Origin of the sequence: Roseomonas gilardii (genome assembly GCF_001941945.1) — a bacterium.
In the GTDB taxonomy this organism is placed as follows: Bacteria; Pseudomonadota; Alphaproteobacteria; order Acetobacterales; family Acetobacteraceae; genus Roseomonas.
Map to the genome: position 1 here is coordinate 1,021,939 of NZ_CP015583.1, position 54,415 is coordinate 1,076,353.

The following is a 54,415-nucleotide window of genomic DNA, read 5'->3' on the forward strand; positions in this document are numbered from 1 at the left end:
GGCGCGCAAGCGATCCAGTTCGGCATGGGCAGCTTCCAGCGTTCCGACGGGATGACCCAGTTCACCGGCACGGAATACACCGTGCGGGACCTGTCGCAGAACGGCATGCCACCCGGTTCCTTCTCCTCGGTCTCGATCAACGAATCGGGTGACGTCTCGCTGAACTACGACAACGGCGAGTCCAAGGTGATCGCGCGCGTGCCGATCGTGACCTTCTCCGACCCGGACAAGTTGCAGGCCGTCAACGGCCAGGCCTATCTGCGCACCCCGGCCAGCGGCGATGCCCGTGCCTCCGATCCCAACAGCAGCGGCGCCGGCAGCCTCGTCACCAAGGCGCTGGAGCAGTCCAACGTGGATATCGCCTCCGAGTTCTCCAAGATGATCCTCGCCCAGCGGGCCTACAGCGCCAACACGAAGATCGTCACCAAGACGGACGAGATGCTGCAGGACACGCTGAACATGGCCCGCTGAGCGCGGGCCGACCCCCCGAAACCCCAGCCGGAACGGCGCCGAACCCATGAGCCTGAGTCTCGCCCTGTCGATCGCCCAGAGTGGCCTGGCGCTGGTGCAGCGGCAGGTTTCCCAGACCACATCGAACATCACCAACGCCGCGACGGAGGGCTATACCCGCAAGACGGTGGGCGGCAGCGCGCTGGTGGTGGAGGGGCTCGCCTCCGGCGTGCGAAGCCAGGAGGCGCAGCGCAGCGTCGATGCCGCGCTGACCGCCAGCATGAACGGCGCCATCTCCAGCCAGGCTGCGGCCAAGGTGCGCGAGGCCCTGCTGCAACCGATCGAGCAGGTGCAGGGCGATCCGGAAAGCGGCCAGTCGGTCGCCGACCTGACCTCGGCGCTGCGGAGCGCCTTCGTCGCGCTGCGCGCCGCGCCGGGCGAATCCTCGTTGCAGGACGCCGTGGTGAGCGCGGCGGGAGCGGTGGCGCAGCGCTACAACGAGACCTCCGCCGCCATCCAGACCGCGCGCCAGACGGCACAGGACGGCGCGGTGACGGATGTGGCGACGCTGAACGCCAGCCTGCGCCAGGTGGCCGGGCTGAACACTCGCATCGCCAGCCTGCAGGCGCAGGGCCTCAGCACCGCGGACCTCCAGGACCAGCGCGACAGCGCCATCACCCGGATCGCCGGCGTGGTCCCGGTGAAATCGATCGCCCAGGACAACGGCACGGTGGTACTGGTGGCCGGCAACGGTCTGGTGCTGCCGCTCGACAAGGATTCCGACGCCTTCAGCATGGCCTCCGCCACCGTCGGGCTGGAGGACTGGTACGGCGCCGATGCGGGCGGCATGAGCGGCAGCCTGCCGGGTATCCTGATGGGTGGAACGGACGTCACGGCGCAGCTCACCGGCGGCAGCCTTGGCGCCAATATCAGCATGCGCGACGAAGTCCTGCCGTTGCAGCAGGCGGAGCTGGACAGCGCCGCGGCCGGACTGGCCTCACGGCTCTCCGAACAGGGGTTGTCGCTGTTCACCGATGCCGGCGGCGCGGTGCCCGATCCCGCCCAGGGCTATGTCGGCGGCATCATGGGATTCGCCGCGACCATGACGGTGTCCGCCACCGTCTCGGCGAATGCCTCCACGGTCCGCGACGGAACCGACGCCGCCATGCCCGCGGACGGGACAGCCAGCTACACGGACGGCATCGACCGCGTGCTCGACTACGCCTTCGGCAGCCGGCAGGCCAGCGGATCGGCGCAGGCAGCCTTCCTGACCACGGGGCTGGGGCCTTCGGGAAAGCAGGTTTCCAGCCTCAGCGGCGCCGGCACGGCGGAGGATTACGCAGCGCGTCTCGTGGCGCGGCACACCGGCGCGCGGGCGGCGGCGAGCGCGGATGCCGAATCCGCCACCACGATGCTCACCGGCCTGCAACAGCGCCACGACGATGCATCGGGCGTGGATATCGATACGGAGACCGGGGTGATGGTGAGCCTGCAAAGCGCCTATGCGGCCAATGCGCGGATGCTGAGCGCCGTGCAGTCCATGTATGACGACCTCTTCGCGGCGGTGCAGTGATGACGGCGTCCACCATCGCCGGCGCCTCCGGGACGCTGTCGCGCATCCTGATGCAGTCCCTGGCGCAGCGGGACCGCGTGGACCTGCTGTCGCGCCAGTCGAGCAGCGGGCGCGTCGCCAGCCTTTATGGCGACGAGGCGCCCCAGGCCCGGCAGGCCATCAGCCTGCGTGGCGAGATCGCCCGCCGCGCAGCCTATACCGGGGCGCTGAACCAGGCCTCCGGCCGTGCCGATGCCTCGCAGCAGGCGCTGACGCAACTCAGCGACATCGCCTCGGAATTCCGCGCCACGGCGCTGTCGCTGAACAGCAGCAGCGCGACCCGGGCCTCGGATGTCGCCATCGCCGCGAAGGCGGCGATGCAGCAGGTGGCAAGCCTGCTCAACACGCAGTACGCCGGGGAGTACCTGTTCAGCGGCGCGGATTCCGCCAATCCCGCCGTTACGGATGCATCGGGCATCACCGGTTCCGGCATGATGAGCGGCGTGGCCAGCGCCGTGGCCGGGCTGGAGGGCAGCGACGCGGCGACCGTGCTGTCGCAGGCCATGCAGGCGGTGGCCACGGATTCGCCCTTCTCGTCCTACCTGCAATCGGCATCGCCCTCCGCCGCGCGCAGCGTGGCGGGCGCCGATGGCCGCACCATCGCCTATGGCGTGCCCGCCGGCAGCCTGGGCGCCTCGGGCTGGGCGGGGGCGCTGATGGGCAACCTCGCGGTCCTGGCCTCGCTCACCGACGGGCAGCAGTCCTCGGCGAACTTCGATGCCCTGATGCAGCAGGTCACCGGCAATCTCGAATCCGTGGGGACGGACATCACCCGCGATGCCTCCCGCGTCGGCCTGGCGCAGAACGCGATCACGACCGCGCTGAGCAGCCACAGCGAGGCCACGGACGCGCTGAAGACGCAGCTTTCCGGGCTGGAGGATGTGGATTTCGAGGCCACCCTCGCCACCTTGCAAAGCGCCCAGACGCAGTTGGAGGCATCCTGGAAGGTGCTGTCCCTGGTTTCCGGGCTGAGCCTGACCAGCTTCCTGAACTGACGGGCGTTTCCGCGCCGTTCCGAAGGGGATTGTTAAGCGCTTTCCGGTCTGATGGGGCCGAAGACGTCAGAAGGCCCCGGAGAAGGCCCCGGGCCGGGCGTCGCAGATTCGGATGCAAAAATTGCAGTTGGGCTGGCAGCGTATCGAAAAGCGTGACCGGGCGTGGCGCCCGGCCGCTGCTTCCCGCCAGCTTCCTCCTGTTGGGAGAAGCCACATGTCGACACTGGTCCTCGAACTCCGTCAGGGCGACCTGATGGTGGTGAACGGGGCATCCATCCGTTTCCGCAACCGCACGCGCATCGAGCTGCCCGTGCGGGCGCGCTTCCTGTTCGGCAAGCAGGTGATGGCGCCGGAACTGGCGAACACGCCGGCCCGCTGCATCTACTTCGCGCTCCAGACCGCCTATGTCGGGCTGGAGGAGATGCGCGAGTCCGCCTTCGCCGAGGCGCATGAGCTGGTGCAGCAGTTCCAGGAAGCGACGACCTCCGAGACCGCCCGCGCGATGCTGGACCGCGCCATGGTGCTGGCCGCGGCGGACGACTGGTACACCGCGCTGAAGATCGTGCGGCGCGTCATGTCGCATGAAGCCAGCGTGCTGGGCCTGGACATGGCGACCGGCCTGCCGGTGCCGGGCGCCGCCCTGGGCCTCGGCGGCGCCGCGGCCGGCTGAGCGCGAAATTCGCGCGGCGGGACGGGAATCGCCGCTGCGTTTACGGTGTCTTCAGGCTTTCCGGGCAACATGCCCTTCGTCACGGAGCGCGATGCGACGCCGACGACGTGACCGGGAGACGGCAGGAGCGCCGGCTCTCCGGCGGATGCAGGCAAAAGGCCCAGGCCATCCGCCGATACGAGTGACGCAGGAGAAGCACTATGGCTTCGATCAACACCAACTCTTCCGCGATGGCCGCCGTCCGGGCGCTGAACACCATCAGCAAGGACCTCTCCAGCACGCAGTCGCGGGTGGAAAGCGGCCTGAAGGTGGGGCAGGCCAGCGACAACTCGGCGATCTTCTCCATCGCCCAGAAGATGCGCGGCGATCTGAGCTCCATGAGCAAGGTGAGCGACAACCTCTCCTTCGGCTCGGCGGCGCTGGGCGTGGCGCAGAGCGCGGCCACCAAGATCAGCGACCAGCTCAACACGCTGCGTTCCAGCGTGTCGCAGGTCGGCCAGTCGGGTATCGACCAGGCGACCCTGGCCCAGCAGGCCAAGGCGATCATGGACAACATCGACAACTTCGCCGCCTCGGCCAGCTACAACGGCGTGAACCTGCTCGACAACTCGGGCAGCCTGAAGGTCGTCAGCGACACCTCCGGCACCATCCTGAACACGGCGGGCGGCGACCTGCGCACCTCCTCTACCACGGGTCTCGGCCTCGGCTCGCTGCTGCAGACGACGAATGGCGCCGTGACCGGCTTCACCGCGCAGAACGGCACCACGCTGGCCTTCAGCGGCGACTACACCGCGAGTGACGCCGATGTCTTCTCGGTGGCGGTGGCGCAGTCGGACGGCACGACGAAGAACTATGTGTTCGAGCTGAACGACTCCGCGGTCGATGGCACGCTGACCTCCACCACGGATGCCAATACCGAGCTGAACTCCGTTGACGTCACCGAGGGCGACTCCAGCACCTCGGTCGTCTCGAAGCTCGCGACCGCCATGCAGTCCGCGGGCCTCTCCGCCTCGATCGACGGCAACGGCAACCTCGTGGTCAACAACGGCACGGTAACGGCGACGGCGACCACCGGCACCGTCACTGCCACCAACTCGCCCGCCAATTCCCAGGCGCTGAAGCTGGTGGATGCCGCGATCACCAAGGTGACCGGCTTCCTTTCCAAGATCGGCTCCGCGATCAACCAGGTCGATGGGCTGAAGGACTTCACCTCCTCGCTGAACGACTCCCTCACCGAGGGCCTCGGCGCGCTGGTGGATGCCGACCTGACCGAGGAAAGCGCCCGGCTAAGCAGCCTGCAGACCAAGCAGCAGCTTGCGACGCAGAGCCTGTCCATCGCCAACCAGGGCAGCCAGAACCTGCTCAGCCTCTTCCGCGGCTGATGCCGGAGGGGGCGGCGTAGCAGCCGCCCCCTCTCCCCCATTCGCTTCCTGAAGGATTCGGGTTCCGCGCATGAGTATCGCCCGCTACGCCGCCGCCAGCGCCATGGTCTCCCCCCGGGACATGGAGATCGCCGCCTTCCGGCACGTGAACACCCTTCTCGCCGCCAGCGCGGAACGGGGGGTCGAGCGGATCAAGGCGCTGCACAAGGCGCACCGCCTCTGGTCGATCCTGCTGTCGGACCTGTTGAGCGAGGGCAATGCCCTGCCGGCGCCCCTGAAGGCCCGGCTGGTGTCCCTGGGCCTCTGGGCACAGCGCGAAAGCATCTCCCGCATGCATGATGCCGGCAGCCTGGAACCGCTGATGAACCTGCACCGCGACATGATCGAGGGCTTGCAGGCCCAGAAGCCCGCCGCGCCCGCCCCCCGCGCCGAAGCCTTCGCGGCCGAGAGCGTCTGACGCGATGCTGGATGGCATCGGCAGTCTTTCCGCCTGGGCAGTGATCCAGAAGAACGGGGACACCTTGCGGACCCGCTTCGAGGCCCGGAAGGACATGACCGCCGATGCCGACCGCCTGCGGGCGGCGGCGAAGAAGTTCACCTCGGTCGATGACCTGATGAAGGACCGGCGCAGCCTGAAGATGGTGCTGGAGGCCTATCAGCTGGAAGACCTGATCGACCAGAAGGCGGTGGTGAAGAAGCTGCTGACCGAGGATCCGAGCAGCACGAAAAGCTATGCCAACCGGATGGTCGATCAGCGCCTGCGGGCGATCAGCAAGCAGTTCGGCGGCCAGGACGGCAATCCCCTGGCCGACAGCAAGCTGGTCGAGAGCATCATCGACAAGGCGCTGGAGAACCGCTTCGAGAAGGATGCCGGCGACGGCAATACCGGGCTCCGCGAGGCCCTGTACTTCCAGCGCCAAGCCTCCTCCGTCACCAGCCTCGCCGGGCTGATGGCCGATACGGCGCTGACCGCCGTGGTGAAGGGGGCCTATGCCCTGCCTTCGCAGTTTGCCCTGCTGGACTACGACAAGCAGAAGGCGATCCTGGCCAAGCGCGTGGACCTCGACGACCTGCAGGACCCGAAGAAGGTCGCGAAGCTGATCCAGCGCTATCTGGCGAAGGAGGGCGACCAGTCCAGCAGCAGCCAGAGCATGATGCTCAGCCTTTTCGACAGCAGCAACGACGCCACCTCGAACCTGCTCTCGCTGATCGGGCAGAAGGTCTCGCTTCTCGCCTGACGTCCCGCGCTCCGGCCGGGCCGCTTCAGTTGGGACGCCAGGACAGGCGCCGGGCCAGCCAGTCGCGCCAGGCGAGGATGGCTTCCGCCGAGGGCGTCAGGCCTGACATCACCTGCGCGGCCTCCGCCCCGCCCAGCGGGATGCCGGGCGCGTCGGGCTGGTTCTGCTCCGCATCGAGCCAACGCTGGGCCGCCTGCCGCCAGGCCGCGACCATGTCGGCGGAGGTGAGGGCCGGAAGCACCAGCGCGGCGCTCAGCCTGCCGGCGCCGATGACGGCCTGGGTCGCCTGCTGCAGGGCGGGCTGCGGCACCGGCAGGGTGGCGTAATCCGGCACGGTCCGGGGCGACAGGCCGAAGCCCAGCCAGGGTGTGGCGCCGATCCGCGCCGCGCGCGCGGTGCTGTCGGGTCCGGTCAGCAGCAGCGCATCGATCTGCCCCTGGGCGAAGGCGTGCTCGGAGGCGCTTGGCAGGCTGGCGGCCAGCGGCATGGGCGTGGTCGGCAGGCCCAGGGATTCCAGGGCCAGGATGGCGCCGCCCTCCGGCGTGTCGGGGGCGGGCAGGGCGAAGCGCAGCGGCATCCGCCCCGGACCGGCGGGCAGCGGCCCGCGTCCCGCGATCAGCGCCTCGGACCAGGACAGGCAGAGGGGCGTCCAGTTCCTGGGGTCGTAGCCGACGCGTTCGGACCCGGAGAGATGTGCCAGCATGGCCGCCCCGGGCAGGGTCAGCAGCAGGCGGCCGTCGCCGGAGTCCATGGTGACGAAGCGATTCGCGGCGGTGACGCCATCGGGGCCCCCCACCACGGCGAGGCGCGGCGGCGTGGCCAGGGGGCCGACCCGTCCGGTCCTGCGCGAAAGGCGCTGGGTCCAGAGGGCCAGCGAACCCTGTTCCGGGCCGGGCACGAGGATCGTCGCGGCGCGCGGCGCCGCCGCCCGGACCGTGGACGGCAGCAGCAGGCCCGCCATCGGCAGCAGCGCCCGCCGCGTCAGGGGGAAGCCTCCGGTCCGCTCCGGCGCCTTCATGCCGCGTCCACCGCCGCCCCGGGGGTCAGACGTCGTAGCTGACGAGAACCTCGCAGGGCACGCCCAGCCGGTCGCGCCCGCCGAGGAAAGTCAGCTCGACCATGGCCGCCGCCGCCGGGACCTCGGCCCCGACCTTGCGCAGGAGCTGGATGCCGGCGGACATGGTGCCGCCGGTGGCGAGTAGGTCGTCCAGGATCACCACCCGGTCCCCGGGCCGCACGGCATCCGCCTGGATCTCGATCCGGTCGGTGCCGTATTCCAGGGCGTAGTCGAGGCCGACCGTCTCGCCCGGCAGCTTGCCGCGCTTGCGCAGCATCACGAAGCCCAGCCCCAGCTCCATGGCCAGCGGAGCGGCGAGCAGGAAGCCGCGGCTCTCGATGCCGGCCAGCATGGTAGGCGCATAGGGCTGGATGGCCCGGCCCATCCGGTGGATCGCCGTGCGGAAGGCCAAGCCGTTCCGCAGCAGGGTGGAGATGTCGTAGAACAGGATGCCCGGCTTCGGGAAATCCGGGACGCCGCGGATATGCTGCTTCAGGTCCAGGCTGTCGGACGTGTCTTGATCCATGGCGGCGATCCTGTCCTGCGCACGGGGTGGGGGAGGCTATCCTCCGGCTATGGGCGGTTGCTAGACTGGATTTCGTGCCCCGTCACCGGCTCTTGCACGGAGGCCCCCATGTCCGGGGCGGGGTCCGTCCGCCTGCCGGCCCTTGAGATCGGGCCCGCCCTGGGGCATTGCCTCTGCATCATGACGCTGCGCGCGGCCTTCGCCACGATCACCGGGCTTCTCGGCTTCGCCCTCTATGTCGGCGTCGTGGTGGCGCTGGGCGATCGCGTTCTGGGCCTGCACTGGCTCCTGCAGGCGCTCTACTATCTGGTGGCCGGCCTGGCCTGGGCCTTCCCCGCCGCCTGGCTGATGCGCTGGGCCGCGCGCCGCCCCTAGAGCGGCTCCCCTTCGCCCAGGCTCGCTCCAACCTGTTGTTTTGGGATCATCTTCACGCGCCCGGATGCTGCCACCCGAACGCGATTCGCTCCGGGTGGGCCGCTTCCGTGGGGCGGGATCACCTGATCGCCCGGACCCACGCCGCGAACGAGCGGATGGGGTCCTGGCATGGGGGCGCGGGAAACGGAGCGGCGGGCCCGCCGTGATCAGGCCCGGGCCGCCCGCCTGCGGCGAATGCCTCGCTCAGAAGGTGTAGCTGATGCTCAGCATGGCCCGGGCGTCGCAGATCTTCTGGCCGCCGCCGCATTCACGCTTCTTCACGTCCGTGTCGTAGTATCCGACCGTGACCAGCGCGCCATAGAAGGTGCGGGAAAGCGCGACCGACCAGTTCCCGAAATCGGGCAGGCCGTAATTCACGTTCCTGTCGATCCATTGATAGCCGTAGCGGCCCGCCAGCGTGACATCCAGCGGCATCTTCACCTCGACCCCGCCTTCCACATAGTAGGCGTTGCGGGCATCGAGCTGGAAATCCGGCGAGTAGTAGAAGGAGCCCAGCACCTTCACCGGCGCGATCTCGTAGGACACCTTGCCGGCGAACTCGAAGAAGCTCATGTCGAGCCCGCCGCCGGTGCGGCTGCTGTAGCCGGGGTAGTTGTACCAGACGAAGCCGCCATCCAGCGCCAGGCCGCCGCTGGTGAAGCGGTAGCCGCCCAGCATGTCCACCTCCTGCCGCGCATCCAGCCCCTTGAACGAGACGTTCGAGGCGAAGGCCCCGACATAGAAACCGCTCGTGTGCTGGATATCGATCAGGCCCTGGATGGCCGGCCGGTTCCGGGTCTGGCTGACGCCGCGGAAGGTGTAGTCGGTCGAGGCCGTCGGGGTCAGGGTCAGGGTGAGGCCCGTCTGGCCCAGCTCGATCTGGGCGCTGGCCGGGTGGTGCGCCATCATGCCCGTGGCGAGAGCAAGTGTTGCCAGAAAATGACGCAGGCGAAATCGCATCAGGTCCGTTCCCTTTTCGCAACGCATGTTGCGGAGAGGGGCCAAGCAAAACCTGTGCTAAATTCTCCGAGTGGCGGCGATCCACGATCGCGTGGGAGCCTCGGCACTCTCTTGCGGCGATGCCCTCGGCCAGGAGGGCCGCCCAATCCCTGAAACCGGCACGTGGGTTCAGTGTGCCTACTGAACCTCGCGCGTTGATCCGGGGATCGTGCCGGAAACAGGGAGTGAAATGGTCGGAGCGAGAGGATTCGAACCTCCGGCCCCTGCGTCCCGAACACAGTGCTCTACCAGGCTGAGCTACGCTCCGACGGCCACTTCCCTGCGGCGAGGGGGCTCATAGCGCTGCTTCGCCGGGGGGGCAAGAGCGGGGGGCGAAGTTTATGCGCGCCGCCGCATCCGCACCCCGGATCCCGCGATAGGCTCGCCATGGGATTTCCGAGTCGGAGGCAAACAAGAATGCGTATCGCACCGCTGCTGCTGGGCGTCGTCCTGGCGGGATGGGGAGGGGCCTTGGCGCTCGCCCAGGCCGGAGGGCCGATCCCGGAACGCAAGAACGACATGAAGGCGATGCAGAGGGAGCTGGAGGCCATGAAGGCCGCCCTCGATTCCGGTGACATCGCTGCCATCGCACCCAGGGCGAAGACCGTTCACGGGTTGCTGGAGGTGATCCCCACGCTCTTCCCCCCGGATTCGGCCACCGGAGACACCAAGGCCCTGCCGGCGGTCTGGTCCGATCGCGCCGGCTTCGAGGCGGCGGCCCGCAACGCCCTGGCCGCGTCCGGCAAGCTGGAACAGGCCGCGAGCTCCGGCGACAGGGCCGCCACCGTCCAGGCCTTCCGCGAGATGGGAGCCAGTTGCGGCGGCTGCCACCGCAGCTTCCGGGGCCGCTGAGGCGCGGTCTCCGCGGGTAACGGGCAGCCCGGCCCTCAGCCCAGGCGCCCGATCCACCATGCGGCCACGGCGGCCGCGGCCAGCAGGACGGCGCCCAGGGCGGGGCTGCCCAACCGGGGCGCCTTGCCGGCCACGGCGGCGGGCAGGCGCTTCATCCCGGTAACCATGGGCCTGACGAGATCCTGTCCCTTCAGCAGGGCATAGGCGAACACGGCCAGCACATGCAGGCCTGCTGCCACGAGGATGAGCCAGAAGTTCGTGGCATGGATCGCGGTCGCGAGATCGCTGGTTTCCGGCGCGACATGCGGGGCCAGCGGCCCATGCGTCAGGACCTGGTCATCGGCCATGAGCCCCGTGCCCACCTGCACCATCAGCAGCAGGAGCATCACCAGCACCATCCAGCCACCGGCGGCGTTGTGCCCGATCTCCGTATCGGCCTCCCGCCGGCCCAGATGCGACAGGTGGCGCAGCGCGGCGAGGGGCGAGCGCAGGAAGCGGGTGAAGCGCGCGGTCTCCGAGCCCAGGACGCCCCAGGCGAGGCGGAACAGCAGCAGTGCGAGCATGGCGAGGCCGGAGCGCAGGTGCCAGTCCATGCGATAGGTCCAGGCGGACCACCAGGAGAAGGCGAAGAGCGCCACGATCCCCCAGTGGACGAGGCGTATCCAGCCGTCCCAGACCTTCACCGCCACCCGGCCATCCGCCATCGCCCATCCCTCCGTCCCGCTGCCGCACAGATGACCCGGGCCTGGCCCGGCGAGGCAAGGCCATCCGTGCCGGGACCGGTCCCGCCGGAGTTGGAGCGGATCATCTTGGGGGGAGGGGGCAGTGCCTCATCTCACCGATTCGCCAAGCGGCGCGGGGATGTCCAGGCCTTCCAGCCGCGCATCCATCTGCAGGGCGAACTGCACCATCCCGGTCAGCACGGTGAGCATGCCGGGCGGGGCGACGGGCGCGGCCGAGGCCTGCAGCCAGAGCCGGTGCGTGGGATCGAGGCGCAGATCCCAGCCCTGCGGCATCTCGCCGGAAAGCCGCTCCAGCCGCGCGAACACGGCCTGGCGGCGGGAGCGCCCCTCGGCGGAGGACGGGATGCCGCCCAGTTCCACCAGGAATTCGAGGGCGCCGCCGGCCAGCCGCAGATGGACCGGCCGGCCGCGCCACCGGAAATGGAAGCGGGGCGGCGGCCGCCCGGCGGCAGGCTGCATCCGGCCATCGCGGGAGATCGCGTAGCGTCCGAGATCGAGGAGGTCAGGGGCGGGGGACGGGGGCGGGGGCGGCATGCCGCCCAGGGTTGTCCGGACGTGATGAACAGATCATAAGCGCAGCATCATGTCCCTCATCCAAAGCGTGAAAATGGTGCTGGCGCCGCCGCACCCGGCGGGCCGGCCCTTCATCTATATCGGCCTCGGCGTGGCGGTGATCGGGGGCATGGCCCTCGGGAACTGGCTGTTCTGGCTCGCCCTGCTGTTCACGGCTTTCTGCCTGTACTTCTTCCGCGATCCGGAGCGCGTCCCGCCGCCCAGGCCGGGGCTGCTGGTCGCGCCCGCCGACGGCACGGTGGTCTCGGTTGCCCCCGCCGTGCCGCCCCTGGAACTCGGCCTGGGGGATACGCCGCGCTGGCGCGTGGCGATCTTCCTGTCCGTGCTCAACGTGCATGTGAACCGTTCCCCCGCCGAGGGCGTTGTCACCCGGATCGCCTACCGGCCCGGCAAGTTCCTCAATGCCAGCCTGGACAAGGCGAGCGAGGACAATGAACGGAACGCCATCGCCATGCGGCTGGAGGACGGGCGGCAGATCGCCGTGGTGCAGATCGCGGGCCTCATCGCGCGGCGCATCCTGTGCGGCGTGCGGGAAGGCTCCAGCCTGATGGCGGGCGAGCGCTTCGGCATCATCCGCTTCGGCAGCCGCACCGACCTCTATCTGCCGGAAGGCGTCCGCCCCCTCGTGGCGGTGGGCCAGACCATGGTGGGCGGCGAAACGGTGATCGCCGACCTGTCGCAGCCGCGCCCGCGCGAGGTCGTGGCCGGCTCCGACCCCGACGCCGTCTCGGGGGTGGGATGAACACGGCGCGGCGCTTCCGCCTCGCCGCGCGGCGGCGCCCGCGCTTCCAGGGGCTGAGCTTCAACCGCCTGCTGCCGAACATCCTGACGATGATCGGCCTCTGCGTCGGGCTGAACGCCATCCGCCTCGCCTTCGAAGGACGCTGGCCGGCGGCGGTGGCGCTGATCGTGGTGGCCGCCTTCATCGACGGTATCGACGGCCGCCTCGCCCGCCTGCTGAAGGCCACCAGCCGCTTCGGCGCGGAATTCGACAGCCTGTCGGATTTCGTCTGCTTCGGCGTGGCCCCGGGGCTGATCCTCTATCTCTGGTCGCTCGACGGCGCGCGCGGGGTGGGCTTCATCCCCTGCGTGCTCTTCGCGGTCTGCATGGCGCTGCGGCTGGCGCGGTTCAACGCCGCCATCGACATCGGTCCGGTGGTGACCGCCAAGGGTGTCATGCCGCCGCCGCCGAAGCCTGCCTATGCGCAGTCCTTCTTCACCGGTGTGCCGGCCCCCGCCGGCGCCGGGCTGGCGCTCTTCCCGGTCTTCGCCTCGCTCTCCTTCCACGAGTGGGGCATGACCGGCATGGCCGCCTTCCTGCGCCATCCGCTCTTCGTGGCGATCGTGCTGGTGCTGGTGGCCGGGCTGCTGGTCAGCACCCTGCCGACCTGGAGCTTCAAGAACTTCAAGATCCCGCGCGAGGCGGTCCTGCCGCTGCTGCTGGGCGCGGCGGCCTATGCGGCGCTGCTGGTCACCGAGCCCTGGGCGGCGATCGCGGCGGCCGGGCTGATCTATGTCTCGCTCCTGCCCTTCTCGATCCGCTCCTACCAGCGCCTGAAGCGCGAGGCGGAGGAGATGCGCCACCCGGACCCCGTGTCCGGTCCGGGCGTGGAACAGGGCTGATCCCGCCGCGCGCCCTTGCCCGGCGCGCGGCCGTTCCCCGCAAGGTGAGCCGCCTGTCCGGAGCTTCATGAAACGCGTGCGTCCCCCGGCGGCGTTCCTCCGCTGACAGAAGCTCCTGTCGGCTAGGAACTGGATCCCCTCTCCATGGTCACCTGGAAGAACGCCCTCGCCACCACGGCGGCCACGCTGGCGCTCGGTGCCGTGCTATCCGTCGCCCCGATCGCCGCCCATGCGGCCACCACGCCCAGTGCCAGCGGCCAGTCACAGATGCCGGGCCATGGCAAGATGTCCCACCACCGCATGTCCCGCTCCGGGATGCATGGCCAGCAATCCGCCTCATCCGACGATTCGGCGGCGGACCGCCTGAACGCGGAGAGCCTGCAACGCGCCCGGGGCGGCCAGAATTCGCCCTCCGGCATGTCGGACACCACCTCCGGCCTGAACAACATGAGCGGCCGGGACGCACAGCGGGGCATGAACACCGGCTCCCAGCCCATGGTTCCCTTCCGCTGAGCATGGGCGCCTCCGGCTTACGCCGGACATGGACGACAACGGCACCTGTCCGAAGGGACCGGTGCCGTTTCGTCATCTGGGTCTCCAGCGGGACCAATCCGTTATAGCTTTGGGGCCATGGAATTCCTGACCCTCCGGACCCGCCTTCGCCGCTGGCGGGCAGAAGACCGGCCAGCCTTCTTCGCGCTCAATGCTGAACCGGAGGTAAGGCGCCATCTCCCGCCCCTGACACGGCCGGAATCGGATGCCATGCTCGACCGAATCGACCAGCACTTCGCGGAACATGGCTGGGGTGCCTGGGCGGTGGAGGAACGGGCTTCGGGACAACTGATCGGCCTCTGCGGCTTGGCGCATGTCCGGTGGGAGGCTCCCTTCACCCCGGCCGTGGAGATCGCCTGGCGCTTCACTGCCTCCCGCCACGGGCAGGGTCTGGCGCGGGAGGCCGCGGAACAGGTGTTGGATGCGGGGTTCGGCCCGCTTGGGCTGGATCGGATCGTGGCTTTTACCGTGCCCGCCAACACCGCCTCCTGGGGCTTGATGGAACGGCTCGGCATGCAGCGGATTGGCGGCTTCGGCCATCCCCGGCTGGAGCCGGAGCATCCGCTGCACCACCATCTGCTCTACGAGATCAGGGCGGGGGAGCGTCGAAGGGGCTGACATCCAGCGCGGCCAGCACCGCCCAGCCATTCGCCGCCAGATGCCCGCGCCGCGGGTAAAGGAAAGGGATCTCCCCGTTGTAGAATCCGGTGGTGAGCCAGGGGACGGTCGCCGCCCTGACCCAGCCCGCCGCGTCCCGCTCGCGCAGCACGGTTCGCAGGAAGCGCTCTGCCAGTGCCGCATCACCCTGGCGGCGCAGCAGCAAGGCGGCCTGGGCCGTCCCCTCCAGCCAGATCCCGTCGCGATCGGTGTTGAAGTCCAGCCCCTCCAGCTCCCGCGCCGGGGCGCCGCCCGGCAGGCCGTGCCGCGCCAGGACCCAGTCCAGCGCCGGGGCGAAGCGCGGTTCCCGGAAGGCCAGGAGCGGCCAGAGATTGGCATCCACCGCCGAATCCTCGTTCACCTCGCCCTGTGGCGTCAGCCCGGCGGCGAAGCGCCCCTCGGCCGGGCGCCAGAGGCCGCGCACGAATCCGGCAGCCTTCGCGGCAGCGTCGTGCCGGCCCAGCCGCGCGAAGGCCACGGCGAGGTCCAAGTTCTGCTCGGTCGAGAGCCAGGCCTGCCGCTCCGGCTGCGGTTCATGCCCCAGCGTGCCGCCGGTGAAGCCCCGGGGCGCCACGCAGTCCCGCCCCACCCAGTCGGCGGCCCGTTCCGCCGCGGCGCGGAAGGCGGCATAGCCGGGGGAGGCGGCCAGGGCGGTCCAGAGCAGCATCGCGAAGGCGACGGGACCGCTGGCCGAGCCCGCCGCATAGCCATCCTCGATCCAGCGGCCGGAGGCGGTGTCCCACCAGCCGGGCGGCCGGGCGCTGGCCGGGGCATCGGGCACCTGCCGGCCGGCGGCATAGGCGTTGCGCAGCCGCCCATCCGTCCAGAACCGGTCCTGGGACTGGGCGAGGCGCAGCCCCTCCGCCAGACGGGCGGCCGGCGCCAATTCGCCCGCCGCCAGCAAAGCGAGGCCCGCGACGGCATTGTCATAGGTATAGGCCACCTCGGCATGGCTGCGGTCGAAGGCCTCGCCGCCATCGGTGACATAGGACTTGAGCAGGCCCGGTCCGCCCAGCGCCTGCGCCGCCGCGCGGATGGGGGCGAGCAGCGCCGGCACGGCCTCCCGGAAGAAGCCGTCGCCCTCGGCGCCAGCAGCGGTGCCGGCACCAAGGGCGGCCCCCGCCAGCGACAGGGCGAGGCGCCGCCGGTTCAGCACCATGGCCTCAGGCGAGGCAGCGCTGCAGCAACTCGGCGCTGCGGCCATTGGCGATGGTGGCGGCCAGGCCGTCCCAGGAATGGCCCCCCATGCGGGCGAAGGCATGGTCCACGCCGGGATAGGTATAGGCGGTGGCGGTCGGGTGCCCGTCCAGCATGGCGCGGATCTTCTCCTGCGCCTCCGGCGGCACGAAGCGGTCCTTCTCGGCGATGTGCAGGATCAGCGGCTTGCTGATCTTCTGCGCCGCGCCCAGCAGCCCGTCGAGGCCCACGCCGTAATAGGAGATGTTGCAATCGGCGTCGGATTCCAGCGCCATCATCGTGGCCAGCCGCCCGCCCAGGCAGAAGCCCATCGTCCCCGCCTTGCCGTTGGCGCCCTCCATCCTCCGCGCCACCTCCAGCGTGGCCTTGAGGTCCTCGACGCCCTTCTGCTGGTCGAAGGCGTTCATCAGCTCGAAGGCGCGCTGCCACTCCTTCTCGGAGCCGTCGGTCAGCTCCACGCCCGGCTCCAGGCGCCAGAACAGGTCGGGCGAGATGGCCAGGAAACCCATATCCGCCACCCATTCGCAGAGCGCGCGCATGGCGTGGTTCACCCCGAAGATCTCCTGGATCATCACCACCGCGCCCAAAGGCTCCTCCCGCCCCGTGGGGCGCGCGACATAGGCGCCGAAGCCGCCGCTGCCGTCGGTCGCCTGGATGGTGGTGGTGCCGGTGGCGATTCCCCTGGTGTTTTCGGCCATCTGTGGCTTCCCCTTCCGTGAATCTCCCGCCAGGGTAGCCGGTATTGCGCCGCGATGCAGGACACCCCTCGTTCACGCTGACGCGGCCACCCATCTGTCCCTGGACAGGGCCCCCGTGCCTCGACCGGGACCATGCGACCCTGCGGTCACGGGAGACTTCGCCATGGATGCCCTCCGCACACAGTTCCGGGACGCCATGTCGCGGCTGGGCGCCGCGGTGAACATCATCACCACCGCGGGCCCGGCGGGCCGCGCCGGCTTCACCGCCAGCGCGGTCTGCAGCGTGACGGACGACCCCGCCATGCTCCTGGTCTGCGTCAACCGCAGCAGCCGCGCCTATCCCTATGTCATCCAGAACGGCGTGATGTGCGTGAACGTGCTGGGCGGGCCGCATCGTCCGGTCTCGGACAGCTTCGCCGGCTTCACCACCACCACCATGGACGAACGCTTCGGCACGGGGAGCTGGACGGTGCTCTCGACCGGCGCGCCAGCCCTGGAAGGAGCCTCCGCGGCGGTGGACTGCGTGATCGAGGATGTGGTGGAGAAGGGCACCCACAGCGTGCTGTTCGGCACGGTGAAGGCCATCGCACTCGGCCATTCGGAATCCGGCCTGATCTGGTGGGGACGCGACTACCGCGTCGTCGGCACCGAGCTGGCCTGACCGTTCCGGCCGGAGCCCGACATGAAGACGCCAGGACCTCGCGGTCCTGGCGCCCTCGTTGATCGCAACGCGCCCGGGGGAAGGCCCTGCGGCGCCGGGGGCCGCCGCAGGAACTCCCGGGATCAGGCGTAGCGACGATCCGTAATGCCGACGATCTCTCGCACACCCATCCGGGCGCCCAGGATCGCGGCGAAGGCACCCAGGATCAGCGTCGCGAAGATCCAGAAGGCGCCCACGGCGGTGCCGGTCGCCGCGGCATTGGCCGCCTCGCGGGCCTTCTGCTCCGCCTCGGCGGCCGTCTGCCTCGCCTGCTGCTCGTACTGCTGCACGCGCTGCGCCGCCTCCTGCTCGGAGATGCCGGCCTGGGCCGCGACGAGCTGGTTCAGCCGCGTCCGCTGGCCGTCGTTCAGGTTGCCCTGGGTGATGCCCTGGCCGACGATCGAAGCGATCTCCGCGGCGCGCTGGTCGCCGTTCATGGCGCTCACGTCATTGGGCCGGGACAGCGCCTGGCTGGCACGGTTGACCAGGGCCTGCTGGTCCACCTGCGGCGTGGCCTGGGCGGCCGTCTGCGCCGCGGAGGAGACGGCACGGCCCGCGCCGCCGAGAAGGGAGCCGACCGCATTGCCCGCGGTATGGGCGACACCCGAGACGGCGCTGCCCAGCAGCACGGCGGAAACCAGGAAGGCGCTGGCCCAGGTGGCCAGCCCGTGCAGGGCGGCATCGCGCTTGTCGGCCGTGCCGGAAAGCCGCGCCGCCACATAGCCGCCGGCGACCAGGCCCAGCAGGTTGGCGACGACCAGCCAAATGCTGGCGGCGATGCCGAAGCTCGACGCATCCGGAGTGCTGCGGTCCACGGCATTGATCGTCGTGGCGCCCACGGCGATGCCCAGGATGTTCAGCGTGGCGCCGACGGCGATGGCGACCAGGGCGCCGGCCAGGATGGCGCCCCAGGCGGTGCGTGGGAACAGGGCGGGTGCCCCTTCGGGCACGGCGAGGTCAGGGGTAGTGGTCTGGTAGGACATTGTTGTGTTCCGGCGTTCGTGTTCCACCGCTGGAACGCCACCCCGACACATCGGTTTGCGAGGGGTTTGCACGCCGTACGTGTTTGTGGCGGGCCGGTCACACCATGACGGACGGGTCGGAGAGGGAGGGCCGGTCCGGAGCCGGTGCCACGGGGGCCAGACAGCAGAAAGGCCCCGGAGCTTTCGCCCCGGGGCCTCGCATTGCGCATGCCGTCATCCGGCAGGCGAAAAACTCAGAATCCCGCCCCGATCATGGCGTGAGCAGTGATCCCGGTCGCGCAGCGGAGTTCCGGCTGGGTGCAATGAGACACTGGATCACCTCCTTTCGTTTGTTGAAGACAGAAGCCGATGTGGGGAGGGCGCGCGGGCGCCACAAGACCCGCCCCAGCCCCGTTCTCACATCTGGGCGTAGTTGCCGTCCTTCCAGACATAGAAGACATAGTCGGCCACGGTCGGGTCGCCCTTGCTGTCAAAGCTGGTCTCGCCCAACACCGACTTCCACGGGCCGCCGGACTTCAGCGCCTGCGCCACCTTCTGCGGGTCGGCGGTCTTCGCCTTCTCCGCCGCATCGGCCCAGATCTGCACCGCCGCATAGGTATAGAGCGTGTAGCCTTCCGGATCGATGTTACGGGCCTTGAAGCGGGCCACCACGGGGGCCGCGGCAGGGCGGGTGCGGATATCGGGGGCGAAGGTCATCAGCGTGCCCTCGCCCGCCGGGCCGGTGATCTGCCAGAACTCGTTGGTCACCAGCGCATCGCCGCCGATCAGGGTGACCTGCATGCCCTGCTCCTTGGCCTGGCGCAGGATCTTGCCGGACTCGGTGTGGTAGCCGCCGACATAGATCACCGCGATATTGGCCGCCTTCAGGCGGGAAACGATGGCGCTGTAGTCCGGCTCGCCCGGCGTATAGGCGGCATAGAGCGCCTCGTTCACCCCGGCGGCGTTCAGCGCCTTCTTGGTCTCGTCCGCCAGGCCTTTCCCATAGGCCGAGTTGTCATGGAGGATGGCGATCGGCTTGCCCTTGAAGTTCGCAGCGATGTACTTGCCGGCCACGGCGCCCTGCTGGTCGTCCCGCCCGCAGACGCGGAAGGTGTTCCAGCTCCCCTTGTCCGTATAGACCGGGTTGGTCGAGCCGGGGCTGATCTGCAGCACCCCTTCCTCGCCATAGACCTTGCTCGCCGGGATCGAGGAGCCGGAGCAGAAATGCCCGGCCACCAGCTTCACCTGCCGCCCGGCCATCTGGTTGGCCACCGAGACCGCCTGGCGCGGGTCGCAGGCATCGTCGCCCAGCTCCAGCGCCAGCTTCTGGCCCAGCACGCCGCCGGCGGCGTTGATGTCGGTCACCGCCTGTTCCGCGCCGTTGCGCATCTGCGCGCCGAAGGCGGCGTACTGGCCGGTCAGCGGCCCGACCGTGGCGACGCGCAGGGGGGCGCCCTGGGCACGGCCGACACGGCTTCCGAGGATGGCGGGCGCGGCGAGGGCCGCCCCGAGAAGGACGCGGCGTTGGACGGTGAGCATGCTTGCCTGGACTCCGCTGGCCACGGGCCCGGGAGCCGGGCCGTTGTCATGGAAGCCTAAAGCGTGAAGCGCATGGCAGCCAAGCGGGCGTTTGCGCGCCGGACGAGTGCCGGAGACCGGCGGCGGCCCTGGGCATGGCCCGGGCCGCCGGCGCTGCCGCCCGGGGGTGCAAGTTCGCGTGACAGAGTGGTTTGCCATCCGACGCTTCGTGGTGGCGCGCCGTTACAGCGGGGAGAAGGGTGCGCCCGCAGGCGGCAGCACCCCGTCCGATGTCGAGTGCGGAGTAGAATCATGGCTTCCAATCCCCGGAACGAGTACCAGCCTGTGCAACTGGGCGACCAGGAGATCCTGCGGGGGCAGGGGGGGGAGACCCATCAGGTCGCGGGCGATGGTGTCGAGACCCTGACGACGCAGCAGGGCATCCCGGTTTCCGACGACCAGAACACGCTGAAGATCGGCGCGCGCGGACCCTCGCTGCTGGAGGATTTCCACTTCCGCGAGAAGATCTTCCACTTCGACCATGAGCGCATCCCGGAGCGCGTGGTGCATGCGCGCGGCTTCGGCGTCCATGGCTATTTCGAGCCGACGGAATCCCTGGCCGACATCACCGCAGCGGACCTGTTCCAGCGGCCGGGCGAGAAGGTGCCGGTCTTCGTGCGCTTCTCCACCGTGGCGGGCAACAAAGGCTCCGCCGACCTGGCCCGCGACGTGCGCGGCTTCGCGGTGAAGTTCTATACCAAGGAAGGCAACTGGGATCTCGTCGGCAACAACATCCCCGTCTTCTTCATCCAGGACGCGATCAAGTTCCCCGACCTGATCCATGCCGCGAAGCAGGAGCCCGACCGGGGCTTCCCCCAGGCGCAGACGGCGCATGACAATTTCTGGGACTTCGCCTCGCTCAGTCCGGAGGCCACCCACATGCTGATGTGGATCATGTCCGACCGGGCCATCCCCCGCTCCTTCCGCTTCATGGAGGGCTTCGGCGTCCACAGCTTCCGCTTCGTCAACGCGGAAGGGAAGTCCACCTATGTGAAGTTCCATTGGAAGCCGAAGCTGGGCCTGCAATCGGTGATGTGGAACGAGGCGCTGAAGATCAACGGCGCCGATCCGGATTTCCATCGCCGTGACCTGTGGAGTGCGATCCAGGCCGGGGATTTCCCGGAATGGGAGCTGGGCGTGCAGCTCTTCGACGACGACTTCGCGGAGAAGTTCGAGTTCGACATCCTGGACGCCACCAAGATCATCCCCGAGGAGCAGGTGCCGGTCCGCATCGTCGGCCGCATGGTCCTGGACCGCACGGTGGACAACTTCTTCGCCGAGACGGAGCAGGTGGCCTTCTGCACGCAGAACGTCGTGCCGGGCATCGACTTCACCAACGACCCGCTGCTGCAGGGGCGCAACTTCTCCTATCTCGACACGCAGCTGAAGCGGCTCGGCGGCCCCAACTTCACCCATATCCCCGTCAACGCGCCGAAGACCCAGGTCTGCAACTTCCAGCAGGACGGGCACATGGCGATGCGGAACCCCAAGGGCCGCGCCAATTACGAGCCCAATTCCTGGGGTGCCCAGGGCGGCCCGCGCGAGGACCCGAAGCGCGGCTTCCGTAGCTTTCCGTCCCAGGAGCAGGGCGAGAAGCGGCGCATCCGGGCCGAGCTCTTCGCCGACCATTTCAGCCAGGCCGTCCAGTTCTACCGCAGCCAGACGCCGACGGAGCAGACCCACATCAAGGATGCCTTCGTCTTCGAGCTGAGCAAAGTCGAGACCCCCGCCATCCGCGCCCGCATGGTCGCCAACCTGCGGAACGTGGACGAGGACCTGGCCATGAAGGTGGCCGAGGGGCTGCGGCTGGAGCCGATGCCGGAAGCGGCACCGCCCGCCCGGCCGGTGATCAGGGACCTGCCGCCCTCGCCGTCGCTCAGCATCATCCAGAACGGCCCCAAGAGCTTCAAGGGACGCAAGCTGGGCATCCTGGCGAGCGACGGGGCGGATGCGAAGCTGCTCCAGGCGCTGATGGCGGCCGCTCAGGCGGAGGGCGCCATGGTGGAGCTGGTCGCGCCGCAGGTCGGCGGGATCGTGGACAGCGCGGGCACCCGGCACGAGGCGCAGCAGAAGGTCAATGGCGGCCCTTCCGTGCTCTATGACGCGGTGGCGGTGGTGCTGTCCGAGGAAGGGGCGAAGCTGCTTTCCAAGGAAGCCACGGCGAAGGACTTCGTCAGCGACGCCTTCGCCCACGCCAAGTTCATCGCGCACAGCGCCGAGGCGAAGCCGCTGCTGGAGAAGGCCGGCATCGACAAGCCCGATGGCGGGGTGATCGCGCTCGGCGGGAAGGCGGATGCGGCGGCCTTCCTCAAGGCCTGCGGCGATCTCCGCTTCTGGCAGCGCGAGCCGGAGGTCCACGCGGTCTGACAGGCCGGCTCCAGGGCGGACGGCAATCCCGCCCTGGAGCCGTACCGCGGGGGCCTTCAGCCGCCCAGATAGGCTTCCCGCACCTCCGGCCGTGCCAGCAGGGCGCGGCCGGTATCCTCCATGGTGATCCGACCGTTCACCAGCACATAGCCGCGATGGGCGAGGCGGAGCGCCTGGTTGGCGTTCTGCTCCACCAGCAGCACCGTCAGCCCCTCCGTCTCGTTCAGCATGCGGATGGCATCGAAGATCCCGCGCACGATCAGCGGCGCGAGGCCGAGCGAGGGCTCGTCCAGCAGCAGCAGCCGGGGTTGCGCCATCAGCGCCCGGGCGATGGCCAGCATCTGCTGCTCGCCGCCCGAAAGCGTGCCGCCTCGCTGCGCCTCCCGCTCCTTGAGACGCGGAAAGAGCTGGAAGGCCCGCACCATGCCCGGCTCCGGATCGTGCCCGAACTGCTGCGCGCCCATCAGCAGGTTCTCCCGCACGCTCATGCGCGGGAAGATCCGCCGCCCCTCCGGCGACTGCGCGATGCCCAGCCGCACCACCTCATGCGTCGGCAGGCCGGTAATGTCCGTGCCATTGAACAGGATCCGCCCGGAGCGCGCCTGGGGCGACCCGCAGATCGTCATCAGCAGCGTGGACTTGCCGGCGCCGTTGGCGCCGATCAGGGCCACGATCTCCCCCTGGTTCACACGGATGGTGACATCGTTCAGCGCGCGCACCGCGCCATAGGCGGCGGAGACGCCGTGCAGCTCCAGCATGCTCACGCCGCGTGTTCCTCCTCGCCTTCCTCGCCCTCGCCGAGATAGGCGGCGATCACCGCCGGATCGCGGCGCACCGCCAGCGGCACGTCGTCGGCGATCAGCTTGCCATGGTCCAGCACCACCACGCGGTCGGAGATGCCCATCACCACGCCCATGTCATGCTCGATCAACAGCACCGTGCAGCCGGTCTCCTTGATCCGCCGCACCAGCCGGGCGAGCTCCTCGCTTTCGCGCGGGTTGAGCCCCGCCGCCGGTTCGTCAAGGCAGAGCAGGGAGGGGTTGGTGCACATGGCCCGCGCGATCTCCAGCCGCCGCTGGTCGCCATAGGGCAGGGCGCCCGCCGGCTCGTCGGCGCGGGCCAGCAGGCCGGTCTCCTCCAGCCAGTGCGTGGCCAGCCCGATTGCCTCCCGTTCCGCCTTCGGATAGCGCGACAGGCCCAGCACCGCGCCGATGCCGAAGCCGGTGGCTGCCATCAGCGTGTTGTGCTGCGCCACCAGCAGGTTCTCCAGCACCGTCATGCCGGCGAAGAGGCGGATGTTCTGGAAGGTCCGCGCCACCCCGGCCCGGGCGATGCGATGCCCCGCCAGCCGGTGCAGCGCCTCCGTTCCCGTGTCGCGGTGCAGGCGGATGGTGCCGGAACTCGGCCGGTAGAAGCCGGTGATGCAGTTGAAGCAGGTGGTTTTGCCGGCGCCGTTGGGGCCGATCAGCGCCGTGATCTGCCCGCGCCGCGCCTGGAAGGAGACGTCGCCCACGGCGGTCAGCCCGCCGAAGCGCATGGTCAGCCCCTCGACCTCCAGGATCGGGGGCGCTTCCGTGGTTCCGCTCATCCCCGGCCCTCCCCGACCAGATCGCCCGAGATGGCGCGCGCCTTGCCGAGCGAGACGGTGGGCCTGCGGGTCGAGACGAGGCCGCGCGGGCGCCAGACCATGATGGTCACCATGGCGATGCCGAAGACCAGCATCCGCCATTCCTGCAGGTCGCGGAACACCTCGAAGCCGCCGATCATCACCAGCGCGGCGATGGCCACGCCGAGCTGCGAGCCCAGCCCGCCCAGCACCACGATGGCGAGGATGATGGCGCTCTCGATGAAGGTGAAGCTTTCCGGGCTGACGAAGGCCTGCCGCGTGGCGAAGAAGGCGCCGGCGAAGCCGCCGAACATGGCGCCCAGCGCGAAAGCGGTCAGCTTGGTCGTGGTGATGTTGATGCCCAGCGCGCGCGCCGCGATCTCGTCCTCGCGCAGCGCCTCCCAGGCCCGGCCCAGCGGCTGGCGCCGCAGCCGCAGCGTCACCCAGTTGGTCAGCAGCGCCAGGGCGAGGATCAGGTAGTAGAGGAAGATCACCCGGTGCAGCGGCGAGGGCGTCAGGCCGAAATAGCCGGCGAAGGTATCGGGTCCGCCGCCCATGCCGAATTCCAGCCCGAAGAAGCTGGGGCGCGGGATGCCGGACAGCCCGTTCGGCCCGCCGGTGAGCGAGACCCAGTTGATCAGCACGATGCGGATGATCTCGCCGAAGGCCAGGGTCACGATGGCGAGGTAGTCGCCGCGCAGGCGCAGCACGGGAAAGCCCAGGATCACGCCCCAGAAGGCGGCGAGGATGCCGGCGAGCGGCAGGCAGATCCAGAAGCTGAGGCCGAAGTTCAGCGCCAGCAGCGCATAGGCATAGGCGCCGACCGCGTAGAAGGCGACGTAGCCGAGATCCAGCAGCCCGGCGAGGCCGACCACGATGTTCAGCCCCCAGCCCAGCATCACATAGGTCGCCACCAGCACGGCGAGGTCGAGCTCGTAGCGCCCCACGCCCGGCAGGAAGGGGAGGGCGACGCCCAGCAGGAGCAGCAGCGGCGCCACCACCCGCCCGATCCAGGAGGGCAGGCGCGGCGACCAGGCGCGCTGCGCGGCGGAGCGCCGCCGCCGGTGCCAGAGCGCCAGCAGGAAGCGCCCGGCGAAGGTGAGGGCGACGAGGATCGCCACATCCGCCCAGCGCGTGCGCAGCACGAGGCCGCCATCGCCCGGTTCCGTGCGCAGCCCGACCAGCGGCACGAAGAGGCCCAGCGCCACCAGCGCGGCCAGCACCGCCTCCCGCAGCGCGGCGCCGAGGGGCAGGGGCCGTCCGGTGGGCGGCTCGGGCGAGGCTCCGGGCAGCGGGCGCGGGATGCCGCCCGCCTCGCCCGGTGCGGGCACGCCGTCGTCCAGATGCCCGGCGCCACCGGGGCGAGGCGCGCCCGTGGCCGATCCGCCCAGCGCGGCCGCCCCGCCCGGGACGTCGTCTTCCGGCGCGTTGCCGCTCATACCTTCTCGACCTCGTGGCGGCCGAGCAGGCCGGTGGGCAGGAAGAGCAGCGTCAGCGCCAGGATCGAGAAGGCGGCGACATCCTTGTACTGCACGGAGAAATAGGCGCTCCAGAAGGTCTCGATCAGCCCGATCAGCAGCCCGCCCAGCACCGCGCCCGGCAGTGAGCCGATGCCGCCCAGCACGGCGGCGGTGAAGGCTTTCACCCCGGCCAGGAAGCCGATGTAGAAGTCGATCACGCCATAGCGCACGAGGTAGAGCGTGCCGGCCACGGCGGCGAGCGCGGCGCCGATCACGAAGGCCAGCGAGATGGTGCGGTCCACGTTCACGCCGAGCAGCGCAGCCATCTTGCGGTCCTGCTCCACCGCCCGCATGGCGCGGCCGAGCGAAGTGCGCGTCACCAGGATGGTGAAGATCGCGAGCACCACCAGCGTCACCACCATGATGGCGATCTGCACCCAGGAGATCTGCACCACGAAGCCGTTCTGCTCGAACAGGTTCAGCCCACCCGGCACCAGCGGTTCCATCGGCTTCACGCGCGCGCCCTGGCTCACCTGCACGAAGTTCTGCAGCAGGATGGACATGCCGATGGCGCTGATCAGCGGCGCCAGGCGGAAGGAGCCGCGCAAGGGACGGTAGGCCACGCGTTCCACCGTCCAGCCATAAAGGCCGGTGATGGCCATGGAGAAGACCAGTGCCAGCAGGATCGCCGCGCCGCCCGTCATCCAGCCGCCGCCCGACAGCAGCAGCAGGCCGATCAGGGCGGAGAAGGCGCCGATCATGAAGATGTCGCCATGGGCGAAGTTGATCATGCCCACGATGCCGTAGACCATCGTGTAACCCACGGCGATCAACCCGTAGATCATGCCGAGCGAGACGCCGTTCACCAGTTGCTGCAGCGCATAGGCCAAGCCCGTATCCCCCTCTGCCTTGCGGGAGAGGCTAGGCGAGGTTTGCCGGGGCTGTCATCGCCGGGACGGATCGAAGCGGGGCACCAACGGGGAATTCATCGCGAGGCCCGGCGGGCGGGTGCCTCCATAACGTTCGCGGCTGCCCCGCATCCGGGCAGGCGGCGTCATTCCCGCAGCGTCAGGGCCAGGGCGCCCTCGGCATGCGCCATGCCGCAACGTCCGTCGAGGATCAGGTCCCCCGCCCGCCGCGCCCCGGCCCGCCAGACCGCCCGCTCCCCGAGCCGGCGCGCCAGCCGGTCCCCGGGCGTCAGCAGCCAGCCCCTCACGGCCCCCAGCCGTGCCACCCCGGCGGCATCGCCGGGCGGCAGGCGGGTGATCCGGATCTCCCGTGCCGGGGGCGGCACCAGACAGGTCAGCAGGTCGTCCCCATCGGTATCCCCGCCGGCGCCGATCCAGCGGCCATGCGGCAGGCCGCGCAGGAGACCGACGGCGCCGGTGAGCAGCATCGGCCGTCCGCTCTCGATCAGCCGGCTGGCCTCGCGGGGCGTGACGATCATGCGGCGGGCTCTAGGGCGTCCATCCGCCGCTTCTGCGGCCCGGGCGGTTAAGGATGCCTTGCGCCGTTCCGCCCCGCGTCAGCCCTGGCGCGGCGCCGCCGCCCGGCGGAGCCGGTCGTTGATGGCCTCGCCGAGCCCCGCGAAGGGGACGGGCATGGCGGCGATGCCGGCGAGGCCCAGCCGCGACCCTTCCTCGTCCAGGAAGCGCAGCCCGGCGAAGAGCCGCGAGGCGGCCTCGGCCAGATCGCCGCGTTCGGAGAGGTTCCAGGCCAGGCGGGCACCGGGCAGGGGCCGGCCGAAGGCCAGCAGCGCCTCGTGCGGGTCCAGGTGCCGCGCCTCCAGCCGCACCGGCAGGCCGGGTGCGTAGTGCGAGCGCAGCATCCCCGGCGAGGGCAGGCCCTGCTGCCGCGCCAGAACCGTGAGCATCTCCTCGACCTCCTCCTCCAGCTGGGGGTCGTGGAAGGCGCCGATCACGTCCTCGATCGCCTCCACCGTGATGCCGCCGGGGCGCAGCAGGCTGGGCTGGCCGCCGGCGAGGTTCAGCACCGTGCTTTCCAGCCCGACGGCGCAGGCCCCGCCATCCAGCACCGCCGCGATGCGCCCATCGAGCCCCTGCACCACATGCTCCGCCGTGGTCGGCGAGACGCGGCCCGAGGGATTGGCCGAAGGCGCCGCGACCGGCGTTCCGGCACGGCGCAGCAGCTCCTGCGCCAGGGGATGGGCGGGCACGCGCACCGCCATGGTCTCGGTGCCGGCGGTGGTCAGCAGATCGACCTTCGAGGCGCGCCGCCGCGGCAGCACCAGGGTCAGCGGCCCCGGCCAGAAGCGTTCCGCGAGGCTGCGGGCGCGCTCGTCCGCCACCACCTCGGCAAAGGCGGATTCGGCATCGGGGAAATGGCAGATCAGCGGGTTGAAGCGCGGGCGGCCCTTGGCGGCGAAGATCCCGGCCACCGCCCGGCCGTTGCGGGCATCGGCGCCCAGGCCATAGACGGTCTCGGTGGGGAAGGCCACCAGCTCGCCCGCCCGCAGCAGCGCGGCGGCCCGGTCCATCGCCTCCGGCGTCAGGCGCTCGGTCATGACGCGGCCTGTCCCGGCGCCTCGTCCCCGCGCCCCCAGGCGATGAAGGGGCCGTTCTCGAAGCCCGGCTTGCCATAGCGGAACGGTGCCCCCGCCATGTCCAGCACCCGCCCGCCCGCGGCCTCCAGCAGGGCCTGGGCGGCGGCGGTGTCCCATTCCATGGTGCGGCCGAAGCGCGGGTAGAGATCGGCCTCGCCCTCCGCCAGCCGGCAGAACTTCAGCGCCGAGCCGCAGTTCACCACCTTCGCGACCTTGCGGCCCGCCAGGAAGGGCTCCAGCCGCGGATCGTCGCGATAGTGGTTGCTGAACATCACCGTGAGGCCCTCCTCCGGCGGGGTCCGGGCGGCGATGGCGCGGCGGCCGGCGGCGCCCTCCTTCCAGGCCAGAGCGGGCCTGCCCGCCGCCGCGACGAGGCCGCCGAAGACCTCCCCGGTGGCCGGCAGCGCCACGGCGCCGAGCAGCGCCCGGTCGCCTTCCACCAGCCCGACGCAGACGGCGAAGCTGTCGCTGCCCTGGGCGAACTCCCGCGTCCCGTCCAGCGGGTCCACCAGCCAGTAGCGATGCGCCAGCGCGGGGATGCGGCCGGCGCAGACCTCTTCCTCGGCGATCACCGGGATCTCCGGCACCGCCGCGCGCAGCCCTTCCAGGATGATGGCCTCGGCCACATGATCGGCCTCCGTCACCGGCGAATGGTCGCTCTTGCGCTCCACGGCAAAGCCGGCGGCCCGTACCGCCAGGATGGCGTCGGCGGCGGAGCGCGCCAGCCGCGCGGCCAGTTCCAGAAGCTCATGATCGGTCATCCACCGTGGATAGACCCGGGGCCGGTGCGGCGCCATACGGCAAACCACGTGGCCTCCATGGGCGGCCTCCATGGGCGGCCATCCATGGGATGGCGCGCGAAAACGGGCTGGCCCCCTCCACGCCGGGCCGCCGCCGTGGCACGCTGCGCCGGAACCGGGGCGGCCCCGCGCCCTTTCCAGGAGCCCCCGGAGGCCATCCCGCGCAGGGATCTTCCGGGCGGGCCTCCTGTCCGCGGGCCGCCCGACGCGTCGCAGGGAGTCTTCTCCGGTCATGCTCGATATCGCCTTCGCCAAGCCGTCCCTTCCCACGGGCGGCGCCCTCGCCATCCTGCTGGCGGAGGACGACCTGGGCGGCGGCGCCTGGCACGACTGGGACCAGACGCTGCACGGCATCCTGTCGCGCGGCATCGCTGCGGCGGAGTTCAAGGCGCGGCGCAACCAGGCCACCACGCTCTACGCGCCCGGGAACGGGCTGAACCGGATCGTGCTGGTCGGCCTCGGCAAGCGCGCGGAGCTGGACGCCCCGGTGATCGAGGCGGCGGGCGGCACGGCCGTCGCCGCCCTGGCCGCCGAGGGCACGGCGGCGCTGGATGCACGCGCGGTGGGCGGCTGGGCGGGGCTCGCCGGCAGCAACGGCGCCGCCAGCGCCGCGCTGGGCGCCACGCTGCGGATGTACCGCTTCGACCGCTACCGCACGACGGAGAAGGCGGAGGACAAGCCGCGCCTGACCGCGCTGAAGGTGCTCTGCGAGGACCCCGCCGCCGCCAAGGCGGCCTGGACCACCGGCCGGGCCGTCGCCCAGGGCGTCTTCACCACCCGCGACCTGGTCAGCGAGCCGCCGAACGTCCTCTATCCCGAGGAATTCGCCAGCCGGCTGGAGAAGCTGGAAAAGCTCGGCCTCGATGTTGAGGTGCTGGGCCCCAAGGACATGCGCAAGCTGGGCTTCGGCGCGCTGCTCGGCGTCGCCCAGGGTTCGGAGCGCGAGCCGCGCACGGTGATCCTGCGCTGGAACGGCACAGGCGAGAAGAAGCCGGCGAAGCCCCTCTGCTTCGTCGGCAAGGGCGTCACCTTCGACACCGGCGGCATCTCCATCAAGCCGGCCGGCGGCATGGAGGACATGAAGTGGGACATGGCCGGCGCCGGCACGGTGGCGGGGCTGATGGCCACGCTGGCGGGCCGCAAGGCCAAGGTCGATGCGATCGGCATCGTCGGGCTGGTGGAGAACATGCCCTCCGGCACGGCGCAGCGCCCGGGCGACGTGGTGACCACCGCCTCCGGCCAGACGGTGGAGGTGATCAACACCGACGCCGAGGGGCGCCTCGTCCTGGCGGACATCATGTGGTACGCCAAGAAGCGCTTCGACCCCGCCTTCATGATCGACCTCGCCACGCTGACCGGCGCGATCATCGTGGCACTCGGCAACGAGCACGCGGGGCTCTTCTCCAACGACAACGGCCTGGCGGAACGCATCCTGGCCGCCGGCAAGGCGACCGGCGAGCTCGCCTGGCGCATGCCGCTCGGCGATGCCTACGACAAGCAGATCCGCTCCGACATCGCGGACATGAAGAATGTCGGCGGCCGCCCCGGTGGCTCGATCACCGCCGCGCAGTTCATCCAGCGCTTCGTCGATGGCTGCCCCTGGGCGCATCTCGACATCGCCGGCACGGCCTGGAGCGGCAAGGACCAGCCGACCACGCCGAAGGGCGCCACCGCCTGGGGCGTGCGGCTGCTCGACCGCCTCGTGGCGGAGCACTACGAGGGCACGCCGCTTCCGGCCGCGGAACCGGCAGGGGACGACCCCCAGGCGGCGGTGGCCGGCAACGGCGCCTCGGCGGCGCTGCTGTCGGAGGGCGAGCCCGCACCGCTCCCCTCCACGCCGGAGCCCGCCACCATCACGCCCGATGACCTGTCCGCCGCGCCGGAACCCGCCTCGGACGCACCATCCGCCGCACCGCCGGCCAGGCCCTCGCGCGGCCGCGGAGGCAGCAGCCGCCCGCGCAAGGGCTGATGCTCCGCATCGCCTTTCACCGGGAGGCCGCGCCGGGGCTGCCCCGCCTCCTGCCGCTGCGTCCCGGGGCGCCGCCTGCCCATGAGTCGCGGGCCCACGCGGCCGGCTTCACCGGGGCGTTGGGGGAGGCGGCCTCGCTGCTCCCGGACGGCCCGGTGCTGGTCGGCCTCGGCCCCGCCGCCGCCGGGAGCGGGTCGGAGCGCCAATGGATGGAGGCGGGCGGTCAGGCCGTCCTGGCGCTGCAACGTGCGCGACCGGGCGCACGCCACGCGGTGCTGGATGCGCGCGGGCTGGAGCCCGGCCTCGCCGCCGCCCTGGCCGCCGGCGCCGCGCTGCGGAGCTGGCGCTTCGACGCGCTGCGCCATCCCGCGCCGGAAGAGGAAGCCGGAGAATCCCCCGCGCTGGAGGCGCTGGACATCCTCGCCGACGATCCCGCCCTGGCCCTCCAGGCCTGGGAGGCGCAGGAGCCCGCGATACGCGGCACACTCCTCGCCCGTGACCTCGTGGCGGAACCGGGCAACCGCCTGAACCCGCGCGAATTCGCCCGGCGGCTGGAGGCGCTCGCCGCCGAGGGGCTGCAGGTCGAGGTCTGGCGCCGCAAGGATCTGGCCAGGGCCGGCTTCGGCGCGCTGCTGGCGGTGGGGGAGGGATCGGCGACACCGCCCCGCCTCGTCGTGCTGCGCTGGCCGGGCGAGCCGGGCACGGCCCCCGTGGTCTTCGTCGGCAAGGGCATCACCTTCGACACCGGCGGCATCTCCATCAAGCCCGCCGCCGGGATGGAGGAGATGCGCGCCGACATGGCCGGGGCCGCCGCCTGCGCCGGGGCCATGCTGGCCCTCGCCGCGAGGGGCAGCCGCACCCCCGCCGCCGCCGTGCTGGCCCTGGCGGAGAACGCGGTCGGCGCCGCCTCCTTCCGCCCCGGCGACGTGGTCCGCACCCTGTCCGGCCGCACGGTGGAGGTGGTGGACACGGATGCCGAGGGCCGCATGGTGCTGGCCGATGCGCTGACGCATGCGGTCTCGGCGCTGCGGCCGCGCGCCGTCATCGACCTCGCCACGCTGACCGGCAGCATCGTCACCGCGCTGGGCCATCACCGCGCCGGGCTGTTCGGCAATGACGACACGCTGCGCGACGCGGTGCTGGCGGCGGGCGAGGCGGTGGGCGAGCCGCTCTGGCCCATGCCGATCGGCGCGGCGCATCGCGAGGACCTGCGGAGCGACATCGCCGACCTGCGCCAGTGCTGGCCCGGCGGCACCGGCCGGCGCGGCATCCCCGACGCCTGCCACGCCGCCGCCTTCCTGCGGGAGTTCGTCGGCGCGGAGGCGGACGCTCCGAACGGAGCAACCCCCTGGGCGCATCTCGACATTGCCGGGGTGGAAAGCCGGGAGGAGGACGGCCCCCTGGGCCCCAGGGGGCCGAGCGGCTATGGCGTGCGCCTGCTCGACCGCCTCGTGCGCGACCATTTCGAGCCCCGGCGGAGGCGGCGTGGCTGAGATCGGCTTCTATCACCTGACGCGCACGCCGCTGGCCCAGGCCCTGCCGCGCCTGCTCGGCCGCGTGCTGGAAAGCGGCGGCCGCGCCGTCGTGCTCTGCGGCGGGCCGGAGCGGCTGGCCGCGCTGGACGCCTCGCTCTGGCTCAGCACCGATCCCGACTGGCTGCCGCACGGCACGCCCGCCGTGGGCCATGCCGACATGCAGCCGATCTGGCTGACCACGGAGGACGAGGCCCCCAACGGCGCTCGCTTCCTCTTCCTGGTGGATGGGGCCGAAAGTGCCCGGCTGGACCGTTTCGACCGGGTGCTCGACCTCTTCGACGGCAATGACGCGGAGGCCACCGAGGCCGCCCGTGACCGTTGGCGCCGCGCAAAGGCGGCCGGCCATGCGCTGACCTACTGGCAACAGGGGCAGCGCGGCTGGGAGAAGAAGGCGGGCTGAACGCCCGTCCCTCAGCGCCGCAGGGCGAAGTCCAGGCCGAGGCGGATGGCCGGGTCCACCACCGACTGGTGGGTCTCGCCGGGAAAGAGATGGAAGGCGACCTCGGGCCCCGCCGGGCCGAGCTTCGAAAGCCGGTCCACGAGATCATGGGCCCGGTCCACCTGCCGGGCGATGCGGGCGCGTTCCGTGATCGGGGCGGGCGGGCGCGGCTGCTCCAGCTCGCCAACCGTGACCAGCAGCCGCAGGCGGGATGCGATCTCCGGCGGCGCGGCCTCGAAGCCGGCTTCCAGCGGCAGGATCGTGCCCTGACCGTAGCCGATCGAGGGGCTGGCCGCGATGTGGCTGCGGAACAGGCCAGGCTGGCGGAACAGGGCGTAGAGCACGAAGAGGCCGCCATAGGAGTGGCCGAAGAGGCTTCGGTCCGCCGGGTCCAGCCTCGCTTCCCGTGCCAGCCGGGGCAGCAGCTTGTCCCGGACGAAGGCCAGGAAGGCGGGGGCGCCGCCTTCCTCCGGGATCGGCGGCTCGGCCGGCACGGTGTAATCCAGCTCGCGCCGGTTCCGGCCCGGATAGCCGATGGCCGCGATCACCGCGCCGTCGCCGCGTGCCTCCAGCGCCGCCACCGCCGGATCGAAATGCCCGTCGCCATCCAGCAGCAGGAAAAGCGGAAAGCCTTCCGCCGGGGGCGTGGCGTCGGGCTCCGCGAGGTAGATCCGGTAGGGCCGGTCCGTCTCGCCACCCGCCTGCATCTCCCATTCGCGGCGGCGCATGGGGGTGGGCGCCGCCTGTACGGGGCCGCCACCCGTCGCCGTCACCAAGCCGGATGTTCCCGCCGCCAGGAGCGCACGTCGCCGCATCGATGGCCTCCTTCGCCGGCACGGAAGAGGGAGGCGTCGTCGCGACCTTCCCGGCCCGCCCGTGTCATGCCCGAGCCTTTCCGGAGGGAAAAGACACAAGCCCGGGGTCTACCTCCAGGCCCTTGACGCTGTTGGATTTCCCAATCTCGTGTCGGGACGATCTTCCCAAAACCATCTTTCGCCTCAAACCCGATGCTTCCGTCGGCGTCTTAACACCGGACTTTAACCGAAGCGGCGAGGGAGGCAGAGATGGTGGCAATCCGGCGGTTCGCAGGCATCGCCCTGTTGGGCCTCAACTTGCTGGGAGGGCCCTTCGTCGCCCCCGCGCTGGCGGACCGGCCGCAGATCGACCGCTCGGGCCAGGGGCTCGACATGCAGCTCATGGTGCGGGACCGGTCCGGCAAGGGCGCGGGGCGGCTGGAGCGTGGCAGCTTCGATCCCGCCGGCGACATGGCCTCCAGCAACAGCCTGCCGGCCGGCAGCACGGCCCGGGTGACCAATCCGCGTAACGGACGTTGGGCCATGGTGCGGATCGGCCGGCAGGACGAACCCCGCGACGTGGCACAGCCGAGCCTCGTGGTCGGCCCGCGCGTGGCGGCGCTGCTCGACATGCCGGGCGGAGATGGACCCACTGGGGACGGCGTGGTGCGCGTGGCGCCGCTGGCGGTGCCGCAGGCCGATGGCACGATCCGGCTGGGCGAGGGCACCGGAATGCCCGGCCAGCAGGCGGTGATCGTGCATCCGGAGCGTGGATAGCGCTGCTCTCCGTGACGCTGGACGTGGTGTCACGCCCCACGTGGCGTCACCCCGGGCGGGGCATCCGGCGGCGGCCGGTGCCAGCCATAGGCGGTTTCCGAGACGGCATGGCCGGACAGGCTGGCCTGCCGTTCCAGCACCGATTGACCACCGAGCCGCTCGTAGAAGCCGCGCGCCCGCCGGTTACCGTCCAACACCCAGAGCGCGAAGGGCCACAGCCCCATCCCGTGCAGGGCCAGGGCCATCCGCCGCAGCATCCGGCCGCCATGGCCCAGGCCCTGTCCGGCACGCAGCAGATAGAGGGCGGTGACCTCGCCAGGAAAACCCGCTTCCCGCAGCGCCGCGTCCCGCTGCGGGCCGCAGGCGCCGAAGCCGAGGAGCGCGGCACCGGGCGCTTCCTCCAGCACGAGGACCGGGCGCGCCGCGGCATCGGCCAGGATCTCGCGCCACAGCGCCTCGCCATCCTCCACGGTCCGCGCGGCGATCACCGCCTCGGGCAGCAGGCCCGGATAGGTCTCGCGCCAGGCGGCGACATGGATCTCGGCGATCCGCCGTGCCTCGCCGGGATGGGCGGGGCGAATGGCGCTCATGCCGCTTCCAGCTTCTCCCCCAGCGCCAGCCATTCCTCCTCCAGCGCCTCCACCTCCCGCGCGATGGCGGCGCGGCGTGTATTGGCCCAGGCGATGTCGGCCGGCTTGCGCTTGGTGTAGAATTCCGGATCGGCGAGCTTGCGCTCGATCAGCCCGTCTTCCAGCCGCAGCTTCTCCAGCAGCTTCTCGATCTGCTTCACCCGCTCGCGCAGCGGCGCCAGGGCGGCGCGGGCCTCGGCACGCTCGCGGCGGTCGTCGCGCTTCGCCGGGCCGGTATCGCGCGCCACGGGCCGGGCGCGTTCGAGCAGGAAGTTCCGGTAATCCTCCATGTCGCCGTCGAAGGACGACACGGCGCCATCCGCCACCAGCCAGAGCTGGTCGGCCACCAGCTCCACCAGCCTCGGATCATGGGTGATCAGCACCACCGCGCCGCCGTAATCCGCCAACGCGCGGATCAGCGCTTCCCGCGCATCCATGTCCAGGTGGTTGGTCGGCTCGTCGAGGATCAGCAACTGCGGCGCGTCGCGCGTGCAGAGCGCCAGCAGCAGCCGCGCCTTCTCCCCGCCGGAGCAGTCGCGCACCAGGGTCGTGGCGCGGTCCTCGTCCAGGCCGAAGCGGGCGAGTTGGCCGCGGCACTGCGTTTCCGTCGCCTTGGGCAGCGCCGCCTGCATATGCGTCAGCGGCGTGCCCTCCGGGTTCAGCTCCTCCGCCTGGTGCTGCGCGAAGAAGCCGACCTTGAGGCGCGGCGTGCGGCGGACCTCGCCGCCCATCGCCTCCATCCGCCCGGCGATCAGCTTGGCCAGGGTGGACTTGCCATTGCCGTTGGCGCCCAGCAGCGCCACGCGGTCGTCGCTGTCCAGCCGCAGGTCGATGCCGCGCAGGATGGGGCGCCCGTCATAGCCCACGCTGGCGCCCATCATGGTCAGGATCGGCGGCGCCACCTCGGCCGGTTCCGGAAAGACGAAGGGGGTGACGCGGTCCTCCGTCACCGCCTCGATCGGCGGCAGCTTCTCCAGCGCCTTCAGCCGCGACTGCGCCTGCCGCGCCTTGCTGGCCTTGTAGCGGAAGCGGTCCACAAAGGCCTGCATATGTGCCCGCTCGGCGGCGACCTTGGCATTCTGGGCCATCTGCTGCGCCCGGCGCTCGTGGCGGATGCGCAGGAACTCGCCATAGCCGCCGGGATAGGCGGTGATCTTCCCGCCTTCCAGATGCGCGATCCCGTCCACGCAGCGGTCCAGCAGGTCGCGGTCATGGCTGATGATGATGGCGGCGCCGGCGAAGCGCTTCAGCCAGCCCTCCAGCCAGATGGTCGCTTCCAGGTCCAGGTGGTTGGTCGGCTCGTCCAGCAGCAGCAGGTCCGGCTCCAGGAACAGCGCCCGGGCAAGGGCGACGCGCATCCGCCAGCCGCCGGAATACTCGCCCACCGGCCGCGCCTGCGCCGCCGCGTCGAAGCCCAGCCCCGCCAGCACCGTGGCGGCCCGCGCCGGGGCGGCCTCGGCGCCGATCGCGCGCAGGCGTTCGTGCAGCTCCGCCTCGCGCAGCGGCTCCACCCCGGCCTCCAGCTCCGCCAGCAGGCCGGCGCGCTCGGTATCGGCCTCCAGCACCGTGTCGATCAGCGAGTCGGTGCCGCCCGGCGCCTCCTGCGCCAGATAGGCCATGCGGGCGCGCGCCGCGAAGCGGACCTCGCCGCCATCGGCCTGCAACTGCCCGGTCAGCACCCGGAACAGGGTGGACTTGCCGACCCCGTTGCGGCCGACGAGGCCGATCTTGTGCCCGGGATCGAGTTGCAGCGAGGCGCCGTCCAGCAGCGTCCGGCCCGCGAGGCGCACGGTAAGATCTTGGATGGCGAGGACGGTCATGCCCCGGGTTCTAGAGCAGTTCCCGCCGGGCTGGAATTCGTGCCGGTGGGGAGGAGCCCGGCTCCGCTCAGACCCCGAGCCATGAGGCTCACGGAATAAGCAAAAATGATACAATAACTTATTTATGATACTTATCGGTGGAGATCGAGCCTGAGCCTGCGTTTTACCGTCGTGGTAAAGCCGTGAGAATCACAGCCTGATCTCCAGATAACGGGCAAATTTCTTACGCGGCTGGTGTTCTATCGGGAGGGAAACAAAATCCGCGAAAGTGATACCTTTGCTCATGGAGCTGTGCTAATCCTGCAAAATGTAGATAAAATGATACTAACCCATCTGAATGGAACCTTTTGGTAGAATAGAGAGGACATCAGATCGCCTCTCAGGCTGCAGGGGTGCTCGCCGGGCTGGCTGCTTCGGGTGGGTGAAGTTTCGGACGGATAAAGGAGAACGGACATGGAGAACGTGATCGCCACGTCGAGACCGGACATGACCCTGGTTGCGGAACGGCTTCCCCATGGCGACACGGTCGGGCAGGGAACCTACGCCGCGGATGCAGGCGCCCTGTTGCTCGTTCTCCTGCTTGTCGCCGCGCTAGGCCATTACTTCCATGATCGCCGGCGCCTGCCGCCTCGGAAGCGGGACGCGGCGGCCCTTCCCCATGATGGGACACCCCCTCTGCACCACTGACCGCGCCACGACCGGCGCCGGCATCCGTCGCCCGGACCCGGCCCCTGGGGGCCGCCGTCAGGCTGTCCCGCGCCTCAGAAACGCTCCCCCAGCACCGGGACGGCCGGGGCAGTGGCCAGGCGGGCCGCCACCATATTCACCTGCCGCAGATAGAGCGTGTTCGGATCGCCCGGCGCATCGCGCGGCGTGAGGGCGCGGCGGCGCGGGTCGTAGTCGAAGGGCGCGAAGCCCTGCCCCCGCAGGAGGGTGTCGATCCGCCCCCTGCTGTCGCCATAGCGTTCCGCATGGGCCATGGTCTCTACCAGCACCGCCTGCAGTCCCGGACGGGCGAGGAGCCGTGTGGCCCCGGCCAGGACCCGTGCCTCGTAGCCCTCGACATCCAGCTTCAGCAGCAGCGGCGTGCGATGGGGCAGGATCTCGTCCAGGGTCGAGACGGAGATGTGGACGCCATCCTCCGCCTCGCGTTCCAGCAGCACGCGATTGGCCGCGCCGCGCCGCGCGCTGAGCCGCAGCGTGCCGGGGCGCTCGCCCAGGGCCAGCGGCAGCAGCGTCACGCGCCCTTCCAACTCGTTGAGGCGCAGGTTGTCGCGCAGATGCGGCAGCGTGGTGGGAGAGGGCTCGAAGGCCAGCACCTCCGCCCCCACCACCCCGGCGGCCAGGACGGTATAAGCGCCGATATTCGCGCCGATATCGGCGAAAAGATCGCCCGGACGCAGCAGATGCAGCAGGAAGCCCATCTCCGCGAAATCGCTCAGCCCGGCATAGAGGTTGGCGGTGGCGGAGGAATGCCCCCTTTGCAGCAGCAGCCGCGTTGGCCCGACGAAGGGCATCACCGCCGGCATGCCGGTGAGCCGCCCGCCGATCTGCCAGCGCAGCAGGCGCAGGAGGGAGGCGGCGGGATGCCGCCCGGCCAGCGGATGCCGCAGGATGAAGCGCAGAAGCCGGACAGGAACGCGCAGGCGCCGCAGCCCTGGCCAGGACGACGGCCCGCCACCGGACGCTCTTCCGGCGCCCGGTATCGCCAGCGGAGCCTCCAGTGGTTCCGGAGACGGGCGCTGGGCGCGGCCAACCGTCGAGGAAGGTAGCGTGGGGATGGAATTCACAACCACAGATTGCAGCATCTCGCTGCGGATTGGCAACATTGCCGGGCGGCGCTCCCGGCCGCCTCAGCGGGTGCAGTCGAGCAGCGGCCCCAGCTCGCCGATCCGTGCCCGGATCGTGGCAGCACGCTGGCGCAGCCAGGTGTTGGGCCTGTTGGCGACCCAGTGCAGCGGACTGGGCAGCACCACGGCGAGCTGGGTAGATTCCCGCAGCGTCAGCGCCGAGGCGGGCTTGTTGAAGAAGGCCCGCGCGGCCGCCTCCGCCCCATAGATGCCAGGTCCGAACTCGACGATGTTCAGATAGACCTCCAGCACCCGCTGCCTCGGCCAGAGCAAGGCGACCTGCGGCGTCAGCCAGGATTCCAGCAGCTTGCGGACGGGATCGCGCCCGGGCCAGAGCATCAGGTTCTTGGCCGTCTGCATGGTGATGGTGCTGGCGCCGCGTGGCCGCTCGCCTTCCAACAGGGTCTCGATCTGGCCGCGCAGGGCGGGGAAGTCGAAGCCAAGGCTCTGGATGCAGAAGGTGTTGTCCTCCGAGGCGATCACCGCCTGTGCGAGGCTGGGGGCGATCGCGTCATAGGACACCCAGTCGTGGTGCAGCTCCTGGCCCTGGAGGCTGCGGATCAGCATCAGCGGCGTCACCGGCACGGGCAGCACGCGAAAGGTCAGGATCGTTGCCAGCGGCAGGGCGAGGAAGAGCAACAGCAGCAGCCGGACCCAGCCTCCGGCCAGGCCCCCGGCGCGGCCCAGGAGACGGCTCAACAGGCGGGCCGGGAAGCGTCCCGTGGGTGGGCGGCCTCCCGCCGCCACGGTGCCGCGACCGGCCTCGCGCCGGCCGGGTCTCACGCCACCCCGCCCGGACATGCGCGGCGGAGGCGGGCCTGAAGGACGGAAAGAGGGACCGGGGTCAGGAGGCCTCCGAACCGGCGCGATAAGGTTCCAGCTCCAGCCCGAGCAGCAGGCCCGGGACGCGCTGGGGGCCCCCTTCCGCCATGGGCACGAACTCCGCCCGCAGCTCCACCATCGGGGCGTCGCGCGGCGCCGCCGGGTCGCGGCCGATCCAGACGACCTCGCCCTGGGCATCGGAAACCGAGGGGCCGAAGCGGCTTTCCAGCGACCGCCGCAGCGCCGCCTGGGATTCGCCCGGCAGGAAGCGCAGCGCCGTGATGCCGCCGAGGCGCGGCTCCCGTACCCCGCCGGCCTGCGCCGCCATGTCCTCCCCGGCCTCGGACCCATCCTCGGGCCCGGTTTCCGGGGCGCGGTGCAGGGCGATGCAGGCGGTGAAGTCGGCCTTCAGGTGCAGCGCCTCGCCGAAGGCGCGCCGGTCCGCCACCAGCCCCATGTGGCAGCCGGGGCGCCCCGCGGCGGAGGCGACGGCGCCATCCGCGAAGAAGGCACCCCCCACCGTCCGGAATCCGCGTCGCAGCAGCGCGTCCCGGGCCTCCTCCAGCGGCATGCCCAGGCGCAGGCCCTCCAGCAGCGCGCTCCGGAGCACCGGTTCGCCCGGTCGGGCGGAGGGTAGGGGCGCGTGCAGGGAGCCGGGCAAGCGGCCGAAATCATGGATCAGGGTCCCGTCCTCCCCAACCAGCCGGGCGGTGAGGAGATGCGCCGCGATCGGCACGCTCCGCATGCCCGCCGGCTGCGGCAGCGCGCCGCCCAGGACGAGGCTCACCTCCAGGATACCGCGCCAGCCATCCTGCGTGCGCGGGTCCAACCCGGCCGAGTCGAGCAGCGTCTCCGCCGCCGCCTCGCTCGCCACGGGCAGCGTGGCGACCGCCAGGGCGTTGTCGAAGCGCAGGCCGAAGCCTTGCGACTGCCAGGTCGGATCGCGCACCCAGAAGGTGCCGTTCAGCGCCACCGGCAATCCCCCCTGGCCGGGATCGTAGCGGCCGATGGCGGTGCGGATCCGCAGCAGATAGGGGCGGGCCGGGTCGAAGCCCTCATACTCCGCCCGCAGCTTCCGGCGCAGCTCGGCGAACGCCGCATCGTGCCGCTGCCGCCGCGCGGAGGGCACCGGGGAGGCCAGCTCCGGCGGCGGCATCAGCGCCTCGGCCAGCGCGTCGAAATCCGGGCTTTCCCCGGTCTGCCGGGCATGGGCGAAGAGCACGTCCCGCGCCGCCAGCGGCAGGGGGGCCCGGATCATCGTCTGCATCCGCAGCCCGCTCTCCGCCGCCGGCTCCGGCGACTCGGCCCGGGCCGGCAAGCCGGGGAACAGCAGCGGAAGCAGGACGGCGAGGATCAGCGGGTTTCTGGGCATCGGCACTTCATGGGCTGAGGCGCGCAGGGTAGCCAGCCCGGGCGCCTGCGCAAACCGCGTTCCGCGCTCCCCCATGGTGCCGCCTCCTGGCAAGGCGCCCCGGCATGGCGCCCTGGATGGCCCCCTGGATGGCCCCCTGGCGCGGTGCCCTTTTTCGGCCGGGTTTCTCTGCTGTGCCGCTCTGGCCAGGGCTGCCGGCCCTGGCGGCCCGCCGCGCCGGGGGTCAGGATTTCGCCTTCCCGTCATCCATGCCCCGTGGCCTATGTCGCGGCGCCGTCTTCTGCCAGGGGCCCCGGGCCGTACCATGATCGCTCTCCGACTGCATGTGCGCCCTATCCGCGACGTGGCCTCCTTCCGGGCCTGGCTCCGGGCCAGCGAGTTCGGCCTGGTCGGGCTGGCCGTGCTGACCGGGGTGCTGAGTGGCCTCGTCGCCGTGGTGATGGGCGGGCTGGCACGCGGGCTGCACGTGCAGCTCTTCGGCCAGGACAGCGCGCATGGGCTGAGCATCCTGCGCGGCGCCTCGCCGCTGATGCTGCTCACCATGCCACTGCTGGGCGGCATCCTGCTGGGCGCCATCAACCTCGCCTTGTCGCGCTGGTATCCGCGCCAGCCGGTGGACCCGATCGAGGCCAATGCCCTCTATGGCGGCAAGCTCTCCTTCCGCGACGGGCTGGTGGTCGCGGTGCAGAACATCGTTTCCAACGGCTTCGGCGCCTCGGTGGGGCTGGAGGCGGGCTATACCCAGGCGGCCAGCGGCGTCTCCTCCTGGCTGGGGCAGCGGCTGGGGCTGCGGCGCGGCGACCTGCGGCTGCTGGTGGGCTGCGGCGCGGCCGGGGCCATCGCCGCCGCCTTCGACGCGCCGCTGACCGGCGCCTTCTATGCCTTCGAGCTGGTGATCGGCACCTATGCCATCGCCAGCCTCGCCCCGGTGGTGGCCAGCGCCGTCACCGCCACGCTGGTGGCCCGGGCGCTGAGCGGCGAGACCTATGTGGTGGTGCCGGGCGGCGTCACGCCGCCCGGGCTGGAGGGCTACGTGCTGTCCCTGCTGCTCGGCCTCGCCTGCGCCCTGGCGGGGATCGCGCTGATGCGCGGCGTGACCTTCACCGAGGCCACGATGCGCCGCTTCCTGCGCTGGGCGCCGCTGCGCCCGGCCCTCGGCGGGCTGGTGGTGGGCCTGCTGGCGCTGGTCTCGCCCATCGCGCTCTCGGCCGGGCACGGGGCGCTGCACTTCACCTTTGCCACCGAATCCACCGGCTTCGACATCCTCTGGCTGGTGCTGCTGAAGAGCCTGGCGGTGGTGATCTCGCTCGGCGCGGGCTTCCGCGGCGGCTTGTTCTTCGCCTCGCTGCTGCTGGGCGCGCTGGTCGGCAAGGTCTTCGCCGCCGGGGTGGACCTCGTGCTGCCGGGGATGGACCCGCTGCTGCTGTCCCTGGTCGGGATGAGCGCCTTCGGCTCGGCGGTGGTGGGCGCGCCGCTGGCCATGACCTTCCTGGCGCTGGAGACCACCGGCAACTTCGTGGTGGCCGGCAGCGTGCTGGCGGCGGTGACCGTGGCCGGCCTCGTGACGCGGCGGCTCTTCGGCTACTCCTTCGCCACCTGGCGCTTCCACCTGCGCGGCGAGACCATCCGTTCCGCCCACGACATCGGCTGGCTGCGCGAGCTCAGCGTCGGCAAGCTGATGCGGCGGGATCTGCGGACCGTGCGCAACGACACGAAGCTCGCCTCCTTCCGGCGCGACTTCCCGCTGGGCTCCACCGCGCGCGTCGTCGCGGTGGACGAACAGGGCCGCTATGCCGGCCTCATCTCCGTGGCCGAGGCCTATGGCGCCGCGCCGGAGGTGGAGACGGTGGAGCCGCTGCTGCAGTTCCGCGACCGTGCCCTGCTGCCGGCCATGAACGCCAAGGAGGCCATGGCCGTCTTCGACACGGTGGAGACCGAGGCGCTGGTGGTGGTGGACGGGGTGGAGAGCCGCAAGGTGCTGGGCCTGCTCACCGCCAGCCACCTGCTGCGCCGCTATGGCGAGGAGGTGGAGCGCCGGCGGCGCGAGGAAACCGGGCTGGCGGCCTGACCGGGCCTGCCGCCGGCACGGCTAGGTGCCGGACCGGACACGGGATTCGGCGGCGGGAGACTCGGGCCGCCGCCTTGTAACTCTCCCCTGCGTCATGTTTCGCCGTGTTTCCGGGCTCTGCGATCCGGTAAAAATTCCTTGTGCGACTGTGGCTTACGGGTCGCGCCAGGGTTGGAAAAGCCCTTCTCCGGATGAACCGGCGGTTATTCGCGGTTGCCAGCCCGTCGCGGCGGCCTCCAGACCTTGCGGAGCGGGTGGCGCTTCGTGGGGGAGCGCCATCCGGAGGGGGAAGTACACCGCATGATCGAGACCGGCGCCGTCTTGCGACGCGGCCTGCGCCTGCTGGCGCTGGCCGCCGTCGCCACCCTCTGGCTTCTGCCCGGGCAGGCGCGGGCACAGGTCGGCAGCGAGCGCTATGCCTCGATCGTGGTGGATGCGGGCACGGGGCAGGTCCTTTCCGCCTCCAGCGCCGACGAGCCGCGCTACCCCGCCTCGCTCACCAAGATGATGACGCTCTACATGCTCTTCACGGTGCTGGAATCGGGCGACGTCTCGCCCTCCACCCGCATCCCCGTGTCGCGCCACGCGGCCTCCCGGCCGCCCTCCAAGCTCTGGCTGAAGCCGGGCTCCACCATCACCGTCCGCGACGCGATCCTGGCCCTGGTGACCAAGTCCGCCAACGACGCGGCCTCCGCCGTGGGCGAGTTCCTGGGCGAGGGCAGCGAGGCGCGCTTCGCCCGGCTGATGACGCTGCGGGCCCGCCAGATGGGCATGACCAGCACGGTCTTCCGCAACGCCTCCGGCCTGCCCGATCCGCGCCAGATGACGACCGCGCGCGACATGGCCATCCTGGCGCAGCGGCTGATCCGCGACTTCCCGAACCGCTACGCCTATTTCAGCACGCCGGAATTCCGCTGGCGCGGCCAGACCATCGCCAGCCACAACTACGTCAACGAGAACTACGACGGCGCCGACGGGCTGAAGACGGGCTTCATCAATGCCAGCGGCTTCAACATCGTCACCAGCGCGCGGCGCGACGGGCGGCGGCTGATCGCCGTGGTCTTCGGCGGCGCCACGGGGCGGGAGCGCGACAGCCATGTCATGGCGCTGCTCGACCGGGGCTTCGACCTTCCCGGCACCCCGCCGGGGCGGGGCGACACGCTGCTGGCAGGCCGTTCGGTGGGCCGGGGCGGCGTGCTGGCCGGGCTGGTGCCCAGTGCCAATGCCGCGCCGGCCATGGGCGCCGCGGAGCCGCTGCTGCGCCGTGCCACCACCAGCGCCCGGCCCTCCGTAGCGCCGGCCCCGCCCGCCCCGGTGCGTTCCAGCGCCGGCAAGGGCAACTGGGCGGTACAGGTCGGCGCGCTGCCGACCAGCGCTTCCGCCCGCAAGGTGGCCAGCAGCGCGCGCCGGAGCGCCACGCGCAATGCGGGCGTGGTCCGGGTGGAGAAGGTGCGGCTGAAAGGGCAGACCCTCTACCGCGCCCAGGTGGCCGGGCTGAGCGAGGCAGGCGCCCGGCAGGCCTGCGCCCGCATGAAGCGCGGCGCCTGCATGGTGGTCGCGCCCTGAGAAGACGCTCAGGCCGGCGGCTCTGTCCGGCCCGCCGCGCCCTGGTCCTGCTACCGGAAGGGCGGCTCGTCGAAGGCGCGGAGCTTGCGCGAATGCAGCGCGCCGAGCTGCCCGCGCAGGATCTCGAAAGTGGCCAGCCCGATCGCCAGATGCTCGCTCACCGCGCGCTGATAGAAGGCGGTGGCGGCGCCGGGCAGCTTGATCTCGCCATGCAGCGGCTTGTCGGAGACGCAGAGCAGCGTGCCGTAGGGCACCCGCAGCCGGTAGCCCTGGGCGGCCAGCGTGCCGCTTTCCATGTCCACGGCGATGGCGCGGGACAGGTTGATCCGCAGCCGCTCCTGTGACCAGCGCAACTCCCAGTTCCGGTCGTCATAGGTGACGACGGTGCCGGTCCGCAGCCGCCGCTTCAGCGCGTCGCCCTGTTCGCCCGTCACCTGCACCGCCGCTTCCTGCAGGGCGACCTGCACCTCGGCCAGGGCGGGCACGGGGATCTCGGGGGGCAGCAGCTCGTCCAGGATCTTGTCGCGCCGCAGATAGCCATGCGCCAGCACGTAGTCGCCGATCTCCTGGCTCTGCCGCAGCCCGCCGCAATGGCCGATCATCACCCAGCAATGCGGGCGCAGCACCGCGAGGTGGTCGGTGATCGTCTTGGCGTTGGACGGGCCGACGCCGATGTTGATGATGGTCACGCCATCCCGCCCGTCGCCGCGGAGCAGGTGATAGGCCGGCATCTGGAAGCGCTGCCAGGGTGCCGCGGCGACCAGCTCCGCCCCCGCCTCGGGCGAATCCTCCCGCCCCACGGAGGCGCCGCCGGGCAGGACCAGGCGGGTATAGGGGCTGCCGGGCGTGGCGAGCTCCTTCAGCGCCCAGCCGGTGAACTGCTCCACATAGCGCTGGTAGTTGGTGAGCAGGATCCAGGGACGGACATTGCGCCAGTCGCTGCCCGTGTAGTGTATCAGGCGGCGCAGCGAATAGTCCGCCCGCACCGCGTCGAAGAGCGCCAGCGGCCTCGGCTCGCCCGGCCGGTACTTCCACAGCGCATCGGCGGTCTCGTCCCCCACCGCCGACAGCATGGGCACGGGGAAATGGCGCGCCAGCGCGGCCGCCGAGACACCGCCGCGCGCCAGCTCGTCGCCACCCTCCAGCACATAGGGATAGGGGATCTCCTGCTCGCTGCGCCCCACGGCGATGCGCGCCCCGTATTCCCGGGCCAGCGGGCGAAGCTGTTCCAGCAGATAGGCACGGAAGGCGGCAGGCTGCGTCACCGTGGTGGCGTAGTCGCCGGGCAGTTGCAGCTTGGCCCAGGCACGGCGGTTGGCGGGGGGCAGGTTCGCGGCATCCCAGTGCAGATGAAGCGCCGGATAGCGGAAGCTGGCGCGTTCCTCCGCCCCGGGCACGATGCCCGCGCCCACGAAGCGGTCGAGGGCGGTGCGCTCGGCCAGGACCGCCGCCTCGTACATCTCTTCCAGGCGGTCCACAGCCTCTTCCGGGGAGGCCACCGTCTCATGCAGCATCCGCTTGTGCCTGTTCCTGATATTCCGGGGGCAGCCTGCCACAACCGGCCCGGGTGCGGAACCGCGCCCTCGGATGGCGCCGCCGCAACGCGGCCCGGTTCGCAGCGGCCTCCCCGGGAAGGGGGCAGGGCCTACGCGGCGTTCAGGCCGGAGGCGGTGTCCTGGTCCTGCGTCTCCAGGCAGCCGAGCAGGTAATGCGCGCTGGCCAGGCGCTCGATGGCCTTGGCCACATGATGGCGCCGTGCGGCATAGCGCGAGGCATTCAGGGCGGTGTCGAGGAAGCGCAGGGCGCTGCGTAGCTCATCCTCGGCGGAAGGGAACGGGACAGGCGGGCTGGGCATCGAAACGGCACACCAACGAACTCACGATTTCGTGAGGATACCGTAGTTGGACCGGAAGCGCATGTGAATTTTCCGTTCACGAAAGGCAATTGCACCCCTGACGGGAAGCGCGCCACCGGCGATTTGTGGCTTCTTCTGCCACCATGGCCCGCCGGGGAAGGCCCGGCAGGCTTGCGCCTGCGCCCCGGGCAGCCTATCGGGCGCGCGCCTTACCTTTTTTCAGGGAACCCAGCCCGATGGCCATCGAGCGCACCTTCAGCATCATCAAGCCCGACGCCACCCGGCGTAACCTGACCGGCAAGATCAACGCCGTGTTCGAGGAGAACGGCCTGCGCATCGTCGCGCAGCGTCGCATCCTGATGTCGCAGCAGCAGGCCGAGACCTTCTACGGCGTGCACAAGGAGCGCCCCTTCTTCAAGGACCTCGTCTCCTTCATGACTTCCGGCCCGGTGGTGGTGCAGGTGCTGGAAGGCGAGGGCGCCGTGGCCAAGAACCGCGAGATCATGGGCGCCACCAACCCGGCCAATGCCGCCGAGGGCACGATCCGCAAGCTCTTCGCCGAGAGCATCGAGGCGAACAGCGTGCACGGTTCCGACAGCCCGGAGAACGCGGCGATCGAGATCGCCTACTTCTTCGCCGGCTCCGAGATCACCGGCTGAGTCCGGCCCAGGCGTGGGGCGGCATCCCGCCCCGCGCCCATCCGCTGCCCGCCCTCCCTCTCAGCCGAGGAAGACGTAGAGCAGCAGCAGGATCACCACGATCACGCCGATTCCCCAGGATGCGGCGCGGGTGAAGGCCTGCCAGCCGGCCTGGCGCTCGGACAGGATGTCCTCCGCCCGCACCGGTACCATGTCGATGTGCTGCCGTGCCTCGGCCATGCTCCGCCCCGATCCCTGCTTCCCGCCTCCGCCTTGTGCCGGAGGATTCAGGCTTTTTCTGTAGGGAGCGCCGCGAGGCTGGGCAAGGGATTCGCCAGCGCGCCCGTGGCGGGGGCCAGCATGGCCGTGGCTCCGGCGGCGATCCGCGCCATGGCCGGGAGCCGTCCTTCCCCATATCCGCCGAGCCAACGCGCCATCCAGGCCAGGGCGGCCGGGTAGAGGCGGTGCTCCTGCTCCAGCACGCGGGCCGCGAGGGCGGCCTCGTCGTCGCCGGGCAGCACGGGCACGGCGGCCTGGGCCAGGATCGGTCCCTCATCCACCCCCGCCGAAACCAGGTGCACCGTGCAGCCATGCAGCCGCACCCCGGCCGCCAGGGCGCGGGCATGTGTGTCGAGCCCCGGGAAGGCGGGGAGGAGGGAGGGATGGATGTTCAGCATCCGCCCTTCCCAGCGGCGGGTGAAGTCTTCCGTCAGAACGCGCATGAAGCCGGCCAGGGCGATCATCCCGATGCGGTGCGCCTCCAGCACGGCCTGCATCGCCGCCTCGAAACCCGCCCGGTCGCCCTTGTGGCCCCGGCTCTCGACCACGGCCACCGGGATGCCCGCGGCCTCGGCCCGCGCCAGCCCGGCGGCCCCGGCGCGGTTGGACAGGACCAGCGCGATCCGCGCCGGATAGGACGGATCGGCGGCGGCCTCCAGCAGCGCAACCATGTTGCTGCCGCGCCCGGAGATCAGCACCGCCACGCGCGGGCGGCGGTCCTCCCCGCCAGCAGCCTCCGTCACGGCAGCGGCCACTGCGCCGTCAGGTTGTCCACCCGCACGCTGGCCTCGCCGCCCTCCGGCGCCGTCTCGATGCGCCCGATGCGCGCCACCGTCTCGCCGGCCTCCTGCAGCAGCCGGGTGGCTTCCCCGACGGAATCCTCGGCCACCACCAGCACCATGCCGAGGCCGCAGTTGAAGACGCGCAGCATCTCCTCCGGCACCACGCCGCCCATCTTCGCCAGCCAGGCGAAGACCGGCGGTGGCGTCCAGGCGGCGGCATCCACCACCGCCACGGTGCCGGCCGGCAGCACGCGCGGCAGGTTGCCCGGCAGCCCGCCGCCGGTGATATGCGCCGCCGCCTTCAGCAGCCCGGCGCGGTGCACGGCGAGGACGGACTTCACATAGATCCGGGTCGGCTCCAGCAACGCCTCGCCCAGCGTCCTGCCACCGGCGAAGGGGGCCGGGTCCTTCAGCCCGGCATTGCCGCCTTCCACGATCCGCCGCACCAGCGAGTAGCCGTTGGAATGCACGCCCGAGGAAAGCAGGCCCAGCAGCACGTCGCCCGCGCCGACATCCGGTTTCGGCAACAGGTCCGTGCGTTCCGCCGCGCCGACCGAGAAGCCGGCGAGGTCGTAGTCGCCCTTGCCGTACATGCCCGGCATCTCGGCGGTCTCGCCGCCCACCAGGGCACAGCCCGCCTGGCGGCAGCCCTCGGCGATGCCGGCGACCACGGCGCTGGCGTGGGCCACCTCCAGCTTGCCGGTGGCGAAGTAGTCCAGGAAGAAGAGCGGCTCGGCGCCCTGCACCACGAGGTCGTTCACGCACATCGCCACGAGGTCGATGCCGACGCCGTCATGATGGCCCGAATCGATGGCCAGCCGCAGCTTGGTGCCCACGCCGTCGGTGGAGGAGACCAGTACCGGATCTTTGAAGCCGGCGGCCTTCAGGTCGAACAGCGCGCCGAAGCCGCCGAGTCCTCCCATGGTCCCGCTGCGGTCCGTGGACTTGGCGAGGGGCTTGATGGCATCCACCAGCGCGTCACCCGCCTCGATGTCCACCCCGGCGTCACGATAGGTCAGGCTGGCCATGGTCGCTCCCGATCGGCTATGCCCCAGGGCTTCGGAAGGTTTTGAAGGGCGGACGATGCCGGACCAACTGCCGAGCCTGGGCGCGAGCGGAAGGCAACACCACGTCTGGCGGGGCGGTGCAACATCCCTGCGCCTCGTGGCTGCCCTTCTTCCCGCGCTCTGCGCTTTGCCGGGACTGGCGGCCGCGCAGGGATTTCCCACGATTCCCCCGCCCGTGCCCCCGGTCGCGAGCACGCCCGCCGCGAATGCGCCCGCCGCGAGCACGCCGGAAGCCGCTGCTCCCGCCGCCGATGCCGCCGCCTCCACGGGCGGCTATACGCAGCGTGGTGTGCCGGCCGAGGCCACGGCGGAAAACGCGGTGAAGGCGCGGGAACAGGCCTACGCCTCCGCCCAGCGCATCGCCTATCAGCGCATGGCGGGCGAGATGGGCCTGCCGACCGGCCTTTCCGCCAGCCAGATCGACCGGCTGGTCTCCTCCGTGGTGGTGGAGCAGGAACGCTCGACGCTGACCGGCTTCTCCGGCCGCGTGACGGTGAACTTCAACCCCGGCCGCGTGGCTGCCCTGGGCGGGCGCGGCGGCGCGACGGCGCAGGCGGGCGGTGGTCCGGGCGCCTCGCCGGTGGCATCCGCGCCCTCGCCGGGCGTGCCGGCCTCGGCCTGGGTGGATGTCCAGGCGGGCTACGGCTCGCTGGCGCAGTATCTCGACCTGCGCCGCCGCCTCATGGCCAATCCGCAGGTGGCGAGCCTCGACCTGCGCGCCATCGCCACGGACCGCGCCGTGCTGCGCCTGGGCCTGCGCGGCCCGGCAAATCTCGTGGTGCCCGAATTCGCGCGCTCCGGCGTGACGGCCGTGCCCGCGCCCGACGGCACCTGGCGGATCGGCCTTGCCGGAGGGGCCTGACCGGACGCCTGCCCCGAAGCCCGGCCCCGGGTCCCGGCCTGAACCCCGGCCGGGGCGCCGGCCCGCGGCCCGGCCCGCCGGAACATGCCACGGCCGCCGCGTCGGCGCTGACCACGCTGCCCAACGCCATCACCTTCGTGCGGCTCTGCGCCGTGCCGGCGACGATCTGGCTGATCATCCAGGGGCGCTTCGACCTCGCCTTCCTGCTCTTCCTGGGGGCGGGCCTGTCCGATGCGCTGGACGGCTGGCTGGCCCGGGTTCTGGATGCCCGTTCGAGCCTGGGCGCGGTGCTCGACCCGGTGGCGGACAAGGCGCTGCTGATGAGCAGCTATGTCGCCCTGGCGGCGACCGGCGTCCTGCCCGACTGGCTGGCTATCCTCGTGGTGTTCCGTGACCTGCTGATCGTGGGGGGCGTGGTGATGTTGCGCATGATGGGCATGCTGCCCCGGATCAGCCCCTCCCGCCTGTCCAAGGCGAACACGGCGCTGCAGATCCTGCTGGTCGCGGTGGCGCTCTTCCTGCGTGGCTGGCCCGGAGTGGCGCTGCCCGGGGACATTCCCCTGGCGCCGCTGCTGGCGGTGCTGGTGCCGCTGGTGGCCGCCAGCACCCTGTTGTCCGGCGGCGCCTACGTGCTCGCGGCGGCGCGCGGGGAGGGGCGGGCATGAGGACGCTGCCGCCGCCGGCCCCACCCGCCCCGCCGGGCGAGCGGCGCGTCACGCCCGCGCCCGCACCGCCGCCACCGCCCCTGCCGCGCGGGCCGCAGACGGCCACGCGCGCGCAGCGGATCGGGCTGGCGCTCGGCCTGCTCGCCGCCCTGCTCGGGACGATCTGGCTCTTCTCGCCGATCCTGACGCCTTTCGTGCTGGCGGGCTGCATCGCCTATTTCCTCGATCCGCCCGTCACCGTCCTGGCCAGGGTCGGGGTGCCGCGGGGCGTCGCCTCGGCGCTGCTGATCGCCTGCCTCTGCGCCCTGGTGCTGCTGGCCCTGCTGCTGCTCTACCCGCTGCTGATCTCCCAGGTGGGGGTGCTGCTGGCGCGGCTGCCCGCCTATGCGGCGCGGATCGGGGCGGGGGTGCGGGACCTGATCGCCGCCGCCGCCGAGCGCCTGGGGCCCGACACGGTCAACGGCCGGCTGCAGGACCTGGCGGTGAACCAGACGGGCGCCATCCTGGGCTATGTCGCCACCACGGCGGCGCAGTTCATCGGCGGCGCCAGCGGGCTGCTCAGCGTCGGCTACGCCCTCTTCACCTACGCGGTGGTGACGCCGGTGGTGGGCTTCTACCTGCTGCGGGACTGGCCGCGGATCATCCTGCGCATCGAATCCTGGCTGCCCCGGCGCTACGCCAGCACCACGCGCGCCCTGGGCCGGGACATGGACAGGGTGCTTTCCGCATGGCTGCGCGGCCAGCTGATCTGCTGCGGCCTGCTCGCGGTGTATTATGCTGTGGCGCTCTCGGCGGTGGGACTCGAACTGGGCCTCCTGGTCGGGCTTCTGTCCGGGATGCTGTCCTTCATCCCCTATGTGGGCTCGCTCACCGGCCTGGTGACGTCGCTGCTCCTGGCCGCGGGCCAGTTCGGTTCCTGGGAAGGTGTTTTGCTGGTGGCGGCCGTTTACGTGTTCGGGCAGACGATCGAGGGCTACGTGATCTACCCGCGCCTGCTGGGCGACCGGGTGGAGCTGCACGCGGTCTGGGTCATCTTCGCCCTGTTCGCGGGCGGCGTGGCCTTCGGCTTCCTGGGCGTGCTGCTGGCCGTGCCCATGGCGGCGATGATCGGGGTGATCGCGCGGCACTGGCTGCGCCGCTACCTCGCCAGCCCGCTCTACCTCGATCCGCCGCGGACCGGGCTGTGAGGCGCGGGCCGTCCCGGACGCGTGGCGGGGCACCGGGGAGGAGGGCATGAGCGGCCGCCAGCTCCCGCTGCCGCTCGCCCTGCCGCCCGAGCGCGGCGCGCCGGTGATCTCGGACCGTTCCAACGCCGTGGCCCGCACCTGGCTGGCGGCGCCGGACGACTGGCCGAACGGCCGGCTGGCGCTGTTCGGGCCGGAGGGCGTGGGCAAGTCCCTGCTGCTGCGCCAGGGCGCGGCGCGGCTGGGCCTGCGGGTGCTGGAGGGGCCGTCGCTGCGCGGCGTGCCGGACGGGCTGCCCTCCGCCGTGGACGATGCCGATTGCGCGGCGGAGGAAGAGGCGCTCTTCCACCTGATCAACGCCTGCGCCAGCACCGGGGCGCTCCTCCTCCTGGCGGGGCGGGAGCCGCCGGCGCGCTGGCGGGTCCGCCTGCCCGACCTCGCCTCCCGCCTGCGCGCCACCCATGCGGTGGAGATCGAGGAACCCTCCGAGCAGCTCCTCCGCGCCCTGCTGGCGCATCACTTCGCCGAGCGCCAGGTGCGCGTCGATGCCGCGACGCAGGACTGGCTGCTGCTGCGCCTGCCGCGGGAGGCCGCGGCCGTCTCGCGCGCCGCGGCGCGGCTGGACCGGGCGGCCCTGGCCACCGGCGGGGCGGTGACGCGCGCCCTGGCGCGGCATGTCCTGGCCGACCTGCCCGGTTTCGGCGGGGAGGAACAGGCGGGCGAGGAACATGACGTTTCCGTTGCATCACCGGGGGACGGCTCGAACCCCATGCCGAAGCTGCTGTAGTCTGAGGCGCCAGGTCCGGCACTTGCTCCGGGCCTGATCGAACACGGCGCCCATGAGGGAACCCACCAGATGGACGCGATCTTCACTGGCGAGATGCCGACTGTCCCGGCTGAGCTGCCGCCCGACATGCCCTCGGGCGACCTGCACACTCTTCCCTGGCGCTTCATCAACCGTGAGTTGTCCTGGCTGGCCTTCAACGAGCGCGTTCTGGAGCAGGCCTCCCATCCCGACCACCCGCTGCTGGAACGGCTGCGCTTCATCGCCATCTCGGCCAGCAACCTGGACGAGTTCTATTCCGTGCGCGTCGCCGGGCTGGTCGGGCAGGTGCGGGCGGGGATCACCAGGCTTTCGCCTGACGGGCTGACCACCGCGCAGCAGCTCAACGCCATCCACGAGCGCGCGGGCTCGCTGATCGAGGCGCAGCGCGTGGCCTGGCGCGAGGTCCGGGTCCTGCTGCGCGAGGCCGGGATCGCCGTGCTGGAGCCGGCGGAGCTGGAGGAGAGCGAGCGCGCCTGGCTGGAGAGCTGGTTCATGGAGCGGGTCTTCCCGGTCCTGACCCCCCTGGCGGTGGACCCGGCGCATCCCTTCCCCTTCATCGCCAACCTCGCCCTCTGCCTCGTGCTGAAGCTGATCCGGGAGGAGGACGGCGGCACCATGCGCGCCCTGGTGCCGCTGCCCGCCCAGGTGGAGCGCTTCGTGCGCCTGCCGCCGCGCGGGGAGGGCAAGGGCGACGGGGTGATCCGCTTCGTGACCATGGAGGACCTGGTCACGCTGAACCTGCCGCACCTCTTCCCCGGCTACATCCCGGCGGAGCGCGGCCTGTTCCGCCTGATCCGCGACACGGACGTGGAGTTCGAGGAGGAGGCGGAGGATCTCGTCAGCTCCTACGAGACGGCGCTGAAGCGCCGCCGCCGGGGGCAGGCGATCCGCGTCACCGTCACCAACGACACGCCCTCCGACATGGTGGACCTGGTGGCGGAGGAGACCGAGGCCGACCGCACCGGCGTCTTCGCGGTGGAGGGGCTGCTGGGGCTGAGCGACCTCAGCCAGCTCATCGTGGACGACCGGCCGGACCTGCTCTTCACGCCCTACACGCCGCGCTTCCCCGAACGCATCCTCGATTTCGGCGGGGACTGCTTCGCGGCGATCCGTTCCAAGGACATCGTGGTCCACCACCCCTATGAATCCTTCGACGTGGTGGTGCAGTTCGTCCGGCAGGCGGCGCGCGACCCGAACGTGGTGGCGATCAAGCAGACGCTCTACCGCACCTCCCGCGACAGCTCGATCGCCCGGGCGCTGATCGAGGCGGCGGAAGCGGGCAAGTCCGTCACCGCCATGGTGGAGCTGAAGGCGCGCTTCGACGAGGAACGCAACATCGCCATCGCGCGGCAGCTCGAAGCCGCCGGGGTCCAGGTGGTCTATGGCTTCGTGGACCTGAAGATCCACGCCAAGGTCAGCCTCGTGGTGCGGCGGGAAGGCGGGACGCTGCGCTCCTATGCCCATTTCGGCACGGGCAACTACCACCCGGTGACGGCGCGCATCTACACGGACATCTCCTTCTTCACCGCCGATCCGGGGCTGACCGGCGACGCGGCGCGGCTGTTCAACTACCTGACCGGCTATGCGCGGCCGGAGAAGATGCAGTCGCTCGCCTTCTCGCCGCTCACCATCCGGCCGACGCTGATGGGACTGATCGAGCAGGAGATCGCCTTCGCCCGGGATGGCCGGCCCGCCGGCATCTGGCTGAAGATGAACTCCCTGGTGGACGAGCAGTTGATCGACGCGCTCTACCGCGCCAGCGAGGCCGGGGTGCGGGTGGACTGCGTGGTGCGCGGCATCTGCTGCCTGCGCCCCGGCGTGCCGGGCCTGTCCTCCAACATCCGGGTGAAGTCCATCGTCGGGCGCTTCCTGGAGCATTCCCGCATCTATGTCTTCGGCAACGGACACCGGCTGCCCTCCCGCCGGGCGCGGGTCTTCATCTCCTCGGCCGACTGGATGGCGCGGAACATGGACTGGCGGGTGGAAACCATGGTGCCGGTGGAGAACCCCACCGTCCATGCCCAGATCCTCGACCAGATCATGGTCGTGAACATGAAGGACACCGCCCAGTCCTGGACGCTGGGGCCGGATGCGACCTATCGTCGCCTCGATCCGGGGCCGAAGCCGCTTTCCTCCCACGACTGGTTCATGACGAACCCCTCCCTGTCCGGGCGGGGCAGCGCCCTGAAGCGGGTCCGCACCGCGACGCCGCGGCGGCGGCCCGACCGCGTGGCCCAGGATTGATGGGGCCGGGATTGACAAGGCGCTGAGCGCCCCGGAACCGTCCCGGCGGGACCGGGCGCATGCCCGTCCTGCCCGCATGCGGCAGGACCGGCGGTTGC

General features: G+C 71.1%; 54 protein-coding genes, 1 tRNA gene and 1 pseudogene (1 of these 56 cut by a window edge). 28 read left to right on the plus strand and 28 right to left on the minus strand.

Going from position 1 to position 54,415, the window contains the following annotated elements; translation table 11 throughout:
- From flgE to RGI145_RS04470, 7 genes are all read left to right on the plus strand, one after another.
- Positions 1-471, plus strand: the 3' end of a protein-coding gene (gene flgE / locus RGI145_RS04440; protein WP_075797399.1) for a flagellar hook protein FlgE. The gene continues 834 nt to the left of window position 1, outside the view; only the last 471 of its 1,305 coding nucleotides appear in the window; the start codon falls outside the window, past its left edge; the stop codon is at positions 469-471.
- Positions 472-517: 46 nt separating this feature from the next.
- Complete coding sequence (flgK, locus tag RGI145_RS04445) at positions 518-2,023, plus strand: flagellar hook-associated protein FlgK (protein WP_075797400.1); 1,506 nt, start codon at positions 518-520, stop codon at positions 2,021-2,023.
- Positions 2,023-3,057 carry a flagellin N-terminal helical domain-containing protein gene (locus tag RGI145_RS04450; protein ID WP_075797401.1) on the plus strand — a complete coding sequence of 345 codons (1,035 nt, stop codon included), beginning with the start codon at positions 2,023-2,025 and terminating at the stop codon, positions 3,055-3,057. Before flgK ends, RGI145_RS04450 begins: the two co-directional genes overlap by 1 nt.
- 214 nt (positions 3,058-3,271) lie before the next feature.
- Positions 3,272-3,727 carry a flagellar biosynthesis repressor FlbT gene (locus RGI145_RS04455; RefSeq protein WP_083670397.1) on the plus strand — a complete coding sequence of 152 codons (456 nt, stop codon included), beginning with the start codon at positions 3,272-3,274 and terminating at the stop codon, positions 3,725-3,727.
- 200 nt (positions 3,728-3,927) lie between these two features.
- Complete coding sequence (locus tag RGI145_RS04460) at positions 3,928-5,109, plus strand: flagellin (RefSeq protein ID WP_075797402.1); 1,182 nt, start codon at positions 3,928-3,930, stop codon at positions 5,107-5,109.
- Between the two features lie 70 nt (positions 5,110-5,179).
- Complete coding sequence (locus RGI145_RS04465; RefSeq protein WP_075797403.1) at positions 5,180-5,566, plus strand: flagellar biosynthesis regulator FlaF; 387 nt, start codon at positions 5,180-5,182, stop codon at positions 5,564-5,566.
- Between the two features lie 4 nt (positions 5,567-5,570).
- Complete coding sequence (locus tag RGI145_RS04470; RefSeq protein WP_075797404.1) at positions 5,571-6,347, plus strand: DUF1217 domain-containing protein; 777 nt, start codon at positions 5,571-5,573, stop codon at positions 6,345-6,347.
- A gap of 25 nt (positions 6,348-6,372) precedes the next feature.
- Here the strand turns inward: RGI145_RS04470 and RGI145_RS04475 are convergent, their stop codons facing one another.
- A complete protein-coding gene (locus tag RGI145_RS04475) occupies positions 6,373-7,365 on the minus strand; it encodes a hypothetical protein (RefSeq protein ID WP_075797405.1) in 993 nt (330 codons plus the stop codon).
- Between the two features lie 25 nt (positions 7,366-7,390).
- A complete protein-coding gene (locus RGI145_RS04480) occupies positions 7,391-7,906 on the minus strand; it encodes an adenine phosphoribosyltransferase (RefSeq protein WP_075799834.1) in 516 nt (171 codons plus the stop codon).
- Positions 7,907-8,038: 132 nt separating this feature from the next.
- Here RGI145_RS04480 and RGI145_RS25380 point away from each other — a divergent pair, with 132 nt between their 5' ends.
- Positions 8,039-8,305, plus strand: coding sequence for a DUF2842 domain-containing protein (locus RGI145_RS25380; RefSeq protein WP_075797406.1), 267 nt, complete (start codon positions 8,039-8,041; stop codon positions 8,303-8,305).
- A 243-nt stretch (positions 8,306-8,548) separates the two neighbouring features.
- Here the strand turns inward: RGI145_RS25380 and RGI145_RS04490 are convergent, their stop codons facing one another.
- Both RGI145_RS04490 and RGI145_RS04495 read right to left on the minus strand, forming a co-directional pair.
- Positions 8,549-9,304, minus strand: a complete 756-nt coding sequence (locus tag RGI145_RS04490; RefSeq protein WP_075797407.1) for a TorF family putative porin — start codon at positions 9,302-9,304, stop codon at positions 8,549-8,551.
- 230 nt (positions 9,305-9,534) lie between these two features.
- Positions 9,535-9,611 (minus strand) — tRNA-Pro (locus RGI145_RS04495).
- Positions 9,612-9,760: 149 nt separating this feature from the next.
- On the opposite strand from RGI145_RS04495, the gene RGI145_RS04500 reads away from it, so the two are divergent.
- On the plus strand, positions 9,761-10,195 hold the full coding sequence (locus tag RGI145_RS04500; RefSeq protein ID WP_075797408.1) for a c-type cytochrome: 435 nt from the start codon (positions 9,761-9,763) through the stop codon (positions 10,193-10,195).
- Positions 10,196-10,230: 35 nt separating this feature from the next.
- Here the strand turns inward: RGI145_RS04500 and RGI145_RS04505 are convergent, their stop codons facing one another.
- Both RGI145_RS04505 and RGI145_RS04510 read right to left on the minus strand, forming a co-directional pair.
- On the minus strand, positions 10,231-10,899 hold the full coding sequence (locus tag RGI145_RS04505) for a cytochrome b/b6 domain-containing protein (RefSeq protein WP_075797409.1): 669 nt from the start codon (positions 10,897-10,899) through the stop codon (positions 10,231-10,233).
- Between the two features lie 126 nt (positions 10,900-11,025).
- Complete coding sequence (locus RGI145_RS04510; protein ID WP_156878435.1) at positions 11,026-11,472, minus strand: hypothetical protein; 447 nt, start codon at positions 11,470-11,472, stop codon at positions 11,026-11,028.
- A 49-nt stretch (positions 11,473-11,521) separates the two neighbouring features.
- On the opposite strand from RGI145_RS04510, the gene RGI145_RS04515 reads away from it, so the two are divergent.
- The 4 genes from RGI145_RS04515 to RGI145_RS04530 all read left to right on the plus strand — a co-directional run bounded on the left by RGI145_RS04515 (position 11,522) and on the right by RGI145_RS04530 (position 14,304).
- Complete coding sequence (locus RGI145_RS04515; protein WP_075797411.1) at positions 11,522-12,253, plus strand: phosphatidylserine decarboxylase; 732 nt, start codon at positions 11,522-11,524, stop codon at positions 12,251-12,253.
- Positions 12,250-13,134 (plus strand): CDP-alcohol phosphatidyltransferase family protein, encoded by an 885-nt coding sequence (locus RGI145_RS04520; RefSeq protein WP_075797412.1) that lies wholly within the window; start codon positions 12,250-12,252, stop codon positions 13,132-13,134. Before RGI145_RS04515 ends, RGI145_RS04520 begins: the two co-directional genes overlap by 4 nt.
- A 144-nt stretch (positions 13,135-13,278) precedes the next feature.
- On the plus strand, positions 13,279-13,647 hold the full coding sequence (locus tag RGI145_RS04525; RefSeq protein WP_075797413.1) for a hypothetical protein: 369 nt from the start codon (positions 13,279-13,281) through the stop codon (positions 13,645-13,647).
- Between the two features lie 117 nt (positions 13,648-13,764).
- Positions 13,765-14,304: a GNAT family N-acetyltransferase gene (locus RGI145_RS04530; RefSeq protein WP_075797414.1), complete on the plus strand. Its 540-nt coding sequence runs from the start codon at positions 13,765-13,767 to the stop codon at positions 14,302-14,304.
- Here RGI145_RS04530 and RGI145_RS04535 read toward each other — a convergent pair.
- Both RGI145_RS04535 and RGI145_RS04540 read right to left on the minus strand, forming a co-directional pair.
- A complete protein-coding gene (locus RGI145_RS04535) occupies positions 14,276-15,502 on the minus strand; it encodes a hypothetical protein (protein WP_075797415.1) in 1,227 nt (408 codons plus the stop codon). The two genes, RGI145_RS04530 and RGI145_RS04535, sit on opposite strands and share 29 nt — an antisense overlap.
- 4 nt (positions 15,503-15,506) lie before the next feature.
- Positions 15,507-16,238, minus strand: a complete 732-nt coding sequence (locus RGI145_RS04540) for a dienelactone hydrolase family protein (protein WP_075797416.1) — start codon at positions 16,236-16,238, stop codon at positions 15,507-15,509.
- A gap of 163 nt (positions 16,239-16,401) precedes the next feature.
- On the opposite strand from RGI145_RS04540, the gene RGI145_RS04545 reads away from it, so the two are divergent.
- Positions 16,402-16,899, plus strand: a complete 498-nt coding sequence (locus RGI145_RS04545) for a flavin reductase (protein ID WP_075797417.1) — start codon at positions 16,402-16,404, stop codon at positions 16,897-16,899.
- A 122-nt stretch (positions 16,900-17,021) separates the two neighbouring features.
- Here RGI145_RS04545 and RGI145_RS04550 read toward each other — a convergent pair whose 3' ends face one another.
- Both RGI145_RS04550 and RGI145_RS04555 read right to left on the minus strand, forming a co-directional pair.
- Positions 17,022-17,921 (minus strand): hypothetical protein, encoded by a 900-nt coding sequence (locus RGI145_RS04550; RefSeq protein ID WP_075797418.1) that lies wholly within the window; start codon positions 17,919-17,921, stop codon positions 17,022-17,024.
- A 396-nt stretch (positions 17,922-18,317) separates the two neighbouring features.
- A complete protein-coding gene (locus RGI145_RS04555; RefSeq protein WP_075797419.1) occupies positions 18,318-19,439 on the minus strand; it encodes a branched-chain amino acid ABC transporter substrate-binding protein in 1,122 nt (373 codons plus the stop codon).
- 291 nt (positions 19,440-19,730) lie between these two features.
- Here RGI145_RS04555 and RGI145_RS04560 point away from each other — a divergent pair, with 291 nt between their 5' ends.
- Positions 19,731-21,845 (plus strand): catalase, encoded by a 2,115-nt coding sequence (locus RGI145_RS04560; RefSeq protein ID WP_075797420.1) that lies wholly within the window; start codon positions 19,731-19,733, stop codon positions 21,843-21,845.
- A gap of 56 nt (positions 21,846-21,901) precedes the next feature.
- On the opposite strand, the gene RGI145_RS04565 is transcribed toward RGI145_RS04560, so the two are convergent.
- The 7 genes from RGI145_RS04565 to cysQ form a co-directional block, all read right to left on the minus strand.
- Complete coding sequence (locus RGI145_RS04565) at positions 21,902-22,609, minus strand: ABC transporter ATP-binding protein (protein ID WP_456316115.1); 708 nt, start codon at positions 22,607-22,609, stop codon at positions 21,902-21,904.
- On the minus strand, positions 22,606-23,433 hold the full coding sequence (locus RGI145_RS04570) for an ABC transporter ATP-binding protein (RefSeq protein ID WP_075797422.1): 828 nt from the start codon (positions 23,431-23,433) through the stop codon (positions 22,606-22,608). The genes RGI145_RS04565 and RGI145_RS04570 overlap by 4 nt, the downstream gene beginning before the upstream one ends.
- A complete protein-coding gene (gene livM, locus RGI145_RS04575; protein WP_237183205.1) occupies positions 23,430-24,890 on the minus strand; it encodes a high-affinity branched-chain amino acid ABC transporter permease LivM in 1,461 nt (486 codons plus the stop codon). Before livM ends, RGI145_RS04570 begins: the two co-directional genes overlap by 4 nt.
- The gene (locus tag RGI145_RS04580; protein ID WP_075797423.1) at positions 24,887-25,801 is read right to left on the minus strand and encodes an ABC transporter permease subunit; all 915 of its coding nucleotides are present in this window, start codon (positions 25,799-25,801) and stop codon (positions 24,887-24,889) included. Before RGI145_RS04580 ends, livM begins: the two co-directional genes overlap by 4 nt.
- A 164-nt stretch (positions 25,802-25,965) precedes the next feature.
- Positions 25,966-26,358, minus strand: a complete 393-nt coding sequence (locus tag RGI145_RS04585) for a hypothetical protein (RefSeq protein ID WP_075797424.1) — start codon at positions 26,356-26,358, stop codon at positions 25,966-25,968.
- A 78-nt stretch (positions 26,359-26,436) separates the two neighbouring features.
- The gene (locus RGI145_RS04590; RefSeq protein WP_075797425.1) at positions 26,437-27,435 is read right to left on the minus strand and encodes an L-threonylcarbamoyladenylate synthase; all 999 of its coding nucleotides are present in this window, start codon (positions 27,433-27,435) and stop codon (positions 26,437-26,439) included.
- Entirely contained in the window at positions 27,432-28,235 is an 804-nt protein-coding gene (gene cysQ, locus RGI145_RS04595; protein WP_075799836.1) for a 3'(2'),5'-bisphosphate nucleotidase CysQ, read from the minus strand. Before cysQ ends, RGI145_RS04590 begins: the two co-directional genes overlap by 4 nt.
- A gap of 271 nt (positions 28,236-28,506) precedes the next feature.
- Here cysQ and RGI145_RS04600 point away from each other — a divergent pair.
- The 3 genes and pseudogenes from RGI145_RS04600 to RGI145_RS04610 all read left to right on the plus strand — a co-directional run.
- A pseudogene (locus RGI145_RS04600) lies at positions 28,507-30,000 on the plus strand (leucyl aminopeptidase); the annotation flags it as partial.
- Positions 30,001-30,242: 242 nt separating this feature from the next.
- Complete coding sequence (locus RGI145_RS04605) at positions 30,243-31,736, plus strand: leucyl aminopeptidase family protein (protein ID WP_075797427.1); 1,494 nt, start codon at positions 30,243-30,245, stop codon at positions 31,734-31,736.
- Entirely contained in the window at positions 31,729-32,178 is a 450-nt protein-coding gene (locus RGI145_RS04610; RefSeq protein ID WP_075797428.1) for a DNA polymerase III subunit chi, read from the plus strand. Before RGI145_RS04605 ends, RGI145_RS04610 begins: the two co-directional genes overlap by 8 nt.
- 11 nt (positions 32,179-32,189) lie before the next feature.
- Here RGI145_RS04610 and RGI145_RS04615 read toward each other — a convergent pair whose 3' ends face one another.
- A complete protein-coding gene (locus tag RGI145_RS04615) occupies positions 32,190-33,032 on the minus strand; it encodes an alpha/beta hydrolase (RefSeq protein WP_075797429.1) in 843 nt (280 codons plus the stop codon).
- Between the two features lie 249 nt (positions 33,033-33,281).
- Here RGI145_RS04615 and RGI145_RS04620 point away from each other — a divergent pair, with 249 nt between their 5' ends.
- Positions 33,282-33,788, plus strand: a complete 507-nt coding sequence (locus RGI145_RS04620; protein ID WP_075797430.1) for an RlpA-like double-psi beta-barrel domain-containing protein — start codon at positions 33,282-33,284, stop codon at positions 33,786-33,788.
- Between the two features lie 29 nt (positions 33,789-33,817).
- On the opposite strand, the gene RGI145_RS04625 is transcribed toward RGI145_RS04620, so the two are convergent.
- The gene (locus tag RGI145_RS04625; RefSeq protein WP_075797431.1) at positions 33,818-34,378 is read right to left on the minus strand and encodes a GNAT family N-acetyltransferase; all 561 of its coding nucleotides are present in this window, start codon (positions 34,376-34,378) and stop codon (positions 33,818-33,820) included.
- The gene (locus tag RGI145_RS04630) at positions 34,375-36,237 is read right to left on the minus strand and encodes an ABC-F family ATP-binding cassette domain-containing protein (protein ID WP_075797432.1); all 1,863 of its coding nucleotides are present in this window, start codon (positions 36,235-36,237) and stop codon (positions 34,375-34,377) included. Before RGI145_RS04630 ends, RGI145_RS04625 begins: the two co-directional genes overlap by 4 nt.
- Before the next feature lie 453 nt (positions 36,238-36,690).
- Here RGI145_RS04630 and RGI145_RS04635 point away from each other — a divergent pair, with 453 nt between their 5' ends.
- On the plus strand, positions 36,691-36,924 hold the full coding sequence (locus RGI145_RS04635) for a hypothetical protein (protein ID WP_075797433.1): 234 nt from the start codon (positions 36,691-36,693) through the stop codon (positions 36,922-36,924).
- 74 nt (positions 36,925-36,998) lie between these two features.
- Here RGI145_RS04635 and RGI145_RS04640 read toward each other — a convergent pair whose 3' ends face one another.
- The 3 genes from RGI145_RS04640 to RGI145_RS04650 form a co-directional block, all read right to left on the minus strand.
- Complete coding sequence (locus tag RGI145_RS04640; RefSeq protein WP_083670405.1) at positions 36,999-38,066, minus strand: FkbM family methyltransferase; 1,068 nt, start codon at positions 38,064-38,066, stop codon at positions 36,999-37,001.
- 24 nt (positions 38,067-38,090) lie between these two features.
- Positions 38,091-38,786 carry a monofunctional biosynthetic peptidoglycan transglycosylase gene (mtgA, locus tag RGI145_RS04645; protein ID WP_075797434.1) on the minus strand — a complete coding sequence of 232 codons (696 nt, stop codon included), beginning with the start codon at positions 38,784-38,786 and terminating at the stop codon, positions 38,091-38,093.
- A gap of 145 nt (positions 38,787-38,931) precedes the next feature.
- Positions 38,932-40,281, minus strand: coding sequence for a hypothetical protein (locus RGI145_RS04650; protein WP_075797435.1), 1,350 nt, complete (start codon positions 40,279-40,281; stop codon positions 38,932-38,934).
- 304 nt (positions 40,282-40,585) lie between these two features.
- Here RGI145_RS04650 and RGI145_RS04655 point away from each other — a divergent pair, with 304 nt between their 5' ends.
- On the plus strand, positions 40,586-42,349 hold the full coding sequence (locus RGI145_RS04655) for a chloride channel protein (RefSeq protein ID WP_075799838.1): 1,764 nt from the start codon (positions 40,586-40,588) through the stop codon (positions 42,347-42,349).
- Between the two features lie 300 nt (positions 42,350-42,649).
- Positions 42,650-43,915 (plus strand): D-alanyl-D-alanine carboxypeptidase, encoded by a 1,266-nt coding sequence (locus RGI145_RS04660; RefSeq protein ID WP_075797436.1) that lies wholly within the window; start codon positions 42,650-42,652, stop codon positions 43,913-43,915.
- A 50-nt stretch (positions 43,916-43,965) separates the two neighbouring features.
- Here the strand turns inward: RGI145_RS04660 and RGI145_RS04665 are convergent, their stop codons facing one another.
- Complete coding sequence (locus RGI145_RS04665; protein WP_075797437.1) at positions 43,966-45,429, minus strand: AMP nucleosidase; 1,464 nt, start codon at positions 45,427-45,429, stop codon at positions 43,966-43,968.
- A 131-nt stretch (positions 45,430-45,560) separates the two neighbouring features.
- On the minus strand, positions 45,561-45,770 hold the full coding sequence (locus RGI145_RS04670; RefSeq protein ID WP_075797438.1) for a hypothetical protein: 210 nt from the start codon (positions 45,768-45,770) through the stop codon (positions 45,561-45,563).
- A 236-nt stretch (positions 45,771-46,006) separates the two neighbouring features.
- On the opposite strand from RGI145_RS04670, the gene ndk reads away from it, so the two are divergent.
- On the plus strand, positions 46,007-46,429 hold the full coding sequence (gene ndk, locus RGI145_RS04675) for a nucleoside-diphosphate kinase (RefSeq protein WP_075797439.1): 423 nt from the start codon (positions 46,007-46,009) through the stop codon (positions 46,427-46,429).
- A 60-nt stretch (positions 46,430-46,489) separates the two neighbouring features.
- Here ndk and RGI145_RS04680 read toward each other — a convergent pair whose 3' ends face one another.
- The 3 genes from RGI145_RS04680 to purM form a co-directional block, all read right to left on the minus strand.
- On the minus strand, positions 46,490-46,648 hold the full coding sequence (locus RGI145_RS04680; RefSeq protein WP_075797440.1) for a preprotein translocase subunit SecE: 159 nt from the start codon (positions 46,646-46,648) through the stop codon (positions 46,490-46,492).
- Positions 46,649-46,695: 47 nt separating this feature from the next.
- Positions 46,696-47,358 carry a phosphoribosylglycinamide formyltransferase gene (gene purN, locus RGI145_RS04685; protein WP_237183272.1) on the minus strand — a complete coding sequence of 221 codons (663 nt, stop codon included), beginning with the start codon at positions 47,356-47,358 and terminating at the stop codon, positions 46,696-46,698.
- A 68-nt stretch (positions 47,359-47,426) separates the two neighbouring features.
- Positions 47,427-48,497, minus strand: coding sequence for a phosphoribosylformylglycinamidine cyclo-ligase (purM, locus tag RGI145_RS04690; protein ID WP_075797441.1), 1,071 nt, complete (start codon positions 48,495-48,497; stop codon positions 47,427-47,429).
- Between the two features lie 214 nt (positions 48,498-48,711).
- Between purM and RGI145_RS25555 the strand changes: the two genes are divergently transcribed.
- From RGI145_RS25555 to RGI145_RS04715, 5 genes are all read left to right on the plus strand, one after another.
- Positions 48,712-49,398 (plus strand): hypothetical protein, encoded by a 687-nt coding sequence (locus RGI145_RS25555; protein WP_075797442.1) that lies wholly within the window; start codon positions 48,712-48,714, stop codon positions 49,396-49,398.
- 152 nt (positions 49,399-49,550) lie between these two features.
- Positions 49,551-50,063 carry a CDP-alcohol phosphatidyltransferase family protein gene (locus tag RGI145_RS04700; RefSeq protein ID WP_237183206.1) on the plus strand — a complete coding sequence of 171 codons (513 nt, stop codon included), beginning with the start codon at positions 49,551-49,553 and terminating at the stop codon, positions 50,061-50,063.
- The gene (locus tag RGI145_RS04705; RefSeq protein ID WP_083670409.1) at positions 50,060-51,250 is read left to right on the plus strand and encodes an AI-2E family transporter; all 1,191 of its coding nucleotides are present in this window, start codon (positions 50,060-50,062) and stop codon (positions 51,248-51,250) included. Before RGI145_RS04700 ends, RGI145_RS04705 begins: the two co-directional genes overlap by 4 nt.
- Before the next feature lie 46 nt (positions 51,251-51,296).
- Complete coding sequence (locus RGI145_RS04710) at positions 51,297-52,034, plus strand: P-loop NTPase family protein (protein WP_075797444.1); 738 nt, start codon at positions 51,297-51,299, stop codon at positions 52,032-52,034.
- 93 nt (positions 52,035-52,127) lie between these two features.
- A complete protein-coding gene (locus RGI145_RS04715) occupies positions 52,128-54,317 on the plus strand; it encodes an RNA degradosome polyphosphate kinase (protein WP_418314506.1) in 2,190 nt (729 codons plus the stop codon).
- Positions 54,318-54,415: the final 98 nt, after the last annotated feature.

Excerpts from the sequence above, each read along its gene's own strand:
- flgK (WP_075797400.1), top strand. The coding sequence starts at position 518 with ATGAGCCTGAGTCTCGCCCTGTCGATCGCCCAGAGTGGCCTGGCGCTG.
- RGI145_RS04450 (WP_075797401.1), top strand. The coding sequence starts at position 2,023 with ATGACGGCGTCCACCATCGCCGGCGCCTCCGGGACGCTGTCGCGCATC.
- RGI145_RS04455 (WP_083670397.1), top strand. The coding sequence starts at position 3,272 with ATGTCGACACTGGTCCTCGAACTCCGTCAGGGCGACCTGATGGTGGTG.
- RGI145_RS04460 (WP_075797402.1), top strand. The coding sequence starts at position 3,928 with ATGGCTTCGATCAACACCAACTCTTCCGCGATGGCCGCCGTCCGGGCG.
- RGI145_RS04465 (WP_075797403.1), top strand. The coding sequence starts at position 5,180 with ATGAGTATCGCCCGCTACGCCGCCGCCAGCGCCATGGTCTCCCCCCGG.
- RGI145_RS04470 (WP_075797404.1), top strand. The coding sequence starts at position 5,571 with ATGCTGGATGGCATCGGCAGTCTTTCCGCCTGGGCAGTGATCCAGAAG.
- RGI145_RS04475 (WP_075797405.1), bottom strand. The coding sequence starts at position 7,365 with ATGAAGGCGCCGGAGCGGACCGGAGGCTTCCCCCTGACGCGGCGGGCG.
- RGI145_RS25380 (WP_075797406.1), top strand. The coding sequence starts at position 8,039 with ATGTCCGGGGCGGGGTCCGTCCGCCTGCCGGCCCTTGAGATCGGGCCC.
- RGI145_RS04490 (WP_075797407.1), bottom strand. The coding sequence starts at position 9,304 with ATGCGATTTCGCCTGCGTCATTTTCTGGCAACACTTGCTCTCGCCACG.
- RGI145_RS04500 (WP_075797408.1), top strand. The coding sequence starts at position 9,761 with ATGCGTATCGCACCGCTGCTGCTGGGCGTCGTCCTGGCGGGATGGGGA.
- RGI145_RS04505 (WP_075797409.1), bottom strand. The coding sequence starts at position 10,899 with ATGGCGGATGGCCGGGTGGCGGTGAAGGTCTGGGACGGCTGGATACGC.
- RGI145_RS04510 (WP_156878435.1), bottom strand. The coding sequence starts at position 11,472 with ATGCCGCCCCCGCCCCCGTCCCCCGCCCCTGACCTCCTCGATCTCGGA.
- RGI145_RS04515 (WP_075797411.1), top strand. The coding sequence starts at position 11,522 with ATGTCCCTCATCCAAAGCGTGAAAATGGTGCTGGCGCCGCCGCACCCG.
- RGI145_RS04520 (WP_075797412.1), top strand. The coding sequence starts at position 12,250 with ATGAACACGGCGCGGCGCTTCCGCCTCGCCGCGCGGCGGCGCCCGCGC.
- RGI145_RS04525 (WP_075797413.1), top strand. The coding sequence starts at position 13,279 with ATGGTCACCTGGAAGAACGCCCTCGCCACCACGGCGGCCACGCTGGCG.
- RGI145_RS04530 (WP_075797414.1), top strand. The coding sequence starts at position 13,765 with ATGGAATTCCTGACCCTCCGGACCCGCCTTCGCCGCTGGCGGGCAGAA.
- RGI145_RS04535 (WP_075797415.1), bottom strand. The coding sequence starts at position 15,502 with ATGGTGCTGAACCGGCGGCGCCTCGCCCTGTCGCTGGCGGGGGCCGCC.
- RGI145_RS04540 (WP_075797416.1), bottom strand. The coding sequence starts at position 16,238 with ATGGCCGAAAACACCAGGGGAATCGCCACCGGCACCACCACCATCCAG.
- RGI145_RS04545 (WP_075797417.1), top strand. The coding sequence starts at position 16,402 with ATGGATGCCCTCCGCACACAGTTCCGGGACGCCATGTCGCGGCTGGGC.
- RGI145_RS04550 (WP_075797418.1), bottom strand. The coding sequence starts at position 17,921 with ATGTCCTACCAGACCACTACCCCTGACCTCGCCGTGCCCGAAGGGGCA.
- RGI145_RS04555 (WP_075797419.1), bottom strand. The coding sequence starts at position 19,439 with ATGCTCACCGTCCAACGCCGCGTCCTTCTCGGGGCGGCCCTCGCCGCG.
- RGI145_RS04560 (WP_075797420.1), top strand. The coding sequence starts at position 19,731 with ATGGCTTCCAATCCCCGGAACGAGTACCAGCCTGTGCAACTGGGCGAC.
- RGI145_RS04570 (WP_075797422.1), bottom strand. The coding sequence starts at position 23,433 with ATGAGCGGAACCACGGAAGCGCCCCCGATCCTGGAGGTCGAGGGGCTG.
- livM (WP_237183205.1), bottom strand. The coding sequence starts at position 24,890 with ATGAGCGGCAACGCGCCGGAAGACGACGTCCCGGGCGGGGCGGCCGCG.
- RGI145_RS04585 (WP_075797424.1), bottom strand. The coding sequence starts at position 26,358 with ATGATCGTCACGCCCCGCGAGGCCAGCCGGCTGATCGAGAGCGGACGG.
- RGI145_RS04590 (WP_075797425.1), bottom strand. The coding sequence starts at position 27,435 with ATGACCGAGCGCCTGACGCCGGAGGCGATGGACCGGGCCGCCGCGCTG.
- cysQ (WP_075799836.1), bottom strand. The coding sequence starts at position 28,235 with ATGACCGATCATGAGCTTCTGGAACTGGCCGCGCGGCTGGCGCGCTCC.
- RGI145_RS04605 (WP_075797427.1), top strand. The coding sequence starts at position 30,243 with ATGCTCCGCATCGCCTTTCACCGGGAGGCCGCGCCGGGGCTGCCCCGC.
- RGI145_RS04615 (WP_075797429.1), bottom strand. The coding sequence starts at position 33,032 with ATGCGGCGACGTGCGCTCCTGGCGGCGGGAACATCCGGCTTGGTGACG.
- RGI145_RS04620 (WP_075797430.1), top strand. The coding sequence starts at position 33,282 with ATGGTGGCAATCCGGCGGTTCGCAGGCATCGCCCTGTTGGGCCTCAAC.
- RGI145_RS04625 (WP_075797431.1), bottom strand. The coding sequence starts at position 34,378 with ATGAGCGCCATTCGCCCCGCCCATCCCGGCGAGGCACGGCGGATCGCC.
- RGI145_RS04630 (WP_075797432.1), bottom strand. The coding sequence starts at position 36,237 with ATGACCGTCCTCGCCATCCAAGATCTTACCGTGCGCCTCGCGGGCCGG.
- RGI145_RS04635 (WP_075797433.1), top strand. The coding sequence starts at position 36,691 with ATGGAGAACGTGATCGCCACGTCGAGACCGGACATGACCCTGGTTGCG.
- RGI145_RS04640 (WP_083670405.1), bottom strand. The coding sequence starts at position 38,066 with ATGTTGCCAATCCGCAGCGAGATGCTGCAATCTGTGGTTGTGAATTCC.
- RGI145_RS04650 (WP_075797435.1), bottom strand. The coding sequence starts at position 40,281 with ATGCCCAGAAACCCGCTGATCCTCGCCGTCCTGCTTCCGCTGCTGTTC.
- RGI145_RS04655 (WP_075799838.1), top strand. The coding sequence starts at position 40,586 with ATGATCGCTCTCCGACTGCATGTGCGCCCTATCCGCGACGTGGCCTCC.
- RGI145_RS04660 (WP_075797436.1), top strand. The coding sequence starts at position 42,650 with ATGATCGAGACCGGCGCCGTCTTGCGACGCGGCCTGCGCCTGCTGGCG.
- RGI145_RS04665 (WP_075797437.1), bottom strand. The coding sequence starts at position 45,429 with ATGCTGCATGAGACGGTGGCCTCCCCGGAAGAGGCTGTGGACCGCCTG.
- RGI145_RS04670 (WP_075797438.1), bottom strand. The coding sequence starts at position 45,770 with ATGCCCAGCCCGCCTGTCCCGTTCCCTTCCGCCGAGGATGAGCTACGC.
- ndk (WP_075797439.1), top strand. The coding sequence starts at position 46,007 with ATGGCCATCGAGCGCACCTTCAGCATCATCAAGCCCGACGCCACCCGG.
- RGI145_RS04680 (WP_075797440.1), bottom strand. The coding sequence starts at position 46,648 with ATGGCCGAGGCACGGCAGCACATCGACATGGTACCGGTGCGGGCGGAG.
- purN (WP_237183272.1), bottom strand. The coding sequence starts at position 47,358 with ATGGTTGCGCTGCTGGAGGCCGCCGCCGATCCGTCCTATCCGGCGCGG.
- purM (WP_075797441.1), bottom strand. The coding sequence starts at position 48,497 with ATGGCCAGCCTGACCTATCGTGACGCCGGGGTGGACATCGAGGCGGGT.
- RGI145_RS04705 (WP_083670409.1), top strand. The coding sequence starts at position 50,060 with ATGAGGACGCTGCCGCCGCCGGCCCCACCCGCCCCGCCGGGCGAGCGG.
- RGI145_RS04710 (WP_075797444.1), top strand. The coding sequence starts at position 51,297 with ATGAGCGGCCGCCAGCTCCCGCTGCCGCTCGCCCTGCCGCCCGAGCGC.
- RGI145_RS04715 (WP_418314506.1), top strand. The coding sequence starts at position 52,128 with ATGCCGACTGTCCCGGCTGAGCTGCCGCCCGACATGCCCTCGGGCGAC.